Source organism: Streptococcus infantis, from assembly GCF_019929665.1.
Classification (GTDB): Bacteria; Bacillota; Bacilli; order Lactobacillales; family Streptococcaceae; genus Streptococcus; species Streptococcus infantis_H.
The window spans coordinates 115,344-173,014 of record NZ_JAHZPZ010000003.1 but is presented as its reverse complement, the minus strand read 5'-3'; the positions used below and the strand labels follow the sequence as shown (position 1 = coordinate 173,014).

Here is a 57,671-nt window from a genome sequence, read left to right as displayed (position 1 = left end):
CAAAGGCCGTTTCTGGATTATAATGTCGAATATAACGGATTAGTTCTTCGTGCAGAGTTTTAGAATTCTCGATCTGTTGATCCCGTAACTTCGTGTCCTTAAAAATTGCAAGGGCTTCCACATTGTGATAAGGGTCTGTCATGCCAACAGCTTTGCGAGACCGACTCAAACCACTTGCGATTGTGGAGAGGGTAGTGGTCACACCGCTCCCCAACAATTCACCATTAAATGATTCCATCCGACTTTCAGTTGTACGAAGAGATTGCAGGGCTTCTTCCTTATGGCTTTTGATATCTGCTGAAGAAGGATTGCTGATGCCCACCATACCTCCAATTGCAGAGTAAGCTATTGTCAGGTCTGGATGGGCAATCAAGTTCAAAATCTCTTGAGTCGGTTGCACCACAGCTCTTTTTAAACCGGAAAATTCTGACGTATCAATGACAGCAGCAGGACTATGCTCATCAACCAACTCCTGAAAGCGTAACATCAGCCGATCCCACTCATTATATAAACCATTGGCTAAATCATGGTAACTAAATAATAAAGGCAGGTTATAATTACTCAGCTCTGCATTAATCGCATCTTTGGTGGCAGAACGAAAACTTTCCGTGCCAATCAACTCTCGAGTACCTTGAATCGCTGCTAGAATCTTATCCTCAAATCCACTTTTTGAACGATAAAGTCCCTCGCGCGCTATCAATAATTCAGAATACTTATATTTCATCGGCTAGCCTCCATTTGATAATTGTGAAAAGTATAAGAATCCAGATCCTTTGCAAGTAGTTGGCGACGTAGGTTTAAGACATGTTGTTCCTGAATATCATTCTTCTCTAGCCCCCTAAAAAGGACGGATGCAATCATGTCATCAGATATAACTAAGGTTTCTTGATTTGGAATCAAACCTTTTGGCCAAAAATATCCCGTGTAATCTAGATAAAATTTGTTTTCGATTGATACCCGTTGCCCTGTAATTAATACATAGATAGGCATTTCTTCAATAAAATCCTCAAGAGCATCTTTGGGTAACTTTTCTCTATTTATTTGAATAACACTACCTAATGGCAGAATTTCTGTATAAATTTTATCAATTAATCCAAGTAAACGCACAAACTCAGATGTGGAAAAAAGCTGAGTTTCCCCAAGACGAGTGATAATAACCTCTCCCTTATTGAAGCGAAAATCAATACTTGCTCCAATTGTTGGATTGTACTCATAACTCATATCACTCTGAGACAAATTTAAAACCAATGTTCTAAATAAATCCGGTCTATAAATAATAGCTTTAGCGATTTGATCGATGAGTGAATTCGGCTTAAAACCAAGATAGGACTCTGTAAAATACTGTGCCCATAACATTTCTTGTGAAATCATCTTATCCTCCTCTAAAACCTGCAGCCCCAGCAGCATCATCAGACATTTTATTCGCTACAGCCCTAGACATATTTCCTGTCTGATCTATTGAATTTCTTTTAAATGTTTTTATCGAATTGTTTAACTCATCTATCATAGAATTAATTTTAAGGAAAGGTTGTAAGTCATTCTCGCTCAAGGCAGGTTTTGAAAGATCGGACAAAGCATCAATTGATGAAGAATATGTAACAACATCAACAGACCAAATATTTAAATCTAATTTTATTTCTCCCATAAATCTCCCCCTTAATCTTCATTTTGACTTTGAAGATAAATATAAGTATTTAGTGATTGGCTAGCGTAATTCATACCAATTGCTAAATTAGAAGCTTCAGCCGTATAGGTTGAGATTTTTTGGTCAATCAAATCAATATTATTCTGGGTATTCTTCAACCATTGGGAAATCGACCCTTTTAGTGTCTCTACTTTATTATTAAAATCATCTCTTCTATTTCCAGCAAAATTAGAAGTAGCTTTTGCCTTTATCAAATCGTATTGAGACAATTGTTCTGAAATTGCGCTTTTCTTGCTCTGTATTTTACTCTTATTCTGTTTTAGAATACTAATTTTATTTAATATATCCGCTCTTTCACTAGACATTGTTGAAATCTGTTGTCGTAAAGAGTAAATCTCATAACTGTAATCACGAGACATAGCTATATCTCCTTTGTTTTTTATCAACTTATGTTAAAGATTCTATCCATTATCTGTAACCAATCGTAAACGATAACCTATTCTACCCACAAAAAAGTTTGTCTCATCCTCTGCTACAACTGGCTCGCTGAAGGTCGTTTGTACTTTTGAAATATTTTGATCTTTGAACCTTGTTCCAACACATCCAGCAGGAACATTGCTCTTTAAGACCTTGTCAACATCTAAGTAGCCTACACTAATAGCTTGTTGTTCTCCCATAAATACAAAATGAATGTGAACTTTTCCGCTATTTCTAACAATCTTTTTAAATGCATCCTCGGTTACTTTCATATTTAATAAAGTCCCCAGCATATGCGCTTCTGGGATAAATACGTACATCATTGAAGCCTCTTTACCATTGTGACGGCTTTCAATTTCTCCTTGAATATCGTTAAAGAAACTAGGTATATTATCTCTATCAATAATTTTATCAAATACTTCTGTTTTTTTGTAACTATTGTTGGTATTTAATAATATTTTTTCAATATTTACTAATCTGTTCAGACCTGGTATCAAACTATTTTCACAATATTCCAATTGTTGCGGGGTATCATATAAGAATTCAAAATACCCATCTCTATCGGGAACAAACCCTTGAGGATCCGTTGTTTCTTTATCAAACCCTATTGGTAATTCTCCCCTCGACCACATCTCAAGTACTTTAGGATGATTACTAAAGTGTGTAAGCGTCACTTCATTTGGCAACATTGGGATTGGTTCTGGGCAAACTCCTGTCCAGCTTCTTGCAATCAACTTGACTTCTTCTTCCAAGTTATATAGGCGCTCAATGTCCCCTTCTCCACTTATTGGGAGATAAACCTGAATGGCATAAGGAATATCTTCTTTCAATTGGGCACGACCAAAAATTTCTTGCTGAATTAAAGCATCGCGTCCGATAATTTCCTTAGAAGCTCCTTCATCAACCAGGTAAAAGGCCAAGCGCGAGGTGATATTACTTGACATACTGATTTTAAGGCTATTTGAACGAAGTGCTGTCAAAATCACATAGCATCCAAGACTCGCTCCCTCACGTAGGAGGCGGTTAATCGTACTTTCAATAGCCTCTTCTAGTTGTGTGTCTTTTATAGTATCAAAGCCATCAAAAATAGTAAGAATAGCAGGGAGTTTGTCACCCGATTTTTGTTCGTATTGGGAAAGGCTTGCTACATTATAGAGAGCAAATTTTTCCTTGCGATTCTTCAACTCTTGGTCAATACGTTTTAAAAACTTAACCAGTTTTTCTTCTTCATCAAACCGTGTTAAATCAACCACATGTGGTAAATCTTTTAGTGGCAAGAGTCCATTTGTCCCAAAGTCAAATAAATTGATTTGTACTTGCTCTGGAGTATTCAAACGAGCGAGATTTAACACTAGAGTTTGAAGAGCTAGGGATTTCCCAAAACCTGGTGAACCATAGAAAACTGTATGACCCATTTTTTCCAAATCAAAGTGATAATCCTTCTGACGTTGCTCTGTCGGAATATCCATTCGAGCAAAGGGAACGGCCAATACTTTTTCATCGCTCCAGTGAATATCTGTTTGTGGGGATATGATGGCTGTCTCTAGTGGTTCTAACCACGGCTTATCTGGCAGGTTGAGAGGAACAGTCTTGCTCACTCTTGCTATGTAGTTTACAACAGCTGAGAGTTCCGTGATTTCTTCCGTCTGATCAGCAGTATAATTTTCATCCTTAGATAGGTCATCAGATAGCAACTCATATTGTCCTAGGTCATTTATCAACCAGATTCGTTCATCAACAACTTCTTGAACTCCCTCTGTTTGTGGGGCATACTGCGCACCACTCCATGCAGACTGGAACAATTCATAGATTTCGTTATTTCCTACTTGTAGGTAAGCACGCCCTGGTTCAGTAATGCTCGCCGCATCTGGTGTTTTGATAATTTCATTTGAATCAGACTCATCTGACACTTTCAACGCTAGTTTGAAACGAGAGTTTGACCATATTTGATCATTCACGACACCTGATGGCTTTTGTGTAGCAAGAATTAGATGAACTCCAAGCGAACGTCCAATACGGGCTGTCGAAACCAGCTCTGTCATAAATTCTGGTTCATGTTCTTTCAATTCAGCAAACTCATCACTAATAAGGAAGAGATGAGGTAATGGTTTGTCTGGATAACCTGATTTGTCAGTAGCTTGTTGACCTTCCTTATATAATTTAGTGTATCCATTGATATGGTTGACGCCAAATTGATTAAATAGTCGTTGACGTTTTTGTAACTCTGCTTTGATAGAAGCTAGGGCACGCGCACTAGCCGCACCATCTAAGTTAGTAATAGACCCAAGCATATGTGGGAGATCTTTGAAAAGATTCGCCATCCCTCCACCCTTGAAGTCAATGGTAAGAAATCCAACATCCTCTGGACTAAAATTTACAGCCATGGATAATATATAAGACTGAAGAATCTCCGATTTACCTGAACCAGTGGTTCCTGCTACGAGGCCGTGTGGTCCATGTGCACGTTCATGTAAGTTGAGCTCCACCTGGTCATCTTTCCCACGCAATCCTAATGGCACTGCTAATGTTTTAAAAGTATCCGCTTTGGACCATCTAGACGCAACCTGTAACTCTTCAACTTCTCTGACTTGATAGAGTTCCAAAAAAGTAACGGATTTGGGAATCGTATTCTTCTCTACTTCCATGTGTTTTAGATTTGCTAAAGTACGGATAGAATCTTCATAGCAATCCAACAGTGGGTAGGGAATAAAGGTTTGTGCACTATAGGATCCTTCATCATTAATGATTTGACCTAGATTTTGATTCTTATATTCAATTAGAGTTGTGATAGTTTCCGGCAAAAGACGACGTGCCTCTTTCACCCAAATAACTGTTACACCTAACTCTGTCAAATCCTTGGCTAGATACTCATTCAAACTATGGCCAAGTAAATGGGAGTCATCCATAATCGTTAAGACATAATGAGGTTTAAAGCGTGCATCTTTTTCCCCCATTTCACGTTTGATTTGGGAACGTTTTTGAATAATACGGTAAAGCGAATTTAGAACAGCATCACGGCTTCTGGCATCATGAACAAAACCACGAATATTTCGTTCCTGCATATTAAAATGAGGGAGAAAGCGCCACTCAGACCAATCTTTTTCATATCTCTGTTCTTGAACAAGGTTGATAAAATTAACATCTAAGTAGCTATGAAACATTGCCATCTGTAAGAGCATATTATACACAGCTGTCCTAGTTACTTCACTGTTCCCAACAAGACCAACTGTCGCTTCAAAGATATTAACAGTGATTGGAACTTTCTTTTGCAAACTGTAGTCTTGCAAGACTGTTCGAGCAAACTGCGATATTTCATCTTTACTTTGCTCATCAAAATTTGTTTGCAACTCTAGTTGACTTAATTTATCTCCTAATCCTAAAGACACCTGTAAGAAATCTTCATTATAATCCATTCGCTCATAAATTCTAGAATCATACTTTGCAATCAGCTCAGTAATGGTTGATATTGACGGTTGATTGTAATGTAAAATATTTGTTTCTTCTTTGTAGTATCTTTCTAAGTCGGATACTTGTTTTAATAAATATGCTTCGTAATCTTGAATCCGATTTTTTTCCTGTTCTTTGGTATCCTTTCGCTCTTCAAAATACTGGCTCATAGTTGTCGCTGCTGTTAGGAGACTAAATCCACCCATTCCTAGCATCATTACAGGATTCCCTTTTGTCCAAATTGAACTCAATGCAGTCAAAGTAAACATTCCTAAAGCTGGGACAATGGCTCGGATGAGCGAGTTTTTGGGTGGCTTTATAGGCTGTGGAGGTTGATTGATAATGATTTTCCCACTATGGATAATAGGGTTGACTCTCGGACTCCTTCTATACTCTGGAAAATCCATCGGATACTCATTATTTTTTTCTTGTATCAGAATTCGATTCTTATTCAATTGTGGTTCTTCAAAAAGACATCCAATTTTCCACTGGTTTTTTCTTTTTTCTATAAAATAGTTAGAAACCTTCATTCGGTCTCCTAATTCAAACGGATAAAGCCCTTCCTCTTTAATTAGACGGTCGTTTAGATAAATCGGAGATTCCCCAATTATAACCTGTACTTGATTTTCTGAAAAAATAAGTTGGTTCGAAATCGGCCAACTAATGTCAGCTGATTCTTTCTTGCTACAAATAAATCGTTGTGGCGGAAAAATATAAGTGATAAAAATATCCTCTTCAGGGACCAATAAGGTTACAGTTTCTTTATCAAAGGTAGATTCTCCTCTTTCTAATTCCTTACCGTTTCGATAGACTCTTCTGCCTTCTACTGTATACTTGTTAGCACCTACTCTTACCTCTTGTCCTTCAAACAAATCTATTTTTTCCAGTTTTTCTTGTTCAATCAACAAGGTATAAAGAGGTTTATGAAGTTCTCCTAATTGGTCTCCCAGTTGATGATCATATTCTAGCTTTTTTGCCTTCATTTATCGTCCGCTCTTTTCTTTTGTTTGGTTGTCCTTAGGAGTTGTTGTCTCAGTAGATACTTTTGTATCACTACTATTTGTAGTAGCTTCTCCAATCTCAGCAGAAAGTTCTTTTATTTTCTTTTCATATTCTTCAAGTTTCTTTTGTTTCTCAGAACCGTTCATATTGATATCTGCTTTGACTGATTCATATAGATTTGTATAAGCGTGTAAAATCAACTGTGTGTCCCCGATATTTTGTGCCACATCTAGAGCTTTTTCAAATTTTCCACGTCCAAGATAAATCCAATAATAAAAAATTGTATCATCTGTTGATTCTGTAATCGTATTTAAAATAACTTCCTTTTGCTTATCGCTCAAACTATCTAAACGGACATAGCTTGCTGCTAAGATATACTTAGCTTCCTTTGGCAATGATTCTGCACCATAATTTTTTAATGATTCAACTGTTTCAGAATAGTCTTTTCGCATGAAATTTGATTGGGCCATAATGACTGATGATTTTAGGGGGCCGTCTTTAAACATAGACTTATAAGTTGCAAAACTTAAGACCACTGTGGTTGTTGCAAGCAAGGCTCCCCCTATTAACAGAGCCTTCCATTTTTTCTTGTTCACCAACAAATTAGCTTTTGAACTCTCTTCTGATAATTTTGCATACTTTTCTGCAATATATTTATTAACATCAGCTACACTCCCTAAGGGAATAATATCCTGTGCCACCTTTTCCTTTATTGCATCAATCCCATGGATGACTAAGTCAAAATCTACCTTAGGTAGTAAAATAGAAATCATTAAAGCTTTATAAGACTCTAAATAGAATTCCGAACTATACTGCTGTGGTGCAAGTAATTTTTCGATTCCATAATGTAACATTTGTACATTACTCCCAAAAACAATGATGTTTTCAGGATGAATATACGGAATTTTATAATCATTTTCAGAATGAACTAATACCGACATGCTTTGCGCCAAACTAAAACGCTCAAGCTCCGTACTTCTATTTAAAATTTCTTCCTTAACTGTTTTAAAATACTCGGGAATAATATAATGCAAAGAAAGAACTCCATCTTTCTGCACTATTTCTACTGGACAATATTCTTGAATCAATTCAAGCTGTTCTCTTCGATAACCTGATGAAGAAATTCGAACTGATATTTGATTGTCCTCTTTCACAAATTGTAGTTGATCTGCTTCAAACATTTTTTTCTCCTATGATACTTCCTCAATCTCTATATAATCTCCATCACTAACTGGATAAGCAGCCAAGATATCCATTGGTTCGATATGGATTTGTTTATTTCTAACTTTGAAACAAAACGAACTATTTCGAGGTAAATTCAACTGTTCTCTAACTTTGGTATCTTTTAATAATTCTTCTAACCTTAACCAAGTAAGAGCTTTTGAAACTCGAATATCTATTTGTTTTTCTCTATACTCTAGAGTTAGCTTTATTTTTCCGTAATCCATGCCATTTCCTTCCTAGATAGACGCCCAACAAAACCATAAACAGCAAAAAAACACTTGTAAATACGCTTCCCATCCAATCCTTAAAAATTGAATAATCCCTTTGCTTAAAAGAGGACTTCTCCTCTATGGTGTATTGATTGAATAATGATGTTTGAACTACACTAGTTTCTAAGCGATAAATAGAATGATTTTCACTACCTGTAAATATAGTCTGTTCTGCCCCCTGTAACAGTTCTTTCGTTGTTTGAGTTCTCTGGTCCACAACCTTCTGGGTACGATTTAAAAATAAATTTGGGGCATATTTGGATTCTATCCTATTTTTGACCGTATCCTGTGTACTATTTGTAATGATATCTGTATCAAGTTTTAAGCTACCATCGTCTGCATAAACTAGCACAGGAAATACGATACAAAGAATTAATAGGTACTTTTTAATTTTCTTCATCATGGTATAAAAATAAGCGTCAAGTTTCCCTGACGCTCCTCAAAATTAACTACAAACCAAAGCTTTGTGCATCTTGTTGGTCACGTTCAGCTACTGTTTGAGCATAGTTGTTCAATTGTTGGTTGATACTCACTAGAAGCTCCTCGAATTTTTGAACATGTGTATACAACTGGTTGTATTGCTCAAGGTAAGCATTGAATGCTTGTCCTTTCCATTGTGATGCCATTTCTCCATTTGTACGATTAACGGTTTGTACCGCTTGTTCAATTTGATCTTTAGCGCTAAGATAAATAGCCGCCTGAGATTGTAACTGTTCTGGAGTTAAACTAATTGCTGACATAAGGATTCTCCTTTAAAATTTTTGTCTACTTTAGCTTATCATATTTTTTAATGTTTGTCTATCAGTTACACACTCGTAATACAAATTTGTACAAAAAAAGTATCTGCAAAAACATTTAGATAGAAAGAAACCTGTATTCAAAGTTTTCATACGCCCTAAAATGTCAAATCAAGTGCACATTTCCCCCATAGAAAACTTCATATTCTCATTTCATAGTATGTTGAATTAAAGTATCAATTATGATTTTCTTATTACTATAAGGAGAAACTAAAATAATTCTGGTATATTTTATCTAAATCATGTGTAATTGTGGCCTGTTTTTTCAGGATATAATTACTTCTTTAATATAAGAATATTCTATGGTCAAATTTTTTCTAATTGATTTAGAAATCATTAACAAGGGGGATATTATGGCTAAAAGAATAATACATCAAGCTGATCTTCGAGCTATCGAGAACAACTTGCGCTCTATCCATGAAGGATTGCGAACAATTGGTTTTCATACTTAAGTTTTGTCCCAGCTTTATCCTTTTGATATTCTTTTTGTAGCTCATGAAGTTCTAGTCTCTCATGATTGTAAATACAGTATTGAAATTTATTTTTTGTAAACATAATAATCCTTTCTAGTTATCAACAATTAAATCTTGTTTTAAAAAATCTGAAATGTGTAGTTATCTAAAACCGACATCTAATTATATTAAACAACACAAAAACGCTCTAGACAATATGACTAGAGCGTTTTCTATATATCCGAACATCTAATTTATTTCACAAAAAATGTAGTCAAAAATGTAGTCATTCGGTTGATTTTTATTGCAATACATTGAATTTCGAAAATTCAAGAATCGCCTTAAATCAAGGTTTTTTCGTTTCTACTGAAACGTAATGACCCACTATTTAACCTCTGTAAACACAACGTGTTTGCGAAGTTTTGGTGAGTATTTCTTCAATTGAAGACGGTCTGGAGTGTTACGTTTGTTTTTAGAAGTAAGGTACAAGCGTTCACCAGATTCTTTGTGTTCAAGTGTAATATTTACGCGCATGGTATCTCCCTTCTATTATTCAGCTGATGCAGCTTTAGCGATCTTACGTCCTTTGTAGTATCCTTTAAGTGATACGCGGTGAGAACGTGAGTAATCTCCAGTAGTTTCGTCAAAGTTTACAGATGGAGCTGTTACTTTGTAGTGTGTACGACGTTTGTTTTTCTTCGCTTTTGATGTGCGACGTGCAGGTACTGCCATTTCGTTTTTCTCCTTTTAAGATATAAATTCAATTAGGTTTGATTTTCATCAACTTTAATAGTATATCAAAACTTTTTTGTAAAGTAAAGTTACTTGACAAAAAAAGTTGTATTTTTTTATCATACACTGCTGAATTGTCTGAAAATTTAAAAATTTTCTTCTGTTATTCATATGAAAATTGTGCTATAATGGAACAAACTGAAATGGGAGGGACTTGAATGACAGAATTAGATAAACGTCACCGCAGTAGCATCTATGACAGCATGGTAAAATCACCTAACCGTGCCATGCTTCGTGCGACTGGTATGACAGATAAGGACTTTGAAACACCGATTGTTGGGGTCATTTCGACTTGGGCGGAAAACACACCATGTAATATCCACTTGCATGACTTTGGGAAATTGGCTAAAGAAGGGGTTAAATCTGCGGGTGCTTGGCCTGTGCAGTTTGGAACCATTACGGTAGCCGACGGGATTGCTATGGGAACGCCTGGTATGCGCTTCTCCCTAACGTCACGTGATATCATCGCGGACTCTATCGAAGCAGCTATGGGTGGTCATAACGTGGATGCCTTTGTGGCTATCGGGGGTTGTGACAAGAACATGCCTGGTTCTATGATTGCCATTGCCAATATGGATATCCCAGCTATTTTCGCTTACGGTGGTACTATCGCCCCTGGAAAACTAGATGGCAAAGACATCGACTTGGTTTCTGTATTTGAAGGGATCGGTAAGTGGAACCACGGCGATATGACGGCTGAGGACGTCAAACGTCTGGAATGTAATGCCTGCCCTGGACCTGGTGGTTGTGGAGGTATGTATACTGCCAATACTATGGCTACTGCTATCGAAGTTTTGGGGATGAGCTTGCCAGGTTCTTCTTCTCACCCAGCTGAATCTGCTGATAAGAAAGAAGACATCGAAGCAGCCGGTCGTGCAGTTGTCAAAATGCTTGAACTTGGTATCAAACCTTCTGATATCTTGACTCGCGAAGCCTTTGAAGATGCCATTACAGTGACAATGGCTCTCGGTGGTTCTACTAACGCCACTCTTCACTTGCTTGCTATTGCCCACGCGGCTAATGTTGACTTGTCACTTGAGGACTTCAATACCATCCAAGAACGTGTGCCTCACTTGGCCGACTTGAAACCTTCTGGTCAATATGTCTTCCAAGACCTCTACGAAGTTGGTGGTGTGCCTGCGGTTATGAAGTACTTGTTGGCAAATGGATTCCTTCATGGAGACCGCATCACATGTACTGGTAAGACTGTCGCTGAAAACTTAGCTGACTTTGCAGATCTTACTCCAGGTCAAAAAGTCATCATGCCACTTGAAAATCCTAAACGTGCGGACGGTCCGCTTATCATCTTGAACGGTAATCTTGCTCCTGACGGTGCAGTTGCCAAGGTGTCCGGTGTTAAGGTTCGTCGTCACGTTGGTCCAGCTAAGGTCTTTGACTCTGAAGAAGATGCTATCCAAGCTGTCTTGTCAGATGAAATCGTTGATGGCGACGTAGTCGTTGTTCGTTTCGTTGGACCTAAGGGTGGTCCTGGTATGCCTGAGATGCTATCACTTTCATCAATGATCGTTGGTAAAGGCCAAGGAGACAAGGTTGCCCTCTTGACAGATGGCCGTTTCTCTGGTGGTACTTATGGTCTGGTTGTTGGACATATCGCTCCTGAAGCTCAGGATGGTGGACCAATTGCCTATCTCCGTACAGGCGATATCGTCACTGTCGACCAAGATACCAAAGAAATTTCCATGGACGTTTCCGATGAAGAACTTGAAAAACGCAAGGCAGAAACAACCTTGCCGCCACTCTATAGCCGTGGTGTCCTCGGTAAATATGCCCATACCGTATCTTCTGCATCACGTGGTGCCGTTACAGATTTCTGGAATATGGAACAATCTGGTAAAAAATAAGCACTATTACGGATTGATTTATTACTAACCAGTCTAAAAAACATACAAAAAGGATGAAGTTCATAAGAACTTCATCCTTTTCTAGTATCATAGCCGCAGAGTATGTCAGCTATTCTATTTTTTGTTTTTTCCACAAGAAAACGAGTAGAATAAGAGAAGCTAGTGAAAGCATTACTCCGAAGTTTAACCCTGGAGGATTATATGTCCATACAATCTCATGTTCTCCTTCCGTCAGTGATACACCCATAAAGAAACCAAGCGATTTTTGAACTTCTTGAGCTTGACCATCTACTGTTACACTCCAACCTGAATGGTATGGAATAGTGAAAGTCGCAAAGGATTGTTCACTATTTGTAACATTAACGTGTGCTTTCACTGTTGAATTTGAATAGGAATCAATGGTGATGTCATTTGCTTTTTTAAACTGTTCCAAAGCTTTGGTTAGAGTTGGTATATCGATTGAATAGAATTTAAAATCACGAATATCCCATTCTTTGGCTTTTCCTTCATCAATTGTAAATGTGAGCGTTTTGTTTAAGTTTCCATTTCCAACCACCCATAATTGATTTTCTCGGAATCGATTTTCATAAGGATAACTTGATCCGTCTACCAACACTTTTGATTTAATGACTGAACCGGCTTGTCTTTCTGGAATTTCGACAAAGTACAACTTGTTTGGTTCAAGAGATAATTGCCATTCAATTTTTACCGGAGTACCTTCTTTAGTAATTGTATATTTGTCACCATTTTTCGTTAAATTTTCAACATGAGCTTCTGATACACTTACTTCTTTAAGACCTTCTTTCTCCGAAATTCCCACAACTTGTAACAATTGATTTAAATTGTTAACAGGTTTGTGCTTTTCAAAGTTTACATTTGTTGCAAGATCCTTATTTGTTAAATATCCCAAGGAGAGGGCATATGGATTTTGATAAACAGCAAAGTTCTTTAAGGTTCCTTCTTTCTGATATAAACCACGAATATCCGCAAAGACTTTATTTTCATCGCCACCCATCATAAACCGCGAAAAACCAAACATAGAATCTAAAATAATATTTCGCCCTGTATAGTTTACAACTGATTGTGAGGCAGGAAGTCCTAAGTGACTAAATTCTTCAATTAATGTATGCTCTAAACTCGATGTAAAGTGAGAGGCACCATTATAATTATAAGCAATCGGGAAATTGGCATGCGACAATCCCTTATTCATCTCCAGACGTGTAAATTGATTTAATTTACTATAACCTTCTTCATCAAAAGCAATCGCATACTCCATTTGAGTCTTCAAACTAGAATTACTAACGAAAAATGGTACTCTTTTCAGTCCAATAAACGCACCCAATATTAACTCTACAATAACAACTCCGGTTACTATTTGTAGTCTTCGAGATAAATCGACCTTTGTTAGAAAGAATGCACATAAAACGATACTATAAATAATAAATGCAAGTATTTTCTGTAATGTTTCTACATAAGAAAGTGTAGCAAGCATTGAGAACAATAAAATCGACCCAAAACCTATAAGAGCTACCAAAAATTCATTAAATTGGAATCTATTTTTCCACTTCATCAAACTTTCGGAAGCTAAGACCAACATAAAGGCATTTGCAATCCAAGAATTTCTAAAGTAGAAACCGACCGGACGTTGCCCCATATGCCAAATCTGATCAAAGCCTTGAATATTGAAGGAAAGTAATAAAATCAACAATACGAATGTTGCAGATAATTTGCTACGAAGGAAAATTTCTTTTTTTACATAGAAAACAAACAGTCCAAAAAGACCTAAACTTCCAATGAAAAGGTGCGGTAAGGCTTTTGGGTCCCCCCACTCTTTTTCACTAAAAGAGCCTAAAATAAATTTTTGAGGAAAAGTTATAAGATCATTTACGATTTTAGAAGACCATTCAAATGTACTTCCTGCACTTGCCTTACTTTCTACCAAGGCACCAAAGACTGGTAGCAGCCAGAACATTGCAAGTCCTACTCCAATCATTGCAAACAATGCAACCCTACCTATTTTCAATAGGTAGTCTTTCAAGGAAGCTTTCTTTGAAAAAACAGCATAGAATGCATATAGAGCCACAAAAAGGCACATCATATACCCTGTATAGAAATTCGTAATCAAGCTGACTGCAAGGAAAATCGGTAATTTAAGTGATCGTTTTCCTTCTACGATTTCTTCAATACCAAGAAGAATGATAGGAACGTAAATTAGATTATCTAAAAAGTTGGGATTGAAATGCTGAGATACAATAAATCCACTAAGCGCATAAGATGTAGATAAACCTAATGAAAGCCAGTAATTTTTGCTAATACCTTGATATTTCTTTTCAAGAAAATATCCAAACGCCACTCCCATTACTCCAAAGCGAATGAGTGGAATCACATAACTCAAAATATGAAATGTCGAAATTGGAAAAATTACGTATAAAAACGTGAAAGGACTTAAACTATTAAAGCCCCATACACTTGGCATTGCTCCTCCCAGGGATTTAGAGAAGGACCAAAACAGACCGCTAAAATCGCCGCTCCAAAATAGTTTATGTAATCCGATATAAAGCGGAAAATATTGTGAAAGAAAATCTCCACTATGCACCGAATTTTGTGAAAAGGGAGTCAACCCTAAACAAAGGAAGACTCCTAACATACCCATAAATGGAACAAAGAATAGCGAACTAAATTTTAATTTCATTTTTGAAATTTTCATTATAGTCTACTCCTACTAAATTAAATCCATTTTTTATAAATTGCAAATCCATAAAGAGAGGTTGATAAGATTGAAATTAGAAAACCTGCAACAAATCCAGCTGGCAAGTAGCTGATTTCAATTGTATGTTCACCTGGTGTAATCTTGTAGGCTAACAAACTATCCCAAACTTTAGCAGTTTCAACTACTTTTCCATCTACTTTAACAGTCCAACCTTTTTCATATGGGATACTGGTCATCATCCAAGTACTGTCATCAGTTATATTAACTGTTCCTTTAAAACTACGATTATCCCAATGAGTTAATTTTATTCCTTGCAGCTGACGTTCTTGAATGATACGATTTGCTAGAGCAGCATTAGAACGAGCCAAGCGCAGTCCAGATAAATTATATTCATTATCCGAATCAATTTCAATCGTTAAATCTGTAGGTTGACCAACTGAATTATGTGCAATTTGAATAAATTGCATTTGTTGGAATTTATCTTGGAATTCATAATTTTTGCCATTTAACATGACACGAATTTTATTTTTGTCTGTATGAGATAATATTTGCGGAATTGCTACCCAATAATCCTCAGCAGATTGAGGTACTAAATGATAGGTAATCGTTCCTGGTTTTGAAGAATCAATACGCTTATAGGTTTCTGGTTTAGACGGATCTACAACTTCCATATTATCCAATTTCATCTCATTTGCTCCGAGTGCAGCTAAATAATTTTCGCTCGTTGCCCCCATAGCTTGTACAATCTTATTTTGATTTTGAATCGGTTGATGGTTCTCTAATTTTACATTCACCGTTGCATCATTAACACCATAAGCAATTGGCAAAATCAAACCTGTCTCGAATGTCTTTGTTCTAGCAGCTTCATAAACAGGTGCTTTTGTCGTAATATCTTTACGCGTTACCATGTTTCCGAATACATACAGTTTGGATGTATCAGGATAGTCCTCTTTAAGCACTGGTTTTGGAGCAACTAGATATTTTACTGAGAAGAGCGCATCTTGGAACGGAGTTCCTTGATAGTAGGTCGTTGCATTAATTCCGTTGTTTCCTAAACGGTCAAATAAATCACGTGTACTATTTTCCAGGTTGGAACTGAAAACCGATAGTCCCGGATAATCCACCATAAATGGATCATTCTTACTTAAATTAAATGATTTGTTAATTCTGTAAAAATCACTGTGGTCAGGTCTAATTGGATTAATCGCTTCCTTTAATTGTAAAACTGCATCGTGATACTTATAAGCGTCTGTATAGCCAACGCGTGATTGAACAAGTGCTGCATTAGCTGTCAACTCAACCACAGTTAAAGCGGCTATAATCATCCAAGAGTGTTTCACTTTAGGATAGAATAAAGCTGCAAGCAAAACCACAAAAATCAAAATCGTTGCAAGACGTTGCCAAACTGTTAAGAAAGAGTGTTGTTGTAACTGTACAATAGAAAAGATAACTGCACCGCTAATCAGTAGGAAGCTAGCTTCTCTCTTAGTAAATCTTTCTACTTCTCGTAGACTTAGATAAGCTAAATAAACTAAAAAGAAAGCAATAATCCATGAGAAGCGATAGAAAAATCCAGCAGGATTTTGTCCCATATGCCACAACTTACTTGTAAATTCATGGGCACAAGAAATCAAAAACACTACGAGAACAAAACTTGCTGCAATTTTACTCCATTTTGAAATCTTACTTGAAATAAAGTAATAAAGTGTTCCTAGTAAACCAAAGCTAGCCACATATATATTTGGCAAGTTAGGTCCAGCTGGCCAAGAAGTATTATCAAAAGCTCCTAAAAAGAGTTTTGCTAAAATCTCAAACGGATTGATTTGTAACTTCCAATCAAATCTCAGAGTGCTTTGCAAGCCCCCTTTTGTTGATACCAAACTAATCAGAATTGGGAGCAATACAGCTGATACTATTCCAACAGCTAGTATAGATGCAGCAGCTAATTTCCCCATTCTTGTTAGAATAACCTTTTTATTTCTTAAGTTCTCTGAACGAATAATGTAGAACAAAGCATAAATGACCACAAAAATGCAGGTCATATAACCCATGTAAAATTGTACAAAGAGAGATAAGGCAAGCATGCCAATATAGCCTCTTGGAGACTTATTATCTAGTACTTGTTCAACCCCAATTAAAACTAATGGAAGCATGATCATTCCATCATAGAAAATTGGGTTCATTTGATAACTAACATTAAACCCATTTAATGCGTAGATGGTAGCGACGATTGGAACCAAGTAGGCCTTATTCTTTAATCCATCATAACGTTTAATCAAGAAATGTGCCATGGTTAATCCCATCGCTCCATAACGTAAGGCAATAACAATTGGAACCACCCATTGGAAATTTTCTTCAGAGGTTAATAGAAAGAGTAAGTTAAATGGACTCAACAAGTTGAAGCCCCAAATCCCTAACATCCCACCTCCAATGGATTTAGAGAAAGAGTAGAAGAAACTACTCCAATCGCCATTTAAAAATAAATGTTTGAAATAAGCATATAAGCCAATATACTGTGCGTTAAAGTCAACCGCCATGAGTGACTTTGTCCCGAAAGGAAAGAAGCCATCAATAGCCCAAGCCACAAACATGATGGCTATAGGTGCAATAAAACTTGCTAGATAGACTTTTTTCTTAGTCGTCATTTTGCTCTCCTTTCACAGTAATGTTCGTTTGGTCAACAAGATAATGTGGACGTTTCTTCACTTCATAATAAATCTTACCGATATATTCTCCGAGTACCCCAATAGAAATCAATTGAATTCCACCAAAGAGCACGACAGAGAAAATCGTTGTAAAGTACCCACTCACAAGTGAATCTGGCGCTACAAAGTATTGAACAAATGTCCAAAGAACGTATGCTAATGAGATTAATAAACAGAATAAACCAAAGTTAATGCACATACGAAGCGGTTTATCATTGAACGATAAAATCCCTTGAATCGCATAGTTCAATGAGAACTTCAACGAGTATTTTGTTTCACCGACAGTACGAACTTGGTTTTCATATTCGATAACTTTTTCATTAAAGCCAATCCAAGCAAAAATACCTTTAGAAAAACGATTGTATTCTTGCATAGATATAATGGCGTTTACAACTTTACGGCTAAACAATCGGAATTCAGAGACTCCGTCCATTAGCTCGATATCCATCATTTTATTGGCAAGTTTATAAAAATGTTTAGCTAAAAAAGTACGGTGACGTTTTTCTCCTGTACGTGTACGACGAGCACTTACAACATCGTATCCTTGCTCATAAGCTTCAATCATTTGTGGAAGCATTGCTGGTGGATGCTGCAAATCTCCATCCATTAGAATAACTGCTTCTCCTGTTGCATATTCAAGTCCTGCAATAGTTCCAGCTTCTTTCCCGAAATTTCGACTGAAGCTGATGTATTTAACACGTGAATCGCCAGCTGCGATGGCTAACATACGTTCAAAAGTACGATCCTTACTACCGTCATTAATAAAAATAATTTCAAATTCCGCTTTTGTAATTTGATTGATTTCTTTAACCAATTCATCATACATTTTTTGAATCATATTCTCTTCGTTATAAAACGGAATGACTACAGATAATTTCATATCTATCCTACCTTATTCTTTTTATTATAATCACTTCTACTATAATAACATTTTTTTGAGTGAAGTGGCTACTCTTAACAAAATTTTTTGTTTATTGTATAAAATTAAATAAACAAAAAAAGGAAAATACAAATCGGGTCTTTAATCCCGATTCATAATTCATCCCATATCCCTCTATTATTTAACGCGGGGGTAGCCCTAAGGCAATACGTCCATAGCGGCTAATACGTGTGATTTTCCATGCAGGAGACCAGGTCACCTCAACCTTGACATCCTCAATCCCATCAATTTGTTTTAAACCTGCTACAATCTCGATTGGCAGACTTTCTGCACAGTCACAGGCAGTATCGGTGAAGGTCATGACAATCGTACAAAGTCCAGCCTCATCTAAATGAATCTCATAAATCAATCCGAGATTGTATACATCTAGTTCTACATCTGTATCATATACTTTTTCGAGTACTTCAATGATTTGGTCTTCTAAGGCTAGAGCGCGGTCATTAATCTTGATGTCTTCTCTCATTGCATTCCCTCCATTTTTTGATTGCTCCTATTTTCTCATAATTCTGACAATTTGGCAAGTTTTTCCCAATTCTCTTTAAAGCAAAAAGTAGAGATACAACCTCTACTTTTTAGTGATTATTTTGATTTGACAGGTTTGTCTGCGAGAGCTTTAACGGCAGCATTAATGGTTTCTGCGTATAGTTTAGCTCCTTCATCCTGCTTGGTCGTATCACTACCGAAGTGAACCTGGTCTGTTCCCTTCCAAATATCTGGATGATCTTTAGCCACTTGGTTCCAATCAGCTAGTGCTATATAAGGATATTTTTGTGCCAGTTCACGCGCATAGCTTGCATACTGCTCAACATAAGGTTGCGTTTCCTGCGTTGTGTCTCCCTCGTAAGGAGTTACTAAGACAAGTTGATGTCCTTTTGGAAGATTTGTTATCAGCAAATCCAAATCAGCCTTATAATTTTCAGGATTATTAACGCCAGTCGCAATGACTACAATTTTAGGCAAGGCTTTATTCTGACTGTAATTCAGCATCAATTCATTTGCCTGTTTGGTAGTTCGACTGACCTGACCATCAATCTGCGCATCTGGCAAGACTTCTTTTAGTCCCTCTGAAGCACGCAAGGTTACCGAATCTCCAATGATGGATACACCCTCAGCTATATTATAGCGACTAGCTTCTGCTTGATCTGCCATGGTTTTTGTTCGGTTCATATTGGTTTGCGCCTGATTGAGACCATTAACCATCAAATCCGTTTCAAATGCACCGACTTGAGGGGCTATCAATATCACGACAACGGTAATCAGACCAAGTACTCCAGCACTACCAGCAAAGACCGGTTTAATGTGCGGAATTTCTTTTGCCTTTTGCAAGAGATCAGTAGATTTTCCTGCTACTAAAGGTTCGATGACATAGAAAGAAAGGGTTGCGAAGATATAAGAGAAGATGGTGGTTAAAATCACTGCCGGAATATTTCCCATTAACTGTGAGAAAATAATATAGAACGGCCAGTGGAAAAGATAGACAGCATAGCTGGTATCCGCTAAAAAGCTGATAATCTTTGGTTCTTTGATAGTCGGTGTTTTCTCATGCAAAACGCGTGCCGCAACAATCATCAGAAGCGCTGCTAAACTTGCAAACAAGAAGCCGAGTAAATAAGCAAATAGATATGTAAATTTCACAAAGAAGGTCAGTAATAGCAAGACTCCGAGCCCAGCTCCAAAGATTAGCAAAGTCTGCTTCAAATCCAAGCTTCTATTCAAACGTTTAAGAAGTGGCGTTGCATGACGAACCCCTATTACGGTAGCAAGCACACTACCTAAGAAGAATGGATACACATGAGTTAAGCTTGAAAAGTATACTGTTGAGTAAGAACTTACAATAAAACTACCGATAAACATCGAAAGGAAACTGACGATAAAGGCAGCTGATGAAAGTAGAAAGATTGTTCCTCGTAGTTGTCCGCTTGATTTCGCTCGCTTAGATAGGAACCAGACTGCCAAGCCCCACAAGATATAATAATGAACTTCAACAGCTAAGCTCCAGTTGTGAACAAAGAGGTGAGGGATAAACTGAGATTCATAACTTCCTCCTGTCAGCATTTCATAGAAGTTAGTCATAAATCCTAGAACACCGGCAATCTGCCCACCAATTCCTGCCACATAATCTTGGCGAACCAAGAAGGTGAATGGCATGATGACAAGAATCATTAAAACAACCGGTGGAAAAATCCGATAGAAACGTCTTCTAAAAAATCCTAAGATATCAATCTTCCCTTTTTGTCCAAATTCTTCTAATAAAAGTGATGTGATCAGAAAACCTGAGAAGGTAAAGAAGACGTCAACCCCGAAGAAACCTCCTGGGAAAATTGTCTGAAAGAAATGATACAAGAGTACCAAAAGCAAACCTGTAATCCTAATCAAGGAAAACCATTTAATACGCATACGAGTTTATTCTCCATTCATTAGATTGGCAAAAAAGCCATCTAACTTCCATTCCATAGTACCTTTATTTTATCAAAAAAAACAGAAAAATCCTAAGATAAAACTTAGGATTTTTAGCTGATTTCAAGCTAAATTTAGAAATTTCGCCCTGACTTGTTATAACCATATTTTTCAACAAAATGTTCACGAAATTCCAGGAGATTATCATCCATGATAGCCTGGCGAACCTGCTTCATCAGATTGAGCAAGAAATACAGGTTATGGTAACTTGTCAAGCGGATACCAAAGGTTTCATCTGCTTTAAGCAAATGGCGTAGATAAGCACGGGTATAATTCTTACATGTGTAGCAATCACACTCTGGATCAAGTGGTGTAAAGTCCTCCGCAAACTGAGCATTCTTGACTACCAAGCGACCTTGACTGGTCATACAAGTCCCGTTACGAGCGATACGAGTCGGCAAGACACAGTCAAACATATCGACACCACGGATAACACCATCAATCAAGCTATCTGGCGCTCCTACTCCCATCAAGTAACGAGGTTTATTCTCAGGAAGCAGTTGGGTCGTAAAGTCCAAAACTGCATTCATCTCTTCGTGTGTTTCTCCAACTGCTAGTCCTCCGATAGAGTAGCCTGGGAAGTCCATACTTACAAGATCATGAGCTGATTGACGGCGAAGATCTTCAAATCCTGCCCCCTGTACAATCCCAAATAGCCCTTGATCATGCGGACGACGGTGAGCCTTTAAACCACGCTCTGCCCAACGGCTAGTACGTTCAATCGATTTTTTCACATAATCATAAGGTTGATAAAATTGGGGACATTCGTCAAAGGACATCATGATATCTGAGCCCAGATTATTTTGAATAGAAATGGCCTTTTCAGGTGAAAGAAACATCTTAGAACCGTTGAGGTGGTTCTTGAAGGTTACCCCTTCTTCTGTAATATTACGGCTGTCTGCTAGAGAATACACTTGAAATCCACCGCTATCTGTCAAGATTGGTTGGTCCCAATTCATGAACTTGTGAAGACCTCCAGCACGGGCAATGAGTTCGTCCCCAGGGCGAAGCCACAAGTGATAGGTGTTGGATAGGATAATTCCTGAACCCATCTCTTTCAATTCTTCTGGCGACTGAGTCTTGACCGTTGCCTGAGTCCCTACTGGCATAAACATAGGCGTTGGGAAGGTCCCATGTGGTGTGATAATCTCACCCAAACGAGCTCCCGTATGTTTTTCTTTCTTAATCAATCGATATTTGATTGGTGAATCTGACATTTTTTACCTCCGAAGCTGGGAAAGACAGTCCCAGTTCTTACTTTGTGCACAAGGGCATACTGTATGATTCTATCAAAAAAAACAGGAACTGTCACGAACTATGGTATAATGAAAGAATGAAGTACCCAAAAATTAATTTAAAAGAAGTTCGCCAGCAGGCTAGACAATTTCAAGCCGAGCACCCTCGCTTGCTGCTTGTCTTTTTATTACCAAGTATTCTCTTGATTCTATCGAGCTTTATCAGACCTTTATCCTTACTTGATGAAGGCATTCTTGAACAGTCCTTCTTGAGTTTTCTAGGGATCACAATCCAGTCTGCTCTCTTTCCGATAGCCGTTGGATTTACAAGTTCCATCATCCTAGCTGGTGCTCTCTTTACCACGATTAATCTTTACAGAATTTCTGAGATAGAGCTTTCCTTTAAAGATAGTCTGTCCTTGCTTGACAACCGCTTCTTTACCCAGACATTTCTAACTCTATTACTCAAGCGTTTCTACCTCTTTTTATGGAGCATCCCTAATCTTTTTGGAGTCTATTTGCTCTTTTATAGCAGTGCTATGGCTCGTAAATTTGTGGAACTTCATCCCGAATTTCCATCTGTCGACGTGACAAATCCAGATATCGAACACTTCCTACTGACTTTCGCTCTCTATTTCTTTGGTAGCGTCCTAGTAATGATTTTGGGAACCATTATCTATCTGCCACAATATTATGCCTATTCCCAAGTTGAACTACTTTTATGTGACAGCCTTGCAATCGGAATTGCCAAACCTAGCCGCGTGCTGCATACCAGCCGCTTTCTCATGAAAGGCTATAAGTTCCAACGCTTTGTCCTTGATTTACAGCTACTTCCTTGGTATATCCTCATCTGGATTAGCTTTGGAATCGCAAGTATCTCTATCTTCCCTTATATCTATAGTAGCCAAATCTTCTTCTATCAAAGACTACTTGAAATCAAACGGAGAAACGTTTAACAGCAGTTATTAAAAACCAACACCTTCATAGAAAGTGCTGGTTGTTTTTATTTAAATAGTCACTTGATCTCTATCTTTAACCATGTAGTGTTTCAGCGGAGTTAGGCTTGCTAACCAATATAGGAAGCCACCAAAAATCGCTGTAAATCCACTACCTGTTGTAACCAAGAAGATTGAGCTCTGGATTTGAGCAGTTACTGGATTGTAGACAAATAGTACAGCTACAACTAGTGAAATGAATACACAAGATAATCCAACGAGATTAAAGCCTTTTGTGAATTCATATGCCTGATGGCCTTCAAGGAAGTATGCTGAGCGCAAATCAAGTTTGCGTTTTCTGAGCAAGAAATAATCAACAACAATCATTCCAATAATAGGACCTTGAATATAGGCTGCAAGAGAGATGAAGGAGCCAAAGTATTCTTCCACTCCACCCCAGATTGTCAGAGCACTTACATAAACCATGGCAATCCAAACCATTAACTTGTAGCTTACCTTAGGCATCCCACTCTTGACAATCATACAGTTTACATAAGACCCTGTTCCTTGTGTTCCGATATTGGCAAAAGCTACTAGTAATAAACTCAAGAGAGCAAAGGCTGGAGTACTTAGTGTTGAAAGCATGGTTGTTGGATCACTTTCGTAAACTCCTGTTTTTACAAACATAGCTAGAGCCATAACACCACCCGTCGCAACGAAGAAAGGCGCTACTACACCATATGACAAGGCTGTTGCCCAATAACCGCTACGTTCTGTTTTAGCTAAACGTGGCAATACAAGAGCCTGAGTAGACCAAGAAAAGGCGAAGGCTACGTTTCCTTCTCCTGAAAGCATGAAGCGTTCAAGAGGAGTTAGATCTCCTTGTATTGCTGGTTGAATATTCATAATATCTGCAATTGGTACCGCTACGAAACAAATACCTACGATGATCAAACCTACAAGTAACAATGCGATAACCAAGAAACGGTTTGTCCACTTAATGACTTCAGGTCCACCAAGAGCAATTAAAGTTCCCAAGAAGACACAGAGTGTCCCAAGAATCGGTGCCCATAACCCCTTATCAAGTCCAAGTCCAAAACTATTCGCCAAATGAATCATAGAACTTGCAAACAGATTTGCAGCAACAGCATACCAACCAAAGTTAGCTAAACTAATTACGGTTGATAAGAGGGCTACTCCACGTTTCCCTAAAACCGCTCGGAGCCAAATCCACAAATCAATTCCGTATTTGACTGCAAATAAGATAGGAAGACATTCAATAAAGACCCAGATAATATTAAAACTAAAAATATTAATCAGCATTTGACTGAAAGTCAAGTACTGAGCTACATAGGCACCTTGCGTGTAGCACCAAGTTGCAATCGCAAAACCACTGGTTGATAAGAATAAGTCCCAGAAGGAATATTGACGATCCTTATTAGTCATCGGTACAATACCTGTTATGGTTTCTTGCTGAATAAAGTCATTCATTTTTGACATTATTGGATTCCTCCTGTCATGGCTAGGATAATCAAAAGTAGGTTAACGATAACGGCAAATGTTACTAGGATAAAGTCCTTTCTCAGGAATGGTTTTGGAAACTCATACTCTGGAGATTCCATCTCTTCTAGTCTATGCTTGGTCTCTTCTGCGACTAGTTGTTCAATTTCAGATACAGTTTTCATCTCAATCTTCCTCCAAATACATATTTAATGCAAGCTGACCATATTGTTTGGTATAACGATACCAAATGTACAAAAATTCTCCGACAGGTTTACCGACACTCTCTTGGAATAAGGCCCACAAAAACCAATAATAAGATGTCACTGCCACATAGGCTAAATAGTGACGTTTTGTTTTTGTATCTGGAACTTCTTGCAAGTAAATCTCAAATACTTTCTCAGCTTGTTCAACAGTATAATTCGAACAACCAATAAAAGTACCTAAATCCCCTGCAGGGTCTCCCATACCAGAATATTCCCAATCAATCAGACTCATCTCCTCTTGTTCATTCAAGAGAAAATTAGGACTGTAGGAATCCCCGTGACAGAGAACTTTTTCCACCTTGTCTTTCTTTATAAAATCTACTAGAGTTGTAATTGACTGATCTAGCTCATCAAGTCCATCAAACTCAAAACGATTGCTTTCCTGTAACTTTTCTTTGAAATCATCGATTCCTGCAATTAAATCAAAATTATGAGTTGTTTTTTCTCCAGATTGGTGTAGTTCTCTCAAGAGTTCCATGGCTTTTTCAACATGGTCCCAATTATCATAGTCGAGAGTTCTCGCATTCATTATAAACTCTGAAATTTTCCATCCCTTATCTTTATTCATAGCAATAAAGGTGCGATCAATTTGTAATTTTGCAGCTACTTCCATAGAAGCTGCTTCGCTAGAACGATCGATGTATTTTTCAGTACCTACCCCAGGATGACGGTAAACATATTTTTTCCCGAGACAATCAAAACTAAAGGATGTATTAGTCAGACCATCTTTTAGAGGTTTGATATTTATGATATCTGAAGCGATACAATGTAAGGTTTCACAGATATTATCGATAATCTCCGAATTAGAGTTCATCAAGTACCGCTCATCAAATTGTCGCAATTCATCCAAGGAATCAAACTCCTTGATAATATCTGCTGAGTAATGACGCGCTACTAGGTGCAACTCGTTGACATGACGGCTATAGTAATCCTCCCAAAGTTGTTCTTTGTATGGTTCGTGTTTAAATTCTTTTTCTAAAATCTCAACGAATTTTTCACTAAATGCATGGTCAAAATACACGTGACCTACCATAGCCCATGTGTTTTCTCCACCAATCTGAATTCCTTTAATGATGTGATTGGCATCTTCTATCGCGCAGTATTCATCTGTTTCCCCTTCTGCAAATATTGTTGAATAATAGCCTCTATAGATATATTTTTCAAATGGGTTTTCAACAAAATAATTATCTGACGAACAAATATAGGTATTTGACAGCTGATCTCTAACTAGCATTAGTGATGAACAGTTGTTGTATTTGTAGTAGTCATTGTTTACAACGATTTTTACACCATATTTTTCTGCAAGGTAAAACATTTTTTCCTGCATATATCCTACAATAACTGTAATATCCTCTATACCTGCCTCTTGTAACTGTTCGATTTCTCTTTCAATCAGACGTTGTCCTTTGACTTTTAACAGCCCTTTAGGAATTTCATAAGATAACGGAGCAAATCGGCTACTCATTCCAGCAGCCATAATGACTGCATTTTGAACACGAAAAGGCTCTAAAGCATCTTTTCCCAACTCAGATAAGTGACCCTCTTGGTCAAAAAAATGAGCTTCTTTCATCTCTTTAAACAAGGAATTAACCTTTCCTAGAGAAAGTCCTAATTCTTCTGCTAATTCTCTTTGTGTAAAATCCTCTTGTGGATGATCCAGCAAGAAAGACAAAAACTTAAATTGTTTTTCTGAAATCATACTGACACCTCTTTTGTTCAGTTTTTTGTTAGAAGTCATTGTAACATGAACACTTCTCTTTGTCAACTGTTGCTAGAATAAAAAAGCAAATCGACCATCCCCCCGTATAACGGGTGGTTTCTTGTCTCTCACCTAACGGAGCGAGACGGACTAATAGTCACATAATCAAAATACCCCAAAAGTTAGATTTTTTCTGTCTAACTTTTGGGGTACAGATCAATGCTGGTTGTTTTTATTTAAATGGTTACTTGATCTCTATCTTTAACCATGTAATGTTTCAACGGAGTTAGGCTTGCTAACCAATATAGGAAACCTCCAAAAATCGCCGTAAAGCCACTACCTGTTGTAATTAAGAAGATCGAACTTTGAATTTGTTTAGTTAGGGGATTATAAACAAAGAGTACTGCAACTAACAAAGATACGAATACACAAGACAAACCAACTAAATTAAATCCTTTAGTAAACTCATAAGCCTGATGTCCATCTAAGAAATAAGCTGATCGTAAATCTAATTTCCGTTTTCTTATCAAGAAATAATCAACAACAATCATTCCAATAATAGGTCCTTGAATATAAGCTGCAAGCGAGATAAAAGAACCAAAATATTCTTCTACGCCACCCCAAATTGTTAACGCACTCACATAAATCATGGCAATCCAAACCATTAGTTTATAGCTCATCTTAGGCATACCGCTTTTAACAATCATACAGTTCACATAGGATCCTGTCCCTTGAGTTCCAATATTTGCAAAAGCTACTAGCAATAAACTAAGAAGAGCAAAGGTAGGAGTACTCAAGGTTGAAAGCATCGCAGTTGGATCACTCTCGTAAACTCCTGTTCTTACAAACATAGCTAGAGCCATAACACCACCCGTCGCAGCAAAGAATGGTGCTACCACACCATAAGATAAAGAAGTAGCCCAATACCCACTACGTTCTGATTTTGCTAAACGTGGTAAAATTAATGCTTGCGTCGACCAAGAAAAGGCAGTCGCTACATTCCCCTCTCCTGAAATCATAAATCGCTCTAGCGGGCTCAAATCTCCTTGTACTGCTGGTTGAACGTTCATAATGTCAGTAATCGGAACTGCTACAAAACAAATTCCAACGATAATCAATCCAACAACTAGTAAAGCAATTACCATAAATCGATTAATACCTTTTATAACCTCTGGTCCACCAAGAGCAATCAAGGTCCCCAATAAGACACAAAGTGTCCCAAGAATTGGTGCCCAAATTCCCTTCTCCAGTCCAAGGCCAAAATTATTAGCTAGATGAATCATAGAACTGGCAAAAAGATTTGCAGTAACTGCATACCAACCAAAATTTGCTAAACTGATTGTTGTTGACAAAAATGCCACTCCGCGCTTCCCTAAAACCGCTCGAAGCCAAATCCATAAATCAATTCCGTATTTGACTGCAAATAAGATAGGAAGACATTCAATAAAGACCCAGATAATATTAAAACTAAAAATATTAATTAGCATTTGACTGAAAGTCAAGTACTGAGCTACATAGGCACCTTGTGTGTAACACCAAGTTGCAATCGCAAAACCACTTGTTGATAAGAATAGATCCCAGAAAGAATATTGCCGATCCTTACTAGTCATTGGAACAATCCCAGTTATGGTTTCTTGTTGAATAAAGTCGGTTGTTTTCGACATTATTTAATTCCTCCTGTCATAGCTAAGATAATCAAGATTAGATTAATCCCAATGATAACACCAATCAAAGCAAAATCTTTTTTTAAGAATGGTTGCGCAAAATTATAGTCTGGAGATTCCATTTCTTCCAGTCTTCGTTTCGTTTCATCTGCTACCAATTGTTCAATTTCAGATACAGATTTCATCTTATTTTTCTCCCAGATATAACTCTAATGAAAGTTGTCCGTATTGTCTGGTAAATCGATACCAAGTATAAAGAAATTCTCCAACAGGTTTTCCAACACTCTCTTGGAATAAGGCCCACAAGAACCAATAATAAGATGTCACTGCCACATAGGCTAAATAATGACGTCTTGTTTTTGTATCTGGAACTTCTTGCAAGTAAATCTCAAGTACTTTCTCAGCTTGTTCAACAGTATAATTCGAACAACCAATGAAGGTGCCTAAATCCCCTGCAGGATCCCCCATACCCGAATACTCCCAATCAATCAGACTCATCTCCTCTTGTTCGTTTAGGAGAAAATTTGGGCTATAGGAATCTCCATGACATAAAACTCTTTCAGTGTCATCCTGTTTTAAAAATTCTCTAATAGTTGAAATGTTTTTATCAAGTTCATCAAGTCCATCAAATTCAAAACGATTGCTAGCCTTCAATTTTTCTCTAAAATCATCAATTCCTACAAATAAATCAAAATTATGGGTTGTCTTCTCTCCAGACTGGTGTAGTTTTCTCAAGAGCCCCATAGCTTTTTCTACATGATCCCAATTATCATAATTAAGCGGTCTAGCGTTAGGGATAAATTCTGAAATCTTCCACCCTTCGTTTTTATCCATTGCAACAAATGTTCTGTCTATTTGCAGTTTTGCTGCAATTTCCATAGAAGCCGCTTCGCTTGATCTGTTGATATATTTTTCAGTTCCTCTTCCAGGATGACGATAAACATATTTTTTATCAAGACAATCAAAGCTAAAGGATGTATTGGTTAAACCATCTTTGAGTGGTTTAATATGAACAATATCCGAAGCATCACAATTCAAGGTCTTGCAGATGTTATCAATAATCTCAGAATTAGAATTCATCAAGTAGCGGTCATCAAATTGACGCAACTCATCTAAGGAATCAAATTCTTTAACAATATCCGATGAATAATGACGAGCTTCTAGATGCAATTCATGAACATTGCGGGTATAGTAATCCTCCCAGAGCTGTTCTTTATAGGGCTCGTGTTTAAACTCAGTCTCTAAAATTTTTACGAATTTTTCACTAAAGGCGCGGTCAAAATACACATGGCCTACCATAGCCCAAGTGTTTTTCCCACCAATTTGTATATCAACGATCATGTTGTTGGAGTCTTCGGTAGCACAATATTCGTCTGTCTCTCCTTCCACAAATATCGTTGAATAATAGCCTCTATAGATATATTTTTCAAATGGGTTTTCAACAAAATAATTGTCCGATGAACAAATATAAGTATTTGATAGTTGATCTCTAACCAACATTAATGAAGAACAGTTATTGTATTTATAGTAATCATTATTTACAACGATTTTTACACCATATTTTTCAGCAAGGTAAAACATTTTTTCTTGTAAATAACCTACAATAACTGTAATATCTTCTATACCTGCTTCCTGTAGTTGTTCAATTTCCCTTTCAATCAGGCGTTCCCCTTTGACTTTTAACAATCCTTTTGGTACTTCATAAGACAATGGTGCAAATCGACTACTCATTCCAGTAGCCATAATCACTGCATTTTGTACTCGATAAGGCTCTAAAGCTTCTTTTCCTAACTCAGATAGGTGACCTTCTTGATCAATCCAATTAGCTTCTTTCATTTCTTTAAGTAGGGAATTAATTGTTCCTAAAGAAACTTCCAATTGTTCCGCTAACTGTCTTTGTGTAAACTCCTCTTGTGGATGCTCTTGCAAAAAAGACAGTAGTTTAAATTGTTTTTCTGAAATCATATTGATAACCTCTTTTGTTCATTTTTCTATTAAAAATAATTGTAATATGAACAAACTCCATTGTCAAGCGATACTAAAATAAAAATAAAAATAAAAATAGTAAATATAAACCAACTTATTATTCATATCTATCAGACATTAAAAACCAGCACCTTCATAGAAAGTGCTGGTTGTTTTTATTTTAATAAGAAGATACTCAAAAGAGTTAAGATTGCTGGGACACCTTGCTTTAGAATGATTTTTTTATCTGCTGTTAAAGTACCACAAGTCGCTGCTCCTATGACAAATAAGACAAAGATTGTTACGATTTCTAAGCTATGCGAGAAATAAATCCCATAAATAAGAAACACCCCAATCAAAGCATTATAAATCCCTTGATTTTTAAACAGTGAGGTGACAGATGGTCGAGTCAACTCTTCCTTTTCCATATTAAAGACTCGGCTGGTTGCGTCTGATTGGGTTGCGATACTCTCCAAATAAAAGATATAAAAATGTTCGAGGGCTACAATAGTTGCTAAAACAGTAATAATGATTGACATCGTTTTCTCCTTAAAAGTCTATGTTTTCTAAACCTGAGACTAGTTTTGTCAGTAAGGTTGTCAGTTCTTTCTGCTCATCCGGCGATAAAATGCTCTCCATCTGTTCCTTCACTTTCAAATGATATTTAGGCGGATTAACTAATAGTTGATTCTTGGCTTCTTGGGTTAATTCAACTAGGACTTCTCGCTGATTGATTGGATTACGCTTACGACTGACATAGCCCTCTGACTCTAAAACCTTAAAATGACGGGTCAAAGCTGCCTGGTCAATTTGTAACTTCTCTTGAACGGCAGTTTGGTTACACGGCGACTTTTGCAATAAAAACTGCAGAATTTGATAGCGGGTCAAACTAATACCCAATTGTTTCTCAAAAAGTTGAGTAATGGTCTGATCTACTAAATGGAGCTGGTACAGTAATTCATTGATTTCTGACATTTCTATTCCCTTGTTAAAATTTGATTCATCAACTATTGACTTATCAAGTATAATACAAGCAGATTAAAAACGCAACTATTTTGCTCAATCCGTTAAATTTATCTCCTAGCCACAATCCCAGAAAACTAGGTTCCCAAATTTTATGTCTGGAGTTTATCTTTGCTATCTAAGAATTTGAAAATAAAAAAGAAGCGGAAACTGAATCAGTTCCCAACTTCTCATTCATTATTAATTCATTGATACGTGAACGTGGTCATAGTGGTTTTCTGTTACGCTACCACGATCTGGCATTGGATTCCAAGTGTAGGCTGGTCCGTATTTGCTATCGTATGGTGCGTAGAAACGTTGTTTCCAGATGATGTAGTTGATTCCACGGCTAGCCATATTTTGGATAGCATAATCTGCAATTTGGTCACCGAGAGCTGAGCTAACTGGGACCATGAAGTCAATCGCTAGACCTTTTCCGTGGTCACCTGGATCTCCTGGACGGTAACCACTAAATGATGTGATACCAAACAAGTTAGCTACTTCTTCTTTAAATGCAGCTGTTTGTGGTTGAAGACCTGCATTTTCAGATTTTGTTGCTGCAATAGTTGCATAATCAGGAGCCGCTGGTGCTGTATAAGTTGCTGATGCACCTTGACTTGGTTCAGCTTGGTAAGTTGCTGGAGCCGATTGAGCTTCTGTTACAGCCTCAGTTGTTGCTTCTGTAGTCGTTGTTTCTTCAACTGTTGTAGTTGTTTCAGCGGCCGTAGTTGTTTCCTCAACTGTTGTAGTTGGTTCAGCAGCCGTAGTTGTTTCCTCAACTGTAGTTGTTGGTTCAGCGACCGTAGTTGTTTCCTCAACTGTAGTTGTTGGTTCAGCGACCGTAGTTGTTTCTTCAACGACAGGTGCCGCAGCTTCAGTTGTTGCTTCTGACGATACTGTAGTTTCTGCTACAACTCCAGTTGTTGCTTCTGTTGTAGTTGTCTCCTCAACAGTAGTCGTTGTTTCTTCAACTGGTTGTGTCAAATCTTCGACTTGAACAGTTTGTTCATCTACTGTTACTTGATTCGTTGTTAAATCTGCTGTTGCACTTGCTACATCAGAACCAACTTCTTGAGGTGTATAAATCTCAACCTCTGTTACTTCCTCATTGTCGTTCACAGTTGTAGTCAGTACAGTTTCTGGAAAAATCAAGTCAATATTTGTGATTTTGTTCAAGTTTGCAAGGACATTTAAGTCTACTCCCAAAGCCTCTGCAATCGTGCTTAGGGTATCTCCGTACTTAATTGTGTAACTTGTTTTATTTTCGCTTTTAGCAACATCGTTTTGAATTTGCTCAACTGAACGTGGTGACCATACAATTTCTTCTGCTTGAGTCGCCAAGGTAGGGGCAAGTGATAGAGCTACTGTTGATGCTAAAATAATTCGTTTCTTCATACTATTCAAACTCCTTTTCAAATGTAGTACCTTTCTATCATAACATAAAGAAAAAAGAAAAAAAGCCCTTTGGGGGCTATTTAATAAAACTGTCTAAGCTCTGTAACAAACTACATTAATTGAAATAGTTTGTATGATTTTTGTCACAAAGCTGACATATTCTCTTTCATAAAGAGAGAGAAGGAATATCCGCTAAACAAGAAATCTGATGATTGCAATCCACCGGAGTTCCAAGGAAATTGATACTCTGAATGCTACTATTCTGAGCAAATTCGATATCCAAAGTACGGTCCCCTATATAATAGGTGCGCTCTGGTTTTAAATGGTATTTGCTGATAAGGTAGGTCGCTGCTTCTGGACTTGGTTTACGAGCAAAACCGCTCTGGCTTGTCAAAATTTCTGTGAAATAAACATCCAATCCCAAATCTCGTAAAATAGTCAAGGCATTATCGCCTTTGTGGGTGTAGACAAATTGCTGAATTCCTTGCTGATTTGCCCAGGCTAAAACCTCGCGCGCCCCCGGCATCAAGATGACCTGGGCATTCTTTTCAGCCAAGCTCTGAGCACGGACTTGATTGAGCCTATCAACATCCAAGCCTCTTTCTTCTGCCACTTGCACTAGTAAATCCTGGACAGAGTATTTCAAGATAAAAGCTCGAACTTTTTCCTTGTCAAAAGGAATGGAAAACAGTGCATAGGTTTCCTCAATCCCTGACAAAATAGCTTCATAGGAGTCCAATAAGGTCCCGTCTAAATCCCAAATAAAAGCCGTTTCTTGCATTTCTTATCCTTTCAATGTCATATAAGATTTGTAACGATAGCGTAGGAAAATCCAACGGAAACCATTATCCAAAAGCGTTCCTGCCCAGATACCAGGCAAACCCCATCCAAGAACAATTCCCATCAGGTAACCAGTTCCAATACGGATGCACCACATTCCAATACTTGTCGCATAAAAGGGAAGTCGGGCATTTCCCAAACCTTGCCAGACAGCTGTATAAATAACCGTCCCCGTTGTCATAGGAGTCCCTAAAAGTGAAAAAAGAGTCACTAAAACACTGGCTTTGATAGCCACAGGATCGCTGGTGTAGAGATAGCTTAGTGGTGTCCCGAGAGCATAGATACTAAGTGTTAAAGGCAACATGAGAAAGAAAGACAGCCAAAAAGTTTGCTTACTTAGTCTGTCCACCCTTGCCCAATCATTCTCCCCTACTGCTCGAGCTACCTGCATGACTGTAGCCGTAGCAACACCAAAAGCGGGCATGTAGTTAAACTGAGTCAAAACTTCACCGATAGCATTTCCCGCGACTGCCTCCGTCCCAAAGGAAACAACCAAGGCAATTATGACTACATCACCAGCCCTCATCATGAGACGTTCTCCCGCTGCAGGTAAAGCCAAGGTCAGAAGGTCTTTATCCAGTCCAAACGTCGGTCTCATATATGGAAGTTTTAATTGTGACCACAAAATTACAACCCCGATCAAACGTGACAAAATAGTTCCCCAAGCTACACCAGCTATCCCCATATCAAGGATAAAAATGGCGACACTTGAAAAAACAATATTTAAAGCATTGGATAAAAAACTAACATAAAGCGGCAGTCGAGGATTGTGGGTAGCGCGAATCAAGGCTCCTAGACTAGTCATCAAGCCCAGGAGAAGAATTGTCCCACCAACTAAAGATAAGTATAAGCCACCACTTTCAGCCACAGCCTGTTCAGTACCCAAAAGACCAATCATCTCTTGACCTGCAAAGATGGATAAGACACCTAAAACCAAACTCAGTAGCAGAGTAATCTTAAGTGCTTCTGTCACATGGTAGGCTAGTCTAGACTGATCTTTCTGTCCCAAACTTTTTGATATAACACTAGAAATTGCTGCTCCCAAGGCAATAAAAATAGCCTGATAAATGGTGATAATATTTCCAGCTACAGACACACCCGAAATGGCGATCAACCCCAGATTAGCTACCAAGTAGCTATCTACCATCCCCATGAGCATCTGCAAGAAATTTTCACCCATGGCAAGTAAAGCTATGTTGAGAATATCCTTATTTTTCTTAAACAATCCTTCCTCCTGATGAAAAGAAACTCAGTTAGTTTCCCAACCGAGTTTACTTCCTCTGTTTTAAAGTCCTAAATAAGATTCTACTGCCGCCTGCATATCTGCCGCTGCAACAGTTGTCTTGTGACGAACTGGAGCTGTTTCAAGGCCATCAACTGCTGGTGGCACTGCCACTCCTGAAATTTCGTGCAACTGAGCCAAGGCCTCAAAGTCGCTTAAACCTGATTTCCCTGTTACAGCTTCTACTGCAACTACTGGGAATTTATATGGGCTAGCTGTTGAAGCAATCACGGTCTTAGTCACATCACCTGTAGCTGCTTGGTATTTTTTATATACGGCCGAAGCAACTGCTGTATGAGGGTCCTCAATATAAGCATCTGCCTCATAAACACGCTTGATTTCTGCTGCTGTTTCCGCTTCAGTCGCATACTCTGCTGCAAAAAGCTCAAGAATCTCTGCATCAAAATCTGTCAATTCATACTGACCTTGGTTATTCAAAGCATTCATAAGTTCAGCTGTCTTAACCGCATCATTTCCCAAAAGATGGAAAATCAAGCGCTCCAAGTTTGAAGACACTAAGATATCCATAGATGGGCTAGTGGTTACCTTAAACTCACGCTTCTTGTCATAAACACGAGTTTTGAAGAAGTCTGTCAAAACATTGTTGTCATTTGAAGCACAGATCAACTTGCCAACTGGTAGGCCGATTTGTTTGGCGTAAAAGGCAGCCAAGATATTTCCAAAGTTTCCTGTCGGTACGGTGAAGTTAACCTTGTCACCAGCCACAATTTCGCCAGTTTTAACAAGCTGAGCGTAGGCATAAACATAGTAGACAATCTGTGGTACCAAACGGCCAATGTTCATAGAGTTGGCTGATGAAAATTGGAGCTTGTTTGCTGCCAATTTCTCGCGAAGGGCCACATCATTGAACATATGTTTCACGTTGGTTTGAGCATCATCAAAGTTTCCATCAATGGCAATGACATGAGTATTATCACCAGTCTGAGTTGTCATCTGCAATTCTTGCACCTTGCTGACACCGTCTTTTGGATAAAAGACGATAATTTCAGTTCCAGGAACATCTGCAAATCCTGCCATAGCAGCCTTCCCAGTATCTCCAGATGTCGCTGTCAAGATGACAATCTTGTTTTCCAGTCCGTGTTTCTTAGCAGCAGTTGTCATAAAGTATGGCAAGATAGACAAGGCCATATCTTTAAAGGCAATGGTTGAACCGTGGAAAAGTTCCAAGTTGTATTGGCCATCGAGTTTGACAAGAGGGGCAATTGCCGGTGTATCAAACTTGCTGTCATAGGCGTTGGTGATACAGTAGTCCAACTCTTCTGCTGTAAAGTCATCCAAGAAAGCTGACAAGACAAGCTTAGCTACTTCTTGGTAAGAAACGTCTTTCAATGTGTCAAAATCCAAGTCCACCTTTGGATAGCTAACTGGAGTAAATAAGCCTCCATCTGTTGCCAAACCTTGCAAAATTGCTTGGCTGGCCGTTACTGTATTTTTCGCGTCACGCGTTGATTGATAAACTAATGTCATAAATCTCTATCCTTTATCTATAGTCTTATTCATTATAACATGATTTTTTAGAAAATTCTTCCTTTATCGGAAAATTATAGGCCCAATTCTTCTTTCAAAGGCACTAAATAAGCCATTTCGCTCTGACCTCTCATCTCAAGTCCTTGCTCTGCTATCGCTAGCAAGTCTTTGGAGAACTGGACAATCCCAGCTGTTTCTTCATCTGTGAGATGTTTCTTAGAAAATTGTCTTCTCAAAGACTTGTAGTCACGACCAAAACTTTCAAAGAAAGGAGCTGTTTCTAGGAAAGCTTCAAGCTTGTCAAGATTCACCAACAAACCTAGATGAAAGGCTGCTGAAGCAAAGGTTCGGTCTAGTGGCTGGGTACAAACACTCCGAAATTCGACCGTTCCTCGAGTTGTTAAATCTTGAAATTGATAGCTACGGTGCGTTTGGAAATCCTTTTCTAGAGGAACAAGAAGAGTTTCTTTCCCATTTAGAGTATAAGCAGGAATTTCGTCAGTAGCTAGGTAATCTCTAGCTTGAATCGGAGAAAAATAGTAGGTTTCTCCATCTCTTTCTGCCGTAAAAATCGCAGAATGGTCGAGATAATCAAAGAAATCATCCTCATCTTGAAATAGTTTTGAATTGACACCAACATTCTCTGGATAAATCCCATGCATGGAGTCTTCCCAAAAGATATCTCGTGAAATCTGGGTGTCCCAGTCTGCTCCAGAGAACTCAGAATTGGCAAACAAGAAAGCTTTGGCTGCCTCTATCTGTGTGAAAGCATTGATAACACGTAGGTAGTTATCGGTCGAAACATCCAACTGGACTTGGCTCCCGCAGATGAAGGCTCCGTATTGCGGAAAGTCATGTAAATGCGCACTTTCTTGGTGAGTCCCCATACTCAGATAATCCATCAGCATCTGATAGCGTGGATAAGCCACAGGTCGATTGTCATTTTGATTCCAGTTTGGGTGAATCCCCCAACCCTGGATAGCATGATCCTTTTCTCCTAGCTTTTCCTGAATGACCTTCATATAGGCATCAAAGCGTCCTTGAACCTCTTGGATATCCTGAGCTCTACCAAAGGCAAACTCCAAGGTCGTGTAGGAAACCTCAAACAGAATCCGGTCCTGACTCTTTGGTTCTACAAGCTGAATTGGATTGCCATCCTGGTCCTCTTTTTCAACTTTCAGACTGAGAGCATTCACCAAAAAGCGCAACAAATCCTTGCTGACTTCAATATCTGTAGGTTGGCCTTTCGTATGAACGATAGGAAACTCCAACTCAATACCGATGTAGAGATCTGGATTTTCTTTGATATTTTTTAAATAGCGGTCTTTTAATAACTGAATTGAAGGGGACATACATACCTCTCACTCTAACTTCTCATACTAGAAAATAAATTACTCTCTATTATACCAAAAATCAGAGATAATCTTGTCGAAAACAAACTTTTTACAAAATAAGGACAGATTTGGAATTTATATTAAATTTTACATGTTTGCTTTTAAAACCTATTCTAAAAATGTTGATATATTAATATCTTTAAAAATCATTACTCCTATAATTTTTGTATAATTTAATTTAATTTGTTGATTTTTTTATGAAAACGGTTTATACTTAGTTAGTCTTAAAGTTTTCTTAAACTACAAGTCAAACATTTTATAAGGAGGAATGACAATAATGAGTATCGGAATCATTATTGCGAGTCACGGTGAATTTGCCGCGGGTATTCATCAGTCAGGATCTATGATCTTTGGTGAACAAGAAAAGGTTCAAGTTGTAACCTTTATGCCAAACGAAGGTCCAGATGATTTATACGCAAAATTCAACAATGCTGTGGCTGCATTTGACGCAGAAGATGAGGTTCTAGTCTTGGCTGACCTTTGGAGTGGTTCTCCATTTAACCAAGCTAGCCGCGTAATGGGAGAAAATCCTGAGCGTAAATTTGCCATCATCACAGGACTTAACTTGCCGATGTTAATCCAAGCCTACACCGAACGCCTGATGGACGCTAATGCCGGAGTGGCTAAAGTTGCTGCGAACATCATTAAAGAAGCTAAGGATGGCATCAAGGCTCTTCCAGAAGAGCTAAACCCAGCTGAGGAAATTGCAACTGCTGCAGCTGCTCCAGTAGCCCAAGCTGCTATTCCAGAAGGAACTGTTATCGGAGACGGAAAATTGAAAATCAACCTTGCACGTCTTGACACACGTCTCCTTCACGGGCAAGTCGCAACTGCTTGGACACCAGATTCAAAAGCAGACCGTATTATCGTTGCTTCAGATAACGTTGCAAACGACGAATTGCGTAAAGAGTTGATCAAACAAGCAGCTCCTAACGGAGTAAAAGCTAACGTTGTGCCAATCAAAAAATTGATTGAGGTTGCAAAAGACCCTCGTTTTGGTAACACACACGCCCTTATCTTGTTTGAAACACCTCAAGATGCCCTTCGTGCTATCGAAGGCGGTGTACCAATTAAGACTCTTAACGTTGGATCAATGGCTCACTCAACTGGTAAAACAATGATCAACAACGTATTGTCAATGGATAAAGACGACGTTGCTACATTCGAAAAAATGCGTGACCTTGGTGTTGAATTTGACGTACGTAAAGTACCAAACGACACGAAAAAAGATTTGTTTGACTTGATTAGCAAAGCTAACGTTCAATAATTAACATTAAATAGAAAAGGAATAAAACCATGTCAGATATTTCAATCATTTCTGCTATCTTGGTTGTAGTTGTTGCCTTCTTCGCAGGTCTTGAAGGTATCCTCGACCAATTCCAATTCCATCAACCAATCGTAGCATGTACCCTTATCGGTCTTGTAACTGGTAACCTCGAAGCAGGGGTTATGCTTGGTGGATCCCTTCAAATGATTGCCCTTGGTTGGGCTAACATCGGAGCTGCCGTTGCTCCTGACGCTGCTCTTGCCTCTGTTGCCGCTGCAATTATCATGATTAAAGGTGGTAACTTTACTACTGAAGGTATCGCAGTCGCAACTGCAACTGCAATCCCTCTTGCCGTAGCTGGACTTTTCTTGACTATGATCGTTCGTACAATTTCAGTTGGTTTGGTTCACACTGCAGATGCTGCTGCTAAAGAAGGAAACATTGCAGCTGTTGAACGCGCTCACTACTTTGCCCTTATTCTTCAAGGTCTTCGTATCGCTGTTCCTGCAGCCTTCCTTATTGCTATCCCAGCTTCTGCTGTTCAAGACGCTCTTGGTTTAATGCCAGACTGGTTGAACGGTGGTATGGCTGTTGGTGGTGCCATGGTCGTTGCCGTTGGTTACGCTTTGGTTATCAACATGATGGCTACTCGTGAAGTATGGCCATTCTTCGCACTCGGTTTTGCCTTTGCTGCCATTTCTCAATTGACTTTGATTGCCCTTGGTGTAATCGGTGTTGCCCTTGCCTTCATCTACCTCAACCTTTCTAAACAAGGTGGAAACGGTGGCGGAGGAGCTGCAACTTCTAACGACCCAATTGGTGATATCTTAGAAGACTACTAGAAAGGGGAACAATCATGGCTGAAAAAATTCAATTATCAAAATCAGATCGCCAAAAAGTTTGGTGGCGTTCACAATTCCTTCAAGGTTCTTGGAACTACGAACGTATGCAAAACTTGGGTTGGGCATACTCTTTGATCCCAGCTATCAAGAAACTTTACACTAAAAAAGAAGACCAAGCAGCTGCTCTTGAGCGTCACCTTGAATTCTTCAACACTCACCCATACGTAGCTGCTCCAATCATGGGGGTTACTCTTGCACTTGAAGAAGAACGCGCTAACGGTACTGAAATCGATGACGCTGCTATCCAAGGTGTTAAGATCGGTATGATGGGACCTCTTGCTGGTATCGGTGACCCAGTCTTCTGGTTTACAGTTCGTCCGATCCTTGGTGCCCTTGGTGCATCACTTGCTGCAACTGGTAACATCGTTGGACCACTTCTCTTCTTCTTTGGATGGAATGCAATCCGTATGTCATTCCTTTGGTATACACAAGAGTTTGGTTACAAAGCTGGATCTGAAATCACTAAAGACATGTCAGGTGGTATCTTGAAAGACATCACTAAGGGTGCATCTATCCTTGGTATGTTCATCCTTGCCGTTCTTGTACAACGTTGGGTATCCATCAACTTCACTATCAACCTTCCAGGCAAACAATTGTCAGAAGGTGCCTACATCAACTTCCCAGAAGGTGCTGTTACTGGTGGAGAATTGAAGGGCATTCTTGGTCAAGCGCTTAGTGGTATGAGCCTAGATAGCGTTCAACCACAAACGCTTCAAGGTCAGTTGGACTCATTGATTCCAGGATTGATGGGACTTCTCCTTACTTTCCTTTGCATGTGGTTGCTTAAGAAAAAAGTATCTCCAATCACAATCATCCTTGCCCTCTTTGCAGTTGGTATCGCAGCTCGTTTCTTCGGTATCATGTAATCTCGGCGAGAATGTACAAACAAAAAAAGAATCAGGTTTATCACCTGATTCTTTTTTATTTTCAATTATTCTGCCAAGGCACCCATTGGATCCCATGGTGCAAGCACGATTGGTTCTGCTTCATAAGCAGCTTGTTCTTCTGCTGTCAGCAATTCTTTACGAACAACGATTTGGTAAGTGTATTCGTCCATCCAAGCATCTGAGGCAACAAAGTAACCATCTGTACCGACCTTGTCTCCCCATGAATTTTCAACTTTCCACTTAGTTGATTTACCATTTTCATCCAAATCAACACCTGTCAAGACCATAGCGTGGGTCATCAAGCTTTCGCTGTAGTCCAAACGTCCTGCCTTGTCTTGAGTGAGTTGAATGTCCATACTTGATTCAAAGTCATAAACATCTGTCGCAAGGATTCCTGCTTTACGGTTGCTGAGCTGGCCGACATCTGAACCAAACCAGACAGTTTCTCCTGTTTGCATTTGGGCAATGGCCAATTCTTTCAAGCGTTCCATCGGTACGTTGATGTAGCGAACTGCACGGCTACCAACAACATTTCCCAACATCTCAACTGTGTAAGATCTACCGTAAGGTTTATCAGCAGTTGGAGCATTGATCACAGAAACGTAGTCTTCTAGTGGAAGGTCAACGTATTTCTTGTAAAATTCTTGTGGGGTGATGCCCTTTTCGCTTTGGTAGTTGTTATCCTTATCGCGATAAGCAAAGTCAAACTGACGTGGTGGAAGTCCTAGTGACATGGCAAGGAAATTAAAGATTTCTTGCAAGAGGTCTTCTTTCTTAGCTTGAACAGTCGCTTGGTCAGCGCCAGAAGCCAAGAGGTCACGCAAGATTTGAGCATCTTGACGAAGCAATTTGTTTAGAATTGCATTGAGCTCACGGCTGCTACTAGATGAAACAGACTCTGGATAAACAGACTTAGGAACGACACCGTATTTCTCAAAGAGAGAAACCACCATATCCCACTGACCACCATCTTGTTGTGGAGTTTGGAGTAGGAAGCTAACCTTGCGGCTCGTCAATTCTTGGTCAGCAGTCGCAATGACTTGCTCCAAGAACCAGTTAGATTTTTCATACTTGTCCCAGAAGAAGGTGTGGGCTTGTGACAATTCAAAGTTTTCAAGTTTGTATTGAGAGATGAGTTTGTGGCGGAAAGTATTAAGGGCCGCAAACATCCAGCAACGACCAGATGCTTTCTGGTTAGTGACCTTGTCCTTTGTCAAATCAAGTGAGAAAACTGGTGTGTTGTCGACATGACTTTGACGACGCTCAAGGGCTGCAAAAATACCGTTATGGCTAGCAGCATTTTCGATAGCTTGGTATTTTACATTTGCTTCATAGTTGGCAAATAATTTATCTGTAAATGATTCTTGAATCGCGTTCATAAAATCCTCCTTTTTTCTTACTGTCTATTATAACTCTTTTCACAAAGGAAGCAACCAAAAACTGAAAAAGGCAAGGATATTTTCCTCGCATTTTCCTAATATTTCATAGTGCTACTATCACTAGCGGACACTCTCAAGCAAAGCTTTTAGCTCATCCTTGGTTAAACGACGCCATTCTCCACGTTTCAAACCCTCATCCAAGGTCAAAGTTCCCATGGTCAGACGTTGCAAGTCCACCACTTCCTTGCCACAGTAGGCTACCATCCGTTTGACTTGGTGAAATTTTCCTTCTGCGATGGTCACTCGGACCAGACTTTGATCCTTTTCCGTATCCACCGACACAAGCTCCAGCTTGGCAGGCTGACAGGTAAAGTCCTTGAGCGGAATCCCTTGGGCAAATGTCTCAATGTCTTCATCCGTCATGATTCCCTTGACCTGTGCCAGATAAGTCTTATCCACATGGCGTTTAGGGGAAAGAAGAGCATGAGCTAGCTTGCCATCATTGGTCAAGAGTAAGAGTCCATGCGTATCAATATCCAAACGACCGACTGGGAAAACTTCCTTTGAACGAGCTAAGTCATCCAACAAATCCAAAACTGTCTTGTGTTTAGGATCTTCAGTCGCTGAGATAACCCCCTGAGGCTTGTTCATCATATAGTAGACAAACTCCTCGTACTCTAACTTTTGCCCGTCAAAACAAATCTCGTCCGTGTCTTCATTGATTTGCAGCTTGGCAGATTTTTCCTTTTTGCCATTGACCGTCACGCCCCCAGTCTTTAGAAAGTTTTTGACCTCCGTCCGGCTACCAACAGCACAGGCAACTAAAAATTTATCTAATCTCATAGGGCTATTATATCATAAAAAGAGAGCGGTTTTCGCTCTCTTTTTCTTGTATTTGCTTTCCCGGATTTATTTTTTTATCATACTTTCTATTCCTTTGAGAAGAATATCTGAAATAGCTTCTGGATAGCCTTCATAGCCATTCTGTTCTGTTAGGGCATCAATGATATTTCTAATCTGACCATCTAAGATAATGGTTACTGCAGGAACCAGTTCATCTGACCCCTCTTTTTAAACATTTCTTGCATAATTGATACTTTGTTACTCATATTTACTCCAATCTTTTTTTAAATTTAATCAATAACACTCTACGAGACTGATTCTTCCGTCTCACCATCCGCAACCAAATCATATGGAAGATTTTCACTAGTTAAGTTTTTTAATCACTTTATTCCTTTTATGTACATTATTGACCACACAAATGTAGAGAATGAATAAGAGAACCGAATAAATCAGCAATCCTAAAAACTTTGCATAGACCAGGTAAACTATCAAGGAACCTATCAAACTGATACTACTAATACAAATAAATAAGAAAGCAAGATTTCCATTTTTCTTTGCTATTTCTAAGAACTCTGAGTACTCAATATCTGTAAACAATGCCGGATATAAATCCAAGTCTTTGTCATAATAGTCAACTACAAATTTCCCTATGAGCAAGGAAAGACAGGAACATAGAATGAAGCTAGAATATTTGATAGTAGGGATATCAAAAATGGTTAAACCATTCAGCAATCTAATAATGGGGAGAGATAGCAAAGTGAGTCCAAGAGTGTAATAGTGTTGATTCTTAGAGGTTCTTTCGAGAATGGAAAAGTAAAGTCTCTTTTCTTTTAAGTCATAATAGACTATTTTGTTTTGATACAATCCTAGATTAACTAGTTTCCTATTGTTTTTCATTCTTTTAGTCATTGTTCAACATCTCTTTCTCAAACCACTGGACTTCAATTTACTCTAATCTCAGAAAATCTCTAGCTCACTTCTTATACTAGAGAAATCTTTCCCCTTTGTCAACATTTCGCCGGTGTTTGCCCTTTATTAGAAACCATTCTCACTTCGAGTTCGCAACAAAAAAAAGCCGCCTGATTGGGCGACTTAATTTTTTTATAGGGAGATTATTATGAAAAAGTTTTAGGAGTATAAGTTAAGGTCTTCTTAACTTATGAGATAAGTATACAGCTCCTATCTTAAAGTTTCCTTAAGTATTTTTAAATGTGAGATTTTTCCATTTTACTTGCCAGTTTTTCTTAGATAAACGCTGTTGATAAAGCTTCATCCGGTCGTCATTTTCTAAAAAATGGGGAGTTGGAGAAACCTGAAAGTTCAAAATATCCTCTAAACCATAAGGAGCAAAGAGCTCTAAAGTTGCATCAGCATGCAAGCGAAGTCCTATCGCTGTACAACGTTCGGGATATTTACTCATAGCGTCACAGGAATTCACATACGGTTCCGTATGGGGACTATGCTGATGCATATAGGCTTGATTCTTCAGCTCCCATTGATACTCGGGAAAATCCTCTCTCAACTTGTTTTCTATTGCCAGCGTTTCTTCATAACTCACCTCTGGGTCAAAGAAAATGACATCCACATCCGTTTCACGGTCAAAGGCTGGTTTATCTGACAAGAGATTCCAAATAAAATTTCGAACTGAACCAGCCGCCAACCAAGAATCTTTCAACTCCAAGTCACAGATGATAGTCAGAATAGCCATCATGTCAGGATTTTCTCTGAAAGAGTCTAAGATTTCAGTCTTATTTTTCAATATATTCATACCCTAAATGTTCATAAGCCTTAGCTGTCGCGACCCGTCCTGAACGAGTTCGCATGATAAATCCTTTCTGGATCAGGTAAGGTTCATACATATCCTCTACTGTCTCACGCTCTTCGGCGATATTAACCGAAAGAGTTCCTAGACCGACAGGTCCGCCGCCATACATCTCAATCATGGTGCGAAGGATTTTTTGGTCTACATAGTCCAAACCTTCATGGTCTACATCCAGCATAGTCAAGGCCTTATCCGTAATGACATCATCAATCAAGCCATCGCCCATAATCTGGGCAAAGTCACGCACGCGCTTGAGAAGACGATTAGCAATACGAGGAGTTCCACGACTGCGTAAAGCTAACTCGGAAGCAGCTTCATGGGTGATTTCCATCTCAAAGATATCTGCCGTCCGCTCGACAATCTCTGTCAAGTCAGAATGGGTATAATATTCCATGTGACCTGTAATCCCAAAACGGGCACGAAGAGGATTTGAAAGCATCCCAGCTCGTGTCGTTGCCCCAATCAAGGTAAATGGTGGCAAATCTAGATGGACACTACGACTAGCTTCTCCAGCACCAATCATGATGTCAATGTAGAAGTCTTCCATGGCACTGTAAAGTACCTCTTCTACCGACATGGGCAAGCGATGAATCTCATCAATAAAAAGAACATCTCCTGGCTCCAAGTCATTCAAAATCGCTACCAAATCACCGGCTTTTTCGATAACGGGACCAGATGTCTGCTTGAGATTAACTCCCAATTCATTGGCAATGACAAAAGCCATGGTTGTTTTCCCGAGACCTGGAGGGCCAAATAAAAGAACATGATCCAGCGCCTCATCACGCATTTTTGCTGCCTCGATAAAGATTTGAAGCTGATCCTTGACCTTGTCTTGTCCGATATATTCACGTAAATATTGGGGACGGAGGGTACGTTCTACCAACTCCTCATCACCCATGATTTCATTATCTAAAATTCTACTCATGTTCCTATTATAGCAAAAATCCAGCCTACAAACAAAAAAGCCACCTGATTTGGTGGCTTCTTTAGGGAGATTATTATGAAAAAGAAAAGTTTAGGATTTCTATTAAATAAAGTTAGGAGGCCTTTACTTAATAACTATATGATACAAGAGAAGACTTAAAGTTAGCTTAACCTATAAATTTTATTTTTTTGCTAGAGATTTTAACTACTAGCAGCCAAAGCAGAAAAGTTAGGAGGCAGATACTCACCACTATTAAGTATGTTTCTTCCTTTGTTAAAAGGTTCTGCCAATTAAGCCGGATTCCTAATTTTTCTTGAAACTCTTCTAATAAGCTACTATTCCCCATAAATGTAGTTTCTAATTGCTCCTTCATTAAGACCTGTCTATAGAGAGAAGCAAGATAGGTAGCCGGTGTGCACTTCATGAGAACTTGAGCGAAGTTAGGAAGAATTCCCATTGGTACATAAGTTCCTACTAAAAATCCTGAAACTGTACCTACAATTGTAGCCAATTTACCCAGACTATCTACTGACTGGAAATGATAAATCAAGAGTACATTTACCAATGTTGAAAGGAGACTACTTAGTAGCATGATTAAACTTATTTCAAATAGCTTACTCATAGCTGGAATTTCTTGAAAATAAAGGCTCATAACAATAAGCATAAAGGCTTGCATAACAAAGGAAATGATAAGGCTACTAATAAGATAAGACAGTTGCAAGCCCCAGCTCCCTAAATCTGTCAAAAAGAGATCCTGATCCACTTGATTTTCACGGTCTTGTACCATCTGGGTCAAAGCTGTAAAACTGGTTGTAATCCCAGTCACAGCCAAGGTTCCACCCATCAGCCAGTTATTTAAAAGGCTCTTATTATCAGGAAGTTGGGACCAGGCATCCATCAAATTTTTCTGCAAAAAAATGATATAGAGTAGAAAGGAAATCAAAGCTCCCAGTAATGAGAAAAAGACTCCTGAACGATTACGAAAATACAATAAAAAATCACGTTTTAATAAGGCTAACATTAGCGCACCTCTCTTCCTGTAAGGGCTATGAAGGCATCATCCATAGTTCCTGGACGAAATTCAAAGCTAGCAATCTTCTCACGAACTTGGGTCAAATAATCAATAGCTTCCAATTGGCTCTTAGGATAAAGACTATACTCAAACTCATTTTCCTTTTCCACAGGCATATTTTTAGGTAAGAATTTCTCCACCTGCTTGTCTTTAAAACAAATTTTTAAAAGATTGGAAGCGTACTCACTTTTAATTTCAGTAGCAGAACCTTGGGCAATAACCTTTCCATGATCTATAATATAAAGTTGATCTGCCTCATCTGCTTCATCCAGATAATGAGTCGTTAAGATAATAGTCATCCCTTCATCTCTTTGTAGACGATACAATAAATCCCAAATGGATTTGCGAGTCTGAATATCTAGTCCAGTCGTAGGCTCATCTAGAAATAAAATATCGGGATTGGATAGGAGAGCCCGAGCAATGTCAACTCGACGTTTCTGTCCTCCTGATAAAGTTCCATAAAGTTGTTTCTGAAAAGCAGTCAATCCTAGTTGATTGATTAAATCTTCCACACGACCACCCTTAATCCCTTTATACTGCTGGGCACGAATGGCTAGGTTTTCTTTGACCGTCAACTTTTCATCCAATACACTTGCTTGAAAAACAACTCCAATCCTAGTATTGGGCGCATAGATGATTTGACCATTAGTAGCTCGTTTAAGTCCGATTAACATTGAAATCGTGGTCGATTTGCCAGCCCCATTAGGTCCTAAGATTGCGTTAAAACTTCCTTTTTTAAACTCTAAATTTATATCTTTTACTGCTGTATGGTCTCCATAGTTCTTAGTGAGGCCTTTTGCTTGTAAAATCATATTTCCTTCCTCCTTTTTACACCTTCAGTTTAACAAAAAGGAAAAAGAAAAAATATAGTTTGGTGCTATGTGGTCGAAATGGATGATTATGTGGTCAATTCTACCTTAAAACTTCTGAATTTGAACATAAAAAAGCCACCTGATTTGGTGGCTTCTTTAGGGAGATTATTATGAAAAAGAAAAGTTTAGGATTTCTATTAAATAAAGTTAGGAGGTCTTTACTTAATGATTACATGATACATGAGTAAACTTAAAGTTAACTTAAGATAAAAGAATTATTTTAATTTTTTTTCGATCCACCCAAATCATTCCTGTACAATCATAAGTAGATAAGGTTTCAAACCCCAGAGAACGGTAAAAACCCAAGGTTTTTTCTGTCTGTTCAGTCGCTAGTTGTATTTGATAGGCATCCTTATAGTCAGCCAAGGCTTCTTTCATCAAGTTACTACCAATTCCTTGGCGCTGATAGCTAGGCAAAACAATCAAATCCTGGACAAAAACGGATGAAAAACCGTCTCCAACCAGACGCACTAAACCAACGATTTCCTCACCATCACGGGCAAGATAAGTTGCTAGTGAGTGATACAAGGCCTGCTCCAACATCTGTGGCTGATTGGTATAGTTTGTCCAACCAACTGCCTGATAGAGATGTAAAACGTCTTCTAAAGCAACTGACTGTTGACTTCTAATACAAATCATTATCTTACCTCCACCAGAATTCTCATTTACTGATTTTTATAAAATAATAGCATAAAAGTAAATAAGAATCAAAAAATGCATAGAGTCAATGTAACAAAATTGAACTTATGCATTTTTTACTATTTTATCAATCTAGACTGATTTTCCCTTTTTGAGTTCCCCAAATACCTGTTTGTACTTGTAACTGTAAACCTGAGGCATTTGCAGTCTCATTACTCAAGTCAAATACCACATTTCCTGTGATGCTATTTTCAGGATTTAATTCTGATAAGAAGAATTTTGCTTCTTCATTTGCATATAAACCAGCTGCACCATCTGTTGCATACTCCGTATCACCTTTTAAAAGTTTAAAAAAATCATCAGTAACTGTTATAGATTTTTTGCCAGTATTTTTTACTGTTACATTCACAATTAAATAAACACCGTTGGCAGTTTTTCCATATTCTCCACCAACATTTTGAGATAAGGATTTCGAATTCACAACATATTCAACATCCCCAACTTTGACAATTTCTCCAATCTTATGCTCTGCCTTGGTTGTTTTCTCTTCTGTTTTTTTAGTTTCTTCTGATACCTTTGTTTGAACTGCTTCTTCTGATGTTGTTACTTGAGCACTTGAATTAGATGTAGTTGACTGTTGTGATGAATTGCTACCATTTCCTCCTTTAATAGCACCATATGCAATAAGCACAATTATTAATATGAACCACCATTTTTTATAAAAAGGCGTTTTTTTCACATAAACGTTACCATTTTCATCTTTGATTTTCTTAGCCATAAGAAATCTCCTTTAATGTTTTTATTTTAAACTATTATAATATATTTCCTAAAAAAAAAAAAGCATTTATTGAATAAAATGTAATTTTTAATTTAGATTAACAGTATCATTTTTTATAAATTACTTTATCTAAAAATTTCAAATGGCAAACTTGTATAAAAATAATATTATTTTTCAAAAAAAGGTTTACTCTAGACTAATTATTCCAACCTAAATATTAAATTTAAAAATCCTCCAGATTCTACTCTGAAGGATTCATTTCTTATCTCACAACGATATTAACGAGTTTGGTTGGCTTCAATAGTCCAGTGGACTATTGAAGGTGGCAGATAGGGCTAATAAACTCGTTATTTAACGACGATATTAACGAGTTTATTAGGTACCGCAATCACTTTCACGATTTCCTTACCATCGATCTCTGCTTTGACTTTTTCGTCAGCCAGAGCAATTTCTTGCAATTCTTCGCGTGAAAGGTCTTTTGCGACCATGAGTTTAGCGCGGACTTTTCCTTTGATTTGGACGACGATTTCGATTTCGTCTTCAACCAATTTGCTTTCGTCCCATGTTGGCCAAGCTACATAAGAGATAGACTCGCCTGTTGCTGCCACTGTTTGCCAGAGTTCTTCTGCCAAGTGAGGCGCAAATGGAGCGATCAATTGGATAAAGCCTTTGGCGTAGTCCACATAGAGCTTGTCTTCCTTATTAGCAGCGTTGACAAAGACCATAAGTTGGGCAATGGCTGTGTTGAATTTCATGGACTCGATTTGCTCTGTGACAGCTTTAACGGTTTCGTTATAAACCTTGTCTAGAGCGCCATTGTTTTCCGCAACGATTTCTTTCGTTGTGATCAAACGGTACACACGGTCAAGGAATTTACGGCTTCCTTCCAATCCTTCTTCAGACCAAGCGATGGAAGCATCGAGTGGTCCCATAAACATTTCATAGACACGAAGGGTATCAGCACCATATTGTTCCACCACATCGTCTGGATTGACCACGTTCTTGAGGGATTTAGACATCTTAGCTGGTGCTTGCTCCAATTCTTCCCCTGTTTCCACATGGAAGAAGGAACCGTCACGTTTTTCAACCTTGTCAGTTGCTACAAGAGCACCGCGATGGTCACGGTAGCTTGTTCCCAAAATCATTCCTTGGTTAAAGAGTTTTTGGAATGGTTCTTTAGTTGGAACGACACCGATATCATAGAGGAATTTATGCCAGAAACGAGCGTAAAGCAAGTGGAGAACGGCGTGTTCTGCACCACCCACGTAGATATCTACTGGCAACCATTGTTTGAGGAGATCCTCATCGGCTAATTTTTCAGTGTTGTGTGGATCGATATAGCGGAGGTAGTACCAGCTTGAACCAGCCCATTGTGGCATAGTGTTGGTTTCACGACGACCTTTGACGCCATCCTCACGAGTCACTTCCAGCCAGTCTGTCAAGTTAGCCAATGGGCTTTCACCAGTACCTGAAGGGCGGATATCCTTGGTTACTGGCAAGACAAGTGGGAGTTCACTTTCTGGAACAGCTGTCGAAGTCCCATCTTCCCAATGAATGATTGGGATTGGTTCACCCCAGTAACGTTGACGGCTAAAGAGCCAGTCGCGGAGACGATAGGTAACCTTTTCTTGACCAAAGCCTTTTTCTTCTAGCCAAGACACGATTTTAGCAATCGCTTCTTCTTTGTTGAGACCGTTCAAGAAGTCAGAGTTGACGTGAAGGCCGTCTTCTGTATAGGCAGCTTCTTCAACGTTGCCACCTTCCAAGACTTCTACGATTGGAAGTCCAAACTGTTTAGCAAATTCCCAGTCACGCTCATCGTGGGCAGGTACGGCCATAACAGCACCTGTTCCGTAGCTAGCAAGAACATAGTCGGCAATCCAGATTGGAATTTCTTTGCCATTGACAGGGTTGATAGCATAAGCACCAGTCCAAACCCCTGTTTTTTCCTTGGCAAGGTCAGTACGAGCCAAGTCAGACTTGAGGCTAGCTTGGTGTTTGTAGTCCGCTACAGCCTCAGCTTGTTCAGGACTTGTGATAGCGTCTACCAAGTCATGCTCAGGAGCCAAGACAGTGAAGGTAGCACCAAAAAGGGTGTCAGGACGAGTGGTAAAGACTGTGAATTCCTTGTCAGTCCCTTTCACTTTGAAAGTGACATTGGCACCAGTTGATTTACCGATCCAGTTGCGTTGCATGTCCTTGATAGACTCTGGCCAATCAAGGTCATCCAAGTCATTGAGCAAGCGCTCCGCATAGGCAGTGATTTTGAGCATCCATTGGCGCATTGGTTTGCGGACAACTGGATAGCCTCCACGCTCAGACGTTCCGTCAGGAAGGACTTCTTCGTTGGCGATAGCTGTTCCAAGTTCCTCAACCCAGTTTACTGGTACCTCTGCTTCATAGGCTAAGCCTTTTTCATAAAGCTTGGTAAAGATCCATTGCGTCCACTTGTAGTAGTTTGAGTCTGTAGTATTAACTTCACGGTCCCAGTCGTAAGAGAATCCAAGCGCATTGATTTGGCGTTTGAAGTTTGCAATGTTTTCCGCTGTGAATTCCGCTGGGTCATTCCCTGTATCCATAGCGTATTGCTCTGCAGGCAAACCAAAGGCATCCCATCCCATTGGGTGAAGGACGTTGTAGCCTTGGGCACGTTTGAAACGACTGAGGATATCGGTCGCTGTATAGCCTTCTGGGTGCCCTACGTGAAGACCTGCTCCCGAAGGGTAAGGGAACATGTCCAATGCATAAAACTTCGGTTTTGAGGCGTCTGTTCCTGTCTTAAAGGTGTGATGGTCAGCCCAGTGTTTCTGCCATTTAGGCTCGATTTCTTTGTGATTGTAAAAACTCATGCTGTCTCTCCAATTTTCGTGATGCTCCTATTATACCATTTTTAGGGGAAATATTGTTCCTCTTTTCGTGTTTTTTATCGTTTTAACCTTTAAGTATTAGACATTTTTACTGATAGTTTCTCCAATTTATATAATTTACCATTCAATTAATGCTTCATAAATAATATAGATGCAAGATAGGGCTTTTTATGGTAGAATATAGGAAAGTGCTTTCTCAGAAGGAGGGAAAAATGAACAAACAAACCATCGCTGTTTTAGGGCCTGGTTCTTGGGGTACTGCTCTGTCACAAGTTTTAAATGACAATGGACATGAAGTACGTATCTGGGGAAATATTCCTGACCAAATTGACGAAATCAGTACACAACATACCAACAAACGCTATTTTAAGGATACTGTATTAGACGAAAAGATTGTAGCCTACCATGATTTAGCAGAAGTCTTGAAGGGCGTTGACGCTGTCTTGTTCGTAGTTCCAACTAAGGTGACAAGATTGGTAGCTCAACAAGTAGCTGCTGTTTTGGACCATAAAGTAGTTATTATGCATGCTTCAAAAGGGCTCGAGCCAAATAGTCACAAACGTCTTTCGACCATTCTTGAAGAAGAAATCCCTCAAGAATTCCGCAGTGAAATTGTGGTTGTATCTGGTCCTAGTCACGCAGAAGAAACAATCGTCCGTGATATTACCTTAATTACAGCCGCTTCCAAGGATTTACAAACTGCTCAGTATGTTCAGACACTCTTTAGTAACCACTACTTCCGTCTTTATACCAATACAGATGTGATCGGAGTGGAAACAGCTGGTGCTCTTAAAAATATCATCGCTGTTGGTGCAGGTGCCCTCCATGGACTCGGATTTGGAGACAACGCTAAAGCTGCCATTATCACGCGCGGTCTTGCGGAAATCACTCGTCTAGGGGTTAAACTTGGAGCAAATCCATTAACTTACAGTGGTCTTTCTGGAGTTGGGGATTTGATTGTTACAGGGACTTCTGTCCACTCACGTAACTGGCGTGCTGGAGATGCTCTTGGGCGTGGAGAAGCCTTGGCAGATATCGAAGCCAATATGGGAATGGTCATCGAAGGTATTTCAACAACCAAAGCGGCTTACGAATTGGCGCAAGAACTTGAAGTCTATATGCCTATTACCCAAGCTATCTACCAAGTTATTTATGAAAATGTTAATATTAAGGATGCTGTTTCTGAACTCATGAGTAACGAGTTCAAGGCAGAAAACGAGTGGTCATAATCACCGTTAGAAAGGAAGCTCATGAAGCAAAAAGTTAGAAAAGCTGTTATCCCTGCTGCGGGACTTGGAACTCGTTTCCTACCAGCAACCAAAGCCTTGGCCAAAGAAATGTTGCCAATCGTGGATAAGCCAACAATCCAGTTCATCGTTGAAGAAGCTCTCAAGTCTGGAATTGAGGACATTCTTGTTGTAACAGGGAAATCAAAACGTTCTATCGAAGACCATTTTGATTCAAACTTTGAACTAGAATACAACCTCAAAGAAAAAGGAAAAACTGATCTCCTAAGATTAGTTGATGAAACAACCGGCATGCGCCTTCACTTCATCCGTCAAACACATCCACGCGGACTCGGAGATGCAGTTTTACAAGCCAAAGCTTTCGTCGGAAACGAACCATTTGTGGTTATGCTTGGAGATGACCTCATGGATATCACTGATGACAGTGCTGTCCCATTGACCAAGCAACTCATGAATGATTACGAAGAGACTCATGCTTCTACCATCGCTGTAATGCCTGTACCACACGAAGAAGTTTCTGCCTATGGTGTTATCGCACCTCAAGGCGAAGGAAAAGATGGACTTTACAGTGTTGAAACCTTTGTTGAAAAACCAGCGCCTGAAGACGCACCAAGTGATTTAGCTATCATCGGTCGTTATCTCCTCACACCAGAGATTTTTGATATTCTTGAAAATCAAAAACCTGGTGCCGGAAATGAAATCCAGCTAACAGACGCTATTGATACCCTCAACAAAACCCAACGAGTATTTGCTCGTGAATTCAAGGGTGCTCGTTATGATGTTGGAGACAAGTTTGGCTTTATGAAAACTTCAATCGACTACGCACTTAGACATCCTCAAGTCAAAGATGACTTGAAAACTTACTTGATTAACCTTGGGAAAGAACTCTCAGGAGAAAAATAATCCCTTAAACCAGGTTGAAAATACCTGGTTTTTTTGTTGCCTAAACACCTCCAAAGCTAGTCCAAGCCTAATTTCTTGCAATCATTGCTTTTATGGTATAATAATAAGGAGTGAGGAAAGAAATGAAGAATAAATTATTATCTATGAAAGAAAAAGGACTGGCCTTACTGGAGTCCCTTAAAACAAAACTAAAAAATATACATCTAGGAAAAAAAGGTCCTAAAAATTCTAAAAAGAAAAAGCAAACCAAAACGAATATTTGGACTATCTTTGCCAATATCTTACTAGGAATCAAGGCAACCTTTAATACCCTATTCATCATCGCCTTTCTTGGTGGACTTTTAGGTACTGGGGTTGTTTTCGGTTATGCTGTATCTCTATTTGACAAGGTGACCGTTCCTAAAACAGAAGATTTAGTCAAACAAGTGAACGATATTCCATCCATTTCTGAGATTCGCTATGCTGACGGGTCCATGATTGGTGCTATCGAAAGTGACCTCCTTCGGACTTCTGTCGCATCAGATGCTATTTCAGAAAATCTCAAACAAGCTATCGTTGCGACTGAGGATGAACATTTTGCCGAACACAATGGAGTCGTTCCTAAAGCGGTTATTCGTGCCAGCCTCGGGAACTTTATCGGACTTGGTTCTTCTAGTGGAGGTTCTACACTAACACAGCAGCTCATCAAGCAACAAGTGGTTGGTGACGCTCCTACACTAGCTCGTAAAGCTACTGAAATCGTGGATGCCTTGGCTTTAGAGAGAGCAATGAGCAAGGATGAAATCTTGACAACCTATCTCAATGTCGCTCCATTTGGTCGTAACAATAAAGGGCAAAATATCGCAGGAGCTCAACAAGCTGCCAAGGGTATTTTCGGTGTTGACGCCAATCAACTAACGATACCTCAAGCAGCCTTCATAGCTGGCTTGCCACAAAGTCCCATCTCTTACTCACCTTATGAATCTACGGGAGAAATGAAGAGTGAAGAAGATATGGCACTTGGTATCAAACGTTCCAAAGATGTTCTTTACAATATGTACAGAACGGGGGTCCTCAGTCAGGAAGATTACGAAACCTATAAAGCATACGACATCAAACAAGATTTCTTACCAGCTGAAAGTGTAGACGTAACTTCTAGGGGCTATCTCTACTTTACTGCTCTCGATGAAGCAACTAATCTCATGTATGACTACTTGGTACAAAAAGACAACGTCTCTGCCCAAGAACTCAAAAACGAGTCTATCCAAAAATCTTATCGTGAATTAGCTGAAAAAGAGATTCAAAATGGTGGTTATCGTATCACAACTACAATCGACAAAGCTATCCATACTGCCATGCAAGATGCGGTCGCAAACTATGGCTATCTAGTTGATGATAATACCGGTCAACCTGAAGTCGGAAATGTCCTGATGAATAACCAAACCGGTGCTATCCTAGGATTTGTCGGCGGTCGTGATTACCAAAGCAACCAAAACAACCACGCCTTTAATACTAAACGTTCTCCTGCCTCAACTACTAAACCAATCCTGGCCTACAGTATTGCCATTGACCAAGGTTTGATGGGAAGTGCAAGTGTCCTATCTAACTATCCAACTAACTTCTCAAACGGAAACCCAATCATGTATGTCAATAGCCCTGGTACAGCCATGATGAGCTTGAAAGAAGCCCTCAATTATTCGTGGAACATCCCAGCCTACTGGACTTATCGCACACTCCGTGAAAAGGGTGTTAATGTTCGCTCTTACATGGAAAAAATGGGCTATGAAATCCCGGAATACGACATTGAAAGTTTGCCTATGGGTGGAGGAATCGATGTTACTGTAGCTCAACATACAAACGGATACCAAACCTTAGCCAACAACGGTGTTTATCATAAAAAATTCATGATTTCGAAAATCGAAAAAACTAGTGGTGAGGTTATCTATGAGCACAAAGATGAACCTGTACAGGTCTACTCTAAAGCGACTGCAACTATTATGCAGAGCTTATTGAGAGATGTTATTTCGTCACGAATCACTTCAAGCTTCCAGAGCGATCTTGCTGCTATCAACCCAAGTTTAGCGGGTGCTGACTGGATTGGTAAAACTGGTACAACCAATGAAGATGGTGACATGTGGCTTATGCTTTCAACTCCAAGATTGACCCTTGGCGGTTGGCTTGGCCACGATGACAACAGACCTCTTGGTAAGGGTGCAGGTCACTACCGCAACGCCAAATACATGGCTTATCTGGTCAATGCTATTCAGCAAGCTTCTCCTTCTGTTTGGGGTTCTGAACGATTTAGCCTTGACTCAAGTGTCACTTCTTCTCAAGTCCTTAGATCGACTGGTCAGAAACCAGGTAAGGTTACTATTAACGGTAGAGAAATTGAAGTAACTGGAGAAATGGTAACAAGTTACTGGGCTAACCAAACTGGCGCTCCAACTACTACTTATAAATTTGCTATTGGTGGAAGTGACTCTGATTACCAAAATGCTTGGAATACTATTTTGGGAAGTCTACCAAAATCATCTAATTCCAACAATAATAACTCAAACAACAATAGCAATAATAACAATAACCGAAATAATAATAGCAATAATAATAACAACAATAATAATGGTAATAATAACAATAATATTACCAACGGAAGTAACGACTCTTCGTCAAATAGACTACAACGCTAACCTTTCTATATGAATCAGTATCAAAAGAATATTTTTAAGGGAACCATTTACTCCCTCCTATCTGGATTAATATGGGGTATTTGTGGCATTTTAGGAGAATTCTTCTTTACGCATTATCAAGTATCATCCGGCTGGATTACTTCCATGCGACTAAGCCTTGCAGGTGGTTTCGTGCTCATCTTGTCTAGCTTTAAGTTTCGCTCACAGCTATTCGATATCTGGAGAAAGCGCAAAAACTACCTGCCTTTTCTGGCTTATGCCATCTTAGGTATCTTCTCCGTTCAGTATTTCTTTTATCTCTGTGTAGAATACTCTAATGCGACAACTGCAAGCATCCTACAATTTATCAGTCCTGTCTTCATTCTCATATACAACCGTATCATCTACAAGAAAAAAGCTTCTAAAAAAGCAATCTTCTATGTTTTAACTGCTATGCTTGGGGTCTTTTTGATGGCTACCAAAGGCGATCTCTCTAAGTTATCCATCACTCCTATCGCTTTATTAACTGGACTTCTCAGTGCGCTGGGCGTCATGTTTAATGTCATCTTGCCCCAGCCATTTGCTCGAAAATATGGTTTTGTTCCCACTGTTGGTTGGGGAATGATGCTGGCTGGACTCTTTAGTAATTTTCTCTATCCTGTATATAGAATTAGCTTTCAGCTGGATTGGGTGAGCATCTTGATTTGTTTGACCATTGCCTTTCTGGGAACAGCTTTTGCCTTTTTCCTATCCATGAAGGCTGTCTCGCTGGTATCCCCATTGGTGGTGTCAGTGGTTAGTGCAAGTGAACCGCTATCCTCTGCTATTTTAAGCGTTCTATTTCTAGGTCTGGTCTTGGACGGCTACCTGCTATTAGCTATGATTTTGATTATTATTCCCATGATCTTCTTGTCCATCGAAGAATCAAAGGACAAACTGAAAGAATCTTCTTTTAACACTTAAGGCTTCAATTTTGAAGCCTTTTTTGGTAGAATAGTAAGCATTACAAAGAGTGAGGAGACATCTATGACTGCTACAAAAATGAATGCACAAGAAATTATCCAATTTATCGCCAATGCTGAGAAAAAGACCAGCGTAAAAGTAACCTTTGAGGGGCAACTTGCCGGAGCTATCCCTGCTTCTGTTACCAAACTTGGAAATGTTCTTTTTGGAGACTGG

49 protein-coding genes (2 of these 49 cut by a window edge) are annotated in these 57,671 nt (G+C 38.9%); 10 read left to right on the top strand and 39 right to left on the bottom strand.

The features are described 5' to 3' along the window. The 11 genes from K1I61_RS06495 to rpmF form a co-directional block, all read right to left on the bottom strand. Window positions 1–724 carry the beginning of a hypothetical protein gene (locus tag K1I61_RS06495; protein ID WP_223333974.1) on the bottom strand. 776 nt of this gene lie to the left of the window's left edge, so the window shows 724 of its 1,500 coding nt (coding positions 1–724); it begins with the start codon at window positions 722–724; the stop codon falls past the left edge of the window. Next, window positions 721–1,371, bottom strand: a complete 651-nt coding sequence (locus K1I61_RS06490) for a DUF4176 domain-containing protein (RefSeq protein ID WP_223333976.1) — start codon at window positions 1,369–1,371, stop codon at window positions 721–723. The genes K1I61_RS06495 and K1I61_RS06490 overlap by 4 nt, the downstream gene beginning before the upstream one ends. A 1-nt stretch (window position 1,372) precedes the next feature. Beyond that, a complete protein-coding gene (locus tag K1I61_RS06485) occupies window positions 1,373–1,645 on the bottom strand; it encodes a hypothetical protein (protein WP_223333978.1) in 273 nt (90 codons plus the stop codon). A gap of 11 nt (window positions 1,646–1,656) precedes the next feature. After that, window positions 1,657–2,064: a YwqH-like family protein gene (locus K1I61_RS06480; protein ID WP_223333980.1), complete on the bottom strand. Its 408-nt coding sequence runs from the start codon at window positions 2,062–2,064 to the stop codon at window positions 1,657–1,659. A gap of 42 nt (window positions 2,065–2,106) precedes the next feature. Then, entirely contained in the window at window positions 2,107–6,552 is a 4,446-nt protein-coding gene (gene essC, locus K1I61_RS06475) for a type VII secretion protein EssC (protein ID WP_223333982.1), read from the bottom strand. Further along, a complete protein-coding gene (essB, locus tag K1I61_RS06470; protein WP_223333984.1) occupies window positions 6,553–7,752 on the bottom strand; it encodes a type VII secretion protein EssB in 1,200 nt (399 codons plus the stop codon). It lies immediately after the preceding gene. Between the two features lie 9 nt (window positions 7,753–7,761). After that, complete coding sequence (locus tag K1I61_RS06465) at window positions 7,762–8,019, bottom strand: type VII secretion protein (protein ID WP_223333986.1); 258 nt, start codon at window positions 8,017–8,019, stop codon at window positions 7,762–7,764. Next, window positions 7,982–8,464: a type VII secretion protein EssA gene (locus K1I61_RS06460; RefSeq protein WP_223333988.1), complete on the bottom strand. Its 483-nt coding sequence runs from the start codon at window positions 8,462–8,464 to the stop codon at window positions 7,982–7,984. The genes K1I61_RS06465 and K1I61_RS06460 overlap by 38 nt, the downstream gene beginning before the upstream one ends. A 49-nt stretch (window positions 8,465–8,513) precedes the next feature. Then, a complete protein-coding gene (locus K1I61_RS06455; protein ID WP_038804232.1) occupies window positions 8,514–8,804 on the bottom strand; it encodes a WXG100 family type VII secretion target in 291 nt (96 codons plus the stop codon). Between the two features lie 893 nt (window positions 8,805–9,697). Next, window positions 9,698–9,847 carry a 50S ribosomal protein L33 gene (gene rpmG, locus K1I61_RS06450; protein ID WP_001265622.1) on the bottom strand — a complete coding sequence of 50 codons (150 nt, stop codon included), beginning with the start codon at window positions 9,845–9,847 and terminating at the stop codon, window positions 9,698–9,700. 15 nt (window positions 9,848–9,862) lie between these two features. Next, the gene (rpmF, locus tag K1I61_RS06445) at window positions 9,863–10,045 is read right to left on the bottom strand and encodes a 50S ribosomal protein L32 (protein ID WP_000290417.1); all 183 of its coding nucleotides are present in this window, start codon (window positions 10,043–10,045) and stop codon (window positions 9,863–9,865) included. 218 nt (window positions 10,046–10,263) lie between these two features. On the opposite strand from rpmF, the gene ilvD reads away from it, so the two are divergent. Further along, a complete protein-coding gene (ilvD, locus tag K1I61_RS06440) occupies window positions 10,264–11,967 on the top strand; it encodes a dihydroxy-acid dehydratase (RefSeq protein WP_004250671.1) in 1,704 nt (567 codons plus the stop codon). Window positions 11,968–12,076: 109 nt separating this feature from the next. Here ilvD and K1I61_RS06435 read toward each other — a convergent pair whose 3' ends face one another. The 6 genes from K1I61_RS06435 to tgt all read right to left on the bottom strand — a co-directional run bounded on the left by K1I61_RS06435 (window position 12,077) and on the right by tgt (window position 21,996). Continuing rightward, window positions 12,077–14,674 (bottom strand): YfhO family protein, encoded by a 2,598-nt coding sequence (locus tag K1I61_RS06435; protein WP_223333990.1) that lies wholly within the window; start codon window positions 14,672–14,674, stop codon window positions 12,077–12,079. A 20-nt stretch (window positions 14,675–14,694) separates the two neighbouring features. Beyond that, complete coding sequence (locus tag K1I61_RS06430; RefSeq protein WP_223333992.1) at window positions 14,695–17,322, bottom strand: YfhO family protein; 2,628 nt, start codon at window positions 17,320–17,322, stop codon at window positions 14,695–14,697. Beyond that, window positions 17,312–18,262 carry a glycosyltransferase PgfS gene (gene pgfS, locus K1I61_RS06425; RefSeq protein ID WP_223333994.1) on the bottom strand — a complete coding sequence of 317 codons (951 nt, stop codon included), beginning with the start codon at window positions 18,260–18,262 and terminating at the stop codon, window positions 17,312–17,314. Before pgfS ends, K1I61_RS06430 begins: the two co-directional genes overlap by 11 nt. Window positions 18,263–18,443: 181 nt before the next feature. Beyond that, the gene (locus tag K1I61_RS06420; protein WP_223333996.1) at window positions 18,444–18,785 is read right to left on the bottom strand and encodes a metal-sulfur cluster assembly factor; all 342 of its coding nucleotides are present in this window, start codon (window positions 18,783–18,785) and stop codon (window positions 18,444–18,446) included. 116 nt (window positions 18,786–18,901) lie between these two features. After that, a complete protein-coding gene (locus tag K1I61_RS06415; RefSeq protein ID WP_223333998.1) occupies window positions 18,902–20,719 on the bottom strand; it encodes an acyltransferase family protein in 1,818 nt (605 codons plus the stop codon). A 134-nt stretch (window positions 20,720–20,853) separates the two neighbouring features. Continuing rightward, on the bottom strand, window positions 20,854–21,996 hold the full coding sequence (gene tgt, locus K1I61_RS06410) for a tRNA guanosine(34) transglycosylase Tgt (RefSeq protein WP_004250663.1): 1,143 nt from the start codon (window positions 21,994–21,996) through the stop codon (window positions 20,854–20,856). Between the two features lie 116 nt (window positions 21,997–22,112). On the opposite strand from tgt, the gene K1I61_RS06405 reads away from it, so the two are divergent. Next, window positions 22,113–22,970, top strand: a complete 858-nt coding sequence (locus tag K1I61_RS06405) for a DUF975 family protein (protein ID WP_223334000.1) — start codon at window positions 22,113–22,115, stop codon at window positions 22,968–22,970. A gap of 51 nt (window positions 22,971–23,021) precedes the next feature. Here the strand turns inward: K1I61_RS06405 and K1I61_RS06400 are convergent, their stop codons facing one another. The 13 genes from K1I61_RS06400 to K1I61_RS06340 form a co-directional block, all read right to left on the bottom strand. Continuing rightward, the gene (locus K1I61_RS06400; RefSeq protein ID WP_223334002.1) at window positions 23,022–24,449 is read right to left on the bottom strand and encodes a cytosine permease; all 1,428 of its coding nucleotides are present in this window, start codon (window positions 24,447–24,449) and stop codon (window positions 23,022–23,024) included. After that, window positions 24,449–24,634, bottom strand: coding sequence for a hypothetical protein (locus tag K1I61_RS06395; protein ID WP_223334005.1), 186 nt, complete (start codon window positions 24,632–24,634; stop codon window positions 24,449–24,451). Before K1I61_RS06395 ends, K1I61_RS06400 begins: the two co-directional genes overlap by 1 nt. 1 nt (window position 24,635) lies before the next feature. Further along, the gene (locus tag K1I61_RS06390) at window positions 24,636–26,414 is read right to left on the bottom strand and encodes a phosphotransferase (RefSeq protein ID WP_223334007.1); all 1,779 of its coding nucleotides are present in this window, start codon (window positions 26,412–26,414) and stop codon (window positions 24,636–24,638) included. 236 nt (window positions 26,415–26,650) lie between these two features. After that, a complete protein-coding gene (locus K1I61_RS06385; RefSeq protein ID WP_223334009.1) occupies window positions 26,651–28,078 on the bottom strand; it encodes a cytosine permease in 1,428 nt (475 codons plus the stop codon). Continuing rightward, window positions 28,078–28,263 (bottom strand): hypothetical protein, encoded by a 186-nt coding sequence (locus tag K1I61_RS06380; RefSeq protein ID WP_223334011.1) that lies wholly within the window; start codon window positions 28,261–28,263, stop codon window positions 28,078–28,080. Before K1I61_RS06380 ends, K1I61_RS06385 begins: the two co-directional genes overlap by 1 nt. Window position 28,264: 1 nt before the next feature. Beyond that, window positions 28,265–30,043, bottom strand: coding sequence for a phosphotransferase (locus K1I61_RS06375; RefSeq protein WP_223335811.1), 1,779 nt, complete (start codon window positions 30,041–30,043; stop codon window positions 28,265–28,267). A gap of 176 nt (window positions 30,044–30,219) precedes the next feature. Continuing rightward, window positions 30,220–30,582, bottom strand: coding sequence for a DUF1304 domain-containing protein (locus K1I61_RS06370; protein ID WP_223334016.1), 363 nt, complete (start codon window positions 30,580–30,582; stop codon window positions 30,220–30,222). Window positions 30,583–30,592: 10 nt separating this feature from the next. Next, window positions 30,593–31,018 (bottom strand): MarR family winged helix-turn-helix transcriptional regulator, encoded by a 426-nt coding sequence (locus tag K1I61_RS06365; protein WP_223334018.1) that lies wholly within the window; start codon window positions 31,016–31,018, stop codon window positions 30,593–30,595. A 228-nt stretch (window positions 31,019–31,246) separates the two neighbouring features. Beyond that, a complete protein-coding gene (locus K1I61_RS06360) occupies window positions 31,247–32,440 on the bottom strand; it encodes a LysM peptidoglycan-binding domain-containing protein (RefSeq protein ID WP_006152904.1) in 1,194 nt (397 codons plus the stop codon). Window positions 32,441–32,606: 166 nt separating this feature from the next. Further along, window positions 32,607–33,221, bottom strand: coding sequence for an HAD family hydrolase (locus K1I61_RS06355; RefSeq protein ID WP_016466289.1), 615 nt, complete (start codon window positions 33,219–33,221; stop codon window positions 32,607–32,609). Between the two features lie 3 nt (window positions 33,222–33,224). Beyond that, window positions 33,225–34,505, bottom strand: coding sequence for an MATE family efflux transporter (locus K1I61_RS06350; RefSeq protein ID WP_223334020.1), 1,281 nt, complete (start codon window positions 34,503–34,505; stop codon window positions 33,225–33,227). Window positions 34,506–34,565: 60 nt separating this feature from the next. Continuing rightward, window positions 34,566–36,050 carry a threonine synthase gene (gene thrC / locus K1I61_RS06345; protein ID WP_223334022.1) on the bottom strand — a complete coding sequence of 495 codons (1,485 nt, stop codon included), beginning with the start codon at window positions 36,048–36,050 and terminating at the stop codon, window positions 34,566–34,568. A 74-nt stretch (window positions 36,051–36,124) separates the two neighbouring features. Further along, window positions 36,125–37,402: a glutamate-cysteine ligase family protein gene (locus K1I61_RS06340; RefSeq protein WP_223334024.1), complete on the bottom strand. Its 1,278-nt coding sequence runs from the start codon at window positions 37,400–37,402 to the stop codon at window positions 36,125–36,127. Window positions 37,403–37,721: 319 nt separating this feature from the next. Between K1I61_RS06340 and K1I61_RS06335 the strand changes: the two genes are divergently transcribed. From K1I61_RS06335 to K1I61_RS06325, 3 genes are read left to right on the top strand one after another with little or no spacing between them, the layout of a single operon-like run. Next, window positions 37,722–38,711: a PTS sugar transporter subunit IIB gene (locus tag K1I61_RS06335; protein WP_036756858.1), complete on the top strand. Its 990-nt coding sequence runs from the start codon at window positions 37,722–37,724 to the stop codon at window positions 38,709–38,711. Window positions 38,712–38,740: 29 nt separating this feature from the next. Continuing rightward, the gene (locus K1I61_RS06330) at window positions 38,741–39,553 is read left to right on the top strand and encodes a PTS mannose/fructose/sorbose transporter subunit IIC (protein WP_036756859.1); all 813 of its coding nucleotides are present in this window, start codon (window positions 38,741–38,743) and stop codon (window positions 39,551–39,553) included. 14 nt (window positions 39,554–39,567) lie between these two features. Continuing rightward, window positions 39,568–40,479, top strand: a complete 912-nt coding sequence (locus K1I61_RS06325) for a PTS system mannose/fructose/sorbose family transporter subunit IID (RefSeq protein ID WP_004250646.1) — start codon at window positions 39,568–39,570, stop codon at window positions 40,477–40,479. Window positions 40,480–40,544: 65 nt separating this feature from the next. On the opposite strand, the gene pepC is transcribed toward K1I61_RS06325, so the two are convergent. From pepC to leuS, 9 genes are all read right to left on the bottom strand, one after another. After that, window positions 40,545–41,879, bottom strand: a complete 1,335-nt coding sequence (gene pepC / locus K1I61_RS06320; protein WP_223334026.1) for an aminopeptidase C — start codon at window positions 41,877–41,879, stop codon at window positions 40,545–40,547. 120 nt (window positions 41,880–41,999) lie between these two features. Continuing rightward, on the bottom strand, window positions 42,000–42,722 hold the full coding sequence (locus K1I61_RS06315; RefSeq protein WP_223334028.1) for a pseudouridine synthase: 723 nt from the start codon (window positions 42,720–42,722) through the stop codon (window positions 42,000–42,002). A 1,195-nt stretch (window positions 42,723–43,917) separates the two neighbouring features. Beyond that, window positions 43,918–44,490 (bottom strand): nucleotidyltransferase family protein, encoded by a 573-nt coding sequence (locus K1I61_RS06310; protein ID WP_016466299.1) that lies wholly within the window; start codon window positions 44,488–44,490, stop codon window positions 43,918–43,920. Then, a complete protein-coding gene (gene ruvB / locus K1I61_RS06305; RefSeq protein WP_016466300.1) occupies window positions 44,471–45,469 on the bottom strand; it encodes a Holliday junction branch migration DNA helicase RuvB in 999 nt (332 codons plus the stop codon). Before ruvB ends, K1I61_RS06310 begins: the two co-directional genes overlap by 20 nt. A gap of 166 nt (window positions 45,470–45,635) precedes the next feature. Then, the gene (locus K1I61_RS06300; RefSeq protein ID WP_036758070.1) at window positions 45,636–46,490 is read right to left on the bottom strand and encodes an ABC transporter permease; all 855 of its coding nucleotides are present in this window, start codon (window positions 46,488–46,490) and stop codon (window positions 45,636–45,638) included. Further along, window positions 46,490–47,353, bottom strand: coding sequence for an ABC transporter ATP-binding protein (locus K1I61_RS06295; protein WP_223334030.1), 864 nt, complete (start codon window positions 47,351–47,353; stop codon window positions 46,490–46,492). The genes K1I61_RS06300 and K1I61_RS06295 overlap by 1 nt, the downstream gene beginning before the upstream one ends. Window positions 47,354–47,614: 261 nt before the next feature. Continuing rightward, a complete protein-coding gene (locus K1I61_RS06290) occupies window positions 47,615–48,052 on the bottom strand; it encodes a GNAT family N-acetyltransferase (protein WP_223334031.1) in 438 nt (145 codons plus the stop codon). Window positions 48,053–48,179: 127 nt separating this feature from the next. Beyond that, window positions 48,180–48,830 (bottom strand): DUF4352 domain-containing protein, encoded by a 651-nt coding sequence (locus K1I61_RS06285; RefSeq protein WP_223334033.1) that lies wholly within the window; start codon window positions 48,828–48,830, stop codon window positions 48,180–48,182. A gap of 347 nt (window positions 48,831–49,177) precedes the next feature. Beyond that, complete coding sequence (gene leuS / locus K1I61_RS06280; RefSeq protein ID WP_223334035.1) at window positions 49,178–51,679, bottom strand: leucine--tRNA ligase; 2,502 nt, start codon at window positions 51,677–51,679, stop codon at window positions 49,178–49,180. A gap of 230 nt (window positions 51,680–51,909) precedes the next feature. On the opposite strand from leuS, the gene K1I61_RS06275 reads away from it, so the two are divergent. From K1I61_RS06275 to dapD, 5 genes are all read left to right on the top strand, one after another. Then, window positions 51,910–52,926 (top strand): NAD(P)H-dependent glycerol-3-phosphate dehydrogenase, encoded by a 1,017-nt coding sequence (locus K1I61_RS06275; protein WP_223334037.1) that lies wholly within the window; start codon window positions 51,910–51,912, stop codon window positions 52,924–52,926. 21 nt (window positions 52,927–52,947) lie between these two features. Next, entirely contained in the window at window positions 52,948–53,847 is a 900-nt protein-coding gene (galU, locus tag K1I61_RS06270) for a UTP--glucose-1-phosphate uridylyltransferase GalU (RefSeq protein WP_223334039.1), read from the top strand. Between the two features lie 122 nt (window positions 53,848–53,969). Further along, window positions 53,970–56,513: a penicillin-binding protein PBP1B gene (pbp1b, locus tag K1I61_RS06265; RefSeq protein WP_223334041.1), complete on the top strand. Its 2,544-nt coding sequence runs from the start codon at window positions 53,970–53,972 to the stop codon at window positions 56,511–56,513. 9 nt (window positions 56,514–56,522) lie between these two features. Then, window positions 56,523–57,455: a DMT family transporter gene (locus K1I61_RS06260; RefSeq protein ID WP_223334043.1), complete on the top strand. Its 933-nt coding sequence runs from the start codon at window positions 56,523–56,525 to the stop codon at window positions 57,453–57,455. A 63-nt stretch (window positions 57,456–57,518) separates the two neighbouring features. Then, window positions 57,519–57,671 carry the beginning of a 2,3,4,5-tetrahydropyridine-2,6-dicarboxylate N-acetyltransferase gene (gene dapD, locus K1I61_RS06255; RefSeq protein ID WP_223334045.1) on the top strand. Its footprint extends 546 nt past the window's final position, so the window shows 153 of its 699 coding nt (coding positions 1–153); it begins with the start codon at window positions 57,519–57,521; its stop codon lies off the right edge, out of view.

Excerpts from the sequence above, each read along its gene's own strand:
- K1I61_RS06490 (WP_223333976.1), bottom strand. The coding sequence starts at position 1,371 with ATGATTTCACAAGAAATGTTATGGGCACAGTATTTTACAGAGTCCTAT.
- K1I61_RS06485 (WP_223333978.1), bottom strand. The coding sequence starts at position 1,645 with ATGGGAGAAATAAAATTAGATTTAAATATTTGGTCTGTTGATGTTGTT.
- K1I61_RS06480 (WP_223333980.1), bottom strand. The coding sequence starts at position 2,064 with ATGTCTCGTGATTACAGTTATGAGATTTACTCTTTACGACAACAGATT.
- essC (WP_223333982.1), bottom strand. The coding sequence starts at position 6,552 with ATGAAGGCAAAAAAGCTAGAATATGATCATCAACTGGGAGACCAATTA.
- essB (WP_223333984.1), bottom strand. The coding sequence starts at position 7,752 with ATGTTTGAAGCAGATCAACTACAATTTGTGAAAGAGGACAATCAAATA.
- K1I61_RS06465 (WP_223333986.1), bottom strand. The coding sequence starts at position 8,019 with ATGGATTACGGAAAAATAAAGCTAACTCTAGAGTATAGAGAAAAACAA.
- K1I61_RS06460 (WP_223333988.1), bottom strand. The coding sequence starts at position 8,464 with ATGAAGAAAATTAAAAAGTACCTATTAATTCTTTGTATCGTATTTCCT.
- K1I61_RS06455 (WP_038804232.1), bottom strand. The coding sequence starts at position 8,804 with ATGTCAGCAATTAGTTTAACTCCAGAACAGTTACAATCTCAGGCGGCT.
- rpmG (WP_001265622.1), bottom strand. The coding sequence starts at position 9,847 with ATGCGCGTAAATATTACACTTGAACACAAAGAATCTGGTGAACGCTTG.
- rpmF (WP_000290417.1), bottom strand. The coding sequence starts at position 10,045 with ATGGCAGTACCTGCACGTCGCACATCAAAAGCGAAGAAAAACAAACGT.
- ilvD (WP_004250671.1), top strand. The coding sequence starts at position 10,264 with ATGACAGAATTAGATAAACGTCACCGCAGTAGCATCTATGACAGCATG.
- K1I61_RS06435 (WP_223333990.1), bottom strand. The coding sequence starts at position 14,674 with ATGAAAATTTCAAAAATGAAATTAAAATTTAGTTCGCTATTCTTTGTT.
- K1I61_RS06430 (WP_223333992.1), bottom strand. The coding sequence starts at position 17,322 with ATGACGACTAAGAAAAAAGTCTATCTAGCAAGTTTTATTGCACCTATA.
- pgfS (WP_223333994.1), bottom strand. The coding sequence starts at position 18,262 with ATGAAATTATCTGTAGTCATTCCGTTTTATAACGAAGAGAATATGATT.
- K1I61_RS06420 (WP_223333996.1), bottom strand. The coding sequence starts at position 18,785 with ATGAGAGAAGACATCAAGATTAATGACCGCGCTCTAGCCTTAGAAGAC.
- K1I61_RS06415 (WP_223333998.1), bottom strand. The coding sequence starts at position 20,719 with ATGCGTATTAAATGGTTTTCCTTGATTAGGATTACAGGTTTGCTTTTG.
- tgt (WP_004250663.1), bottom strand. The coding sequence starts at position 21,996 with ATGTCAGATTCACCAATCAAATATCGATTGATTAAGAAAGAAAAACAT.
- K1I61_RS06405 (WP_223334000.1), top strand. The coding sequence starts at position 22,113 with ATGAAGTACCCAAAAATTAATTTAAAAGAAGTTCGCCAGCAGGCTAGA.
- K1I61_RS06400 (WP_223334002.1), bottom strand. The coding sequence starts at position 24,449 with ATGTCAAAAATGAATGACTTTATTCAGCAAGAAACCATAACAGGTATT.
- K1I61_RS06395 (WP_223334005.1), bottom strand. The coding sequence starts at position 24,634 with ATGAAAACTGTATCTGAAATTGAACAACTAGTCGCAGAAGAGACCAAG.
- K1I61_RS06390 (WP_223334007.1), bottom strand. The coding sequence starts at position 26,414 with ATGATTTCAGAAAAACAATTTAAGTTTTTGTCTTTCTTGCTGGATCAT.
- K1I61_RS06385 (WP_223334009.1), bottom strand. The coding sequence starts at position 28,078 with ATGTCGAAAACAACCGACTTTATTCAACAAGAAACCATAACTGGGATT.
- K1I61_RS06380 (WP_223334011.1), bottom strand. The coding sequence starts at position 28,263 with ATGAAATCTGTATCTGAAATTGAACAATTGGTAGCAGATGAAACGAAA.
- K1I61_RS06375 (WP_223335811.1), bottom strand. The coding sequence starts at position 30,043 with ATGATTTCAGAAAAACAATTTAAACTACTGTCTTTTTTGCAAGAGCAT.
- K1I61_RS06370 (WP_223334016.1), bottom strand. The coding sequence starts at position 30,582 with ATGTCAATCATTATTACTGTTTTAGCAACTATTGTAGCCCTCGAACAT.
- K1I61_RS06365 (WP_223334018.1), bottom strand. The coding sequence starts at position 31,018 with ATGTCAGAAATCAATGAATTACTGTACCAGCTCCATTTAGTAGATCAG.
- K1I61_RS06360 (WP_006152904.1), bottom strand. The coding sequence starts at position 32,440 with ATGAAGAAACGAATTATTTTAGCATCAACAGTAGCTCTATCACTTGCC.
- K1I61_RS06355 (WP_016466289.1), bottom strand. The coding sequence starts at position 33,221 with ATGCAAGAAACGGCTTTTATTTGGGATTTAGACGGGACCTTATTGGAC.
- thrC (WP_223334022.1), bottom strand. The coding sequence starts at position 36,050 with ATGACATTAGTTTATCAATCAACGCGTGACGCGAAAAATACAGTAACG.
- K1I61_RS06340 (WP_223334024.1), bottom strand. The coding sequence starts at position 37,402 with ATGTCCCCTTCAATTCAGTTATTAAAAGACCGCTATTTAAAAAATATC.
- K1I61_RS06335 (WP_036756858.1), top strand. The coding sequence starts at position 37,722 with ATGAGTATCGGAATCATTATTGCGAGTCACGGTGAATTTGCCGCGGGT.
- K1I61_RS06330 (WP_036756859.1), top strand. The coding sequence starts at position 38,741 with ATGTCAGATATTTCAATCATTTCTGCTATCTTGGTTGTAGTTGTTGCC.
- K1I61_RS06325 (WP_004250646.1), top strand. The coding sequence starts at position 39,568 with ATGGCTGAAAAAATTCAATTATCAAAATCAGATCGCCAAAAAGTTTGG.
- pepC (WP_223334026.1), bottom strand. The coding sequence starts at position 41,879 with ATGAACGCGATTCAAGAATCATTTACAGATAAATTATTTGCCAACTAT.
- K1I61_RS06315 (WP_223334028.1), bottom strand. The coding sequence starts at position 42,722 with ATGAGATTAGATAAATTTTTAGTTGCCTGTGCTGTTGGTAGCCGGACG.
- K1I61_RS06310 (WP_016466299.1), bottom strand. The coding sequence starts at position 44,490 with ATGAATATATTGAAAAATAAGACTGAAATCTTAGACTCTTTCAGAGAA.
- ruvB (WP_016466300.1), bottom strand. The coding sequence starts at position 45,469 with ATGAGTAGAATTTTAGATAATGAAATCATGGGTGATGAGGAGTTGGTA.
- K1I61_RS06300 (WP_036758070.1), bottom strand. The coding sequence starts at position 46,490 with ATGTTAGCCTTATTAAAACGTGATTTTTTATTGTATTTTCGTAATCGT.
- K1I61_RS06295 (WP_223334030.1), bottom strand. The coding sequence starts at position 47,353 with ATGATTTTACAAGCAAAAGGCCTCACTAAGAACTATGGAGACCATACA.
- K1I61_RS06290 (WP_223334031.1), bottom strand. The coding sequence starts at position 48,052 with ATGATTTGTATTAGAAGTCAACAGTCAGTTGCTTTAGAAGACGTTTTA.
- K1I61_RS06285 (WP_223334033.1), bottom strand. The coding sequence starts at position 48,830 with ATGGCTAAGAAAATCAAAGATGAAAATGGTAACGTTTATGTGAAAAAA.
- leuS (WP_223334035.1), bottom strand. The coding sequence starts at position 51,679 with ATGAGTTTTTACAATCACAAAGAAATCGAGCCTAAATGGCAGAAACAC.
- K1I61_RS06275 (WP_223334037.1), top strand. The coding sequence starts at position 51,910 with ATGAACAAACAAACCATCGCTGTTTTAGGGCCTGGTTCTTGGGGTACT.
- galU (WP_223334039.1), top strand. The coding sequence starts at position 52,948 with ATGAAGCAAAAAGTTAGAAAAGCTGTTATCCCTGCTGCGGGACTTGGA.
- pbp1b (WP_223334041.1), top strand. The coding sequence starts at position 53,970 with ATGAAGAATAAATTATTATCTATGAAAGAAAAAGGACTGGCCTTACTG.
- K1I61_RS06260 (WP_223334043.1), top strand. The coding sequence starts at position 56,523 with ATGAATCAGTATCAAAAGAATATTTTTAAGGGAACCATTTACTCCCTC.